The sequence below is a fragment of the Serratia sp. MF1(2023) genome, from assembly GCF_030954545.1.
In the GTDB taxonomy this organism is placed as follows: Bacteria; Pseudomonadota; Gammaproteobacteria; order Enterobacterales; family Enterobacteriaceae; genus Serratia; species Serratia sarumanii.
In genome coordinates this window covers 1-57,671 of sequence record NZ_JAVHUX010000013.1, presented here as the reverse complement: position 1 = coordinate 57,671, position 57,671 = coordinate 1, and the positions used below count along the sequence as shown (strand labels likewise).

Annotated in this window: 43 protein-coding genes and 3 pseudogenes (1 of these 46 running past the window's edge); 19 read left to right on the top strand and 27 right to left on the bottom strand. The window is 60.7% G+C overall.

Annotation, left to right across the window (positions count from 1 at the left end):
- Positions 1 to 5,603, top strand: partial view of a non-ribosomal peptide synthetase gene (locus tag REA38_RS07580; RefSeq protein WP_308885539.1) — the 3' portion only. Its footprint begins 2,908 nt before the window's first position; only the last 5,603 of its 8,511 coding nucleotides appear in the window; the start codon falls outside the window, past its left edge; the stop codon is at positions 5,601 to 5,603.
- Between the two features lie 60 nt (positions 5,604 to 5,663).
- A complete protein-coding gene (gene entS / locus REA38_RS07575) occupies positions 5,664 to 6,947 on the top strand; it encodes an enterobactin transporter EntS (RefSeq protein ID WP_033648343.1) in 1,284 nt (427 codons plus the stop codon).
- A gap of 4 nt (positions 6,948 to 6,951) precedes the next feature.
- Here entS and REA38_RS07570 read toward each other — a convergent pair whose 3' ends face one another.
- Positions 6,952 to 7,311 (bottom strand): helix-turn-helix domain-containing protein, encoded by a 360-nt coding sequence (locus REA38_RS07570; protein WP_308885538.1) that lies wholly within the window; start codon positions 7,309 to 7,311, stop codon positions 6,952 to 6,954.
- A gap of 104 nt (positions 7,312 to 7,415) precedes the next feature.
- Here REA38_RS07570 and REA38_RS07565 point away from each other — a divergent pair, with 104 nt between their 5' ends.
- Entirely contained in the window at positions 7,416 to 7,970 is a 555-nt protein-coding gene (locus REA38_RS07565) for an NAD(P)H-dependent oxidoreductase (protein ID WP_033634565.1), read from the top strand.
- A 117-nt stretch (positions 7,971 to 8,087) separates the two neighbouring features.
- Here the strand turns inward: REA38_RS07565 and REA38_RS07560 are convergent, their stop codons facing one another.
- From REA38_RS07560 to REA38_RS07550, 3 genes are all read right to left on the bottom strand, one after another.
- The gene (locus REA38_RS07560) at positions 8,088 to 8,249 is read right to left on the bottom strand and encodes a hypothetical protein (RefSeq protein ID WP_016927696.1); all 162 of its coding nucleotides are present in this window, start codon (positions 8,247 to 8,249) and stop codon (positions 8,088 to 8,090) included.
- 141 nt (positions 8,250 to 8,390) lie between these two features.
- Entirely contained in the window at positions 8,391 to 10,463 is a 2,073-nt protein-coding gene (locus tag REA38_RS07555) for a TonB-dependent copper receptor (RefSeq protein ID WP_039566089.1), read from the bottom strand.
- Between the two features lie 224 nt (positions 10,464 to 10,687).
- Positions 10,688 to 11,074 (bottom strand): DUF2946 domain-containing protein, encoded by a 387-nt coding sequence (locus tag REA38_RS07550; protein ID WP_230122172.1) that lies wholly within the window; start codon positions 11,072 to 11,074, stop codon positions 10,688 to 10,690.
- A gap of 240 nt (positions 11,075 to 11,314) precedes the next feature.
- Between REA38_RS07550 and REA38_RS07545 the strand changes: the two are divergent.
- Positions 11,315 to 11,710: pseudogene (locus tag REA38_RS07545) on the top strand (YbaK/EbsC family protein).
- A gap of 85 nt (positions 11,711 to 11,795) precedes the next feature.
- Here REA38_RS07545 and REA38_RS07540 read toward each other — a convergent pair.
- Complete coding sequence (locus REA38_RS07540) at positions 11,796 to 12,173, bottom strand: VOC family protein (protein WP_103772397.1); 378 nt, start codon at positions 12,171 to 12,173, stop codon at positions 11,796 to 11,798.
- Between the two features lie 265 nt (positions 12,174 to 12,438).
- On the opposite strand from REA38_RS07540, the pseudogene REA38_RS07535 reads away from it, so the two are divergent.
- Positions 12,439 to 12,908, top strand: a pseudogene (locus tag REA38_RS07535) (GrpB family protein).
- Between the two features lie 216 nt (positions 12,909 to 13,124).
- Here the strand turns inward: REA38_RS07535 and REA38_RS07530 are convergent.
- Together REA38_RS07530 and REA38_RS07525 are read right to left on the bottom strand one after the other, a co-directional pair.
- A complete protein-coding gene (locus REA38_RS07530) occupies positions 13,125 to 13,505 on the bottom strand; it encodes a nuclear transport factor 2 family protein (RefSeq protein WP_308885536.1) in 381 nt (126 codons plus the stop codon).
- Between the two features lie 149 nt (positions 13,506 to 13,654).
- Positions 13,655 to 14,665 carry a LacI family DNA-binding transcriptional regulator gene (locus tag REA38_RS07525; RefSeq protein WP_308885534.1) on the bottom strand — a complete coding sequence of 337 codons (1,011 nt, stop codon included), beginning with the start codon at positions 14,663 to 14,665 and terminating at the stop codon, positions 13,655 to 13,657.
- Between the two features lie 317 nt (positions 14,666 to 14,982).
- Here REA38_RS07525 and REA38_RS07520 point away from each other — a divergent pair, with 317 nt between their 5' ends.
- From REA38_RS07520 to REA38_RS07510, 3 genes are all read left to right on the top strand, one after another.
- Positions 14,983 to 15,906: a substrate-binding domain-containing protein gene (locus REA38_RS07520; protein ID WP_033648331.1), complete on the top strand. Its 924-nt coding sequence runs from the start codon at positions 14,983 to 14,985 to the stop codon at positions 15,904 to 15,906.
- A gap of 67 nt (positions 15,907 to 15,973) precedes the next feature.
- Entirely contained in the window at positions 15,974 to 17,149 is a 1,176-nt protein-coding gene (locus REA38_RS07515) for a Gfo/Idh/MocA family oxidoreductase (protein ID WP_308885531.1), read from the top strand.
- A 10-nt stretch (positions 17,150 to 17,159) separates the two neighbouring features.
- Positions 17,160 to 18,101, top strand: a complete 942-nt coding sequence (locus REA38_RS07510) for a sugar phosphate isomerase/epimerase (RefSeq protein WP_049196960.1) — start codon at positions 17,160 to 17,162, stop codon at positions 18,099 to 18,101.
- Positions 18,102 to 18,192: 91 nt separating this feature from the next.
- On the opposite strand, the gene cobA is transcribed toward REA38_RS07510, so the two are convergent.
- From cobA to REA38_RS07440, 14 genes and pseudogenes are all read right to left on the bottom strand, one after another.
- Positions 18,193 to 19,122, bottom strand: a complete 930-nt coding sequence (gene cobA, locus REA38_RS07505; protein ID WP_103773694.1) for a uroporphyrinogen-III C-methyltransferase — start codon at positions 19,120 to 19,122, stop codon at positions 18,193 to 18,195.
- A gap of 11 nt (positions 19,123 to 19,133) precedes the next feature.
- A pseudogene (locus REA38_RS07500) lies at positions 19,134 to 21,799 on the bottom strand (molybdopterin-dependent oxidoreductase).
- A complete protein-coding gene (nirB, locus tag REA38_RS07495) occupies positions 21,796 to 25,995 on the bottom strand; it encodes a nitrite reductase large subunit NirB (RefSeq protein WP_308885529.1) in 4,200 nt (1,399 codons plus the stop codon). The pseudogene REA38_RS07500 and the gene nirB overlap by 4 nt, the downstream one beginning before the upstream one ends.
- Positions 25,996 to 26,016: 21 nt before the next feature.
- A complete protein-coding gene (locus REA38_RS07490) occupies positions 26,017 to 26,814 on the bottom strand; it encodes an ABC transporter ATP-binding protein (RefSeq protein WP_094860078.1) in 798 nt (265 codons plus the stop codon).
- Between the two features lie 9 nt (positions 26,815 to 26,823).
- Positions 26,824 to 27,744, bottom strand: coding sequence for a nitrate ABC transporter permease (ntrB, locus tag REA38_RS07485; RefSeq protein WP_103772403.1), 921 nt, complete (start codon positions 27,742 to 27,744; stop codon positions 26,824 to 26,826).
- A gap of 12 nt (positions 27,745 to 27,756) precedes the next feature.
- Positions 27,757 to 29,019: a CmpA/NrtA family ABC transporter substrate-binding protein gene (locus REA38_RS07480; protein ID WP_060421065.1), complete on the bottom strand. Its 1,263-nt coding sequence runs from the start codon at positions 29,017 to 29,019 to the stop codon at positions 27,757 to 27,759.
- A gap of 268 nt (positions 29,020 to 29,287) precedes the next feature.
- The gene (locus REA38_RS07475) at positions 29,288 to 30,517 is read right to left on the bottom strand and encodes a nitrate- and nitrite sensing domain-containing protein (RefSeq protein WP_308414149.1); all 1,230 of its coding nucleotides are present in this window, start codon (positions 30,515 to 30,517) and stop codon (positions 29,288 to 29,290) included.
- 85 nt (positions 30,518 to 30,602) lie between these two features.
- Positions 30,603 to 32,138 (bottom strand): phospholipase D family protein, encoded by a 1,536-nt coding sequence (locus tag REA38_RS07470; protein ID WP_060425757.1) that lies wholly within the window; start codon positions 32,136 to 32,138, stop codon positions 30,603 to 30,605.
- Positions 32,139 to 32,224: 86 nt separating this feature from the next.
- Complete coding sequence (locus REA38_RS07465; RefSeq protein WP_060420732.1) at positions 32,225 to 33,016, bottom strand: helix-turn-helix domain-containing protein; 792 nt, start codon at positions 33,014 to 33,016, stop codon at positions 32,225 to 32,227.
- 351 nt (positions 33,017 to 33,367) lie between these two features.
- Complete coding sequence (locus REA38_RS07460; protein ID WP_015377878.1) at positions 33,368 to 33,685, bottom strand: cupin domain-containing protein; 318 nt, start codon at positions 33,683 to 33,685, stop codon at positions 33,368 to 33,370.
- Positions 33,686 to 34,027: 342 nt separating this feature from the next.
- Positions 34,028 to 34,435: a DUF2000 domain-containing protein gene (locus REA38_RS07455; RefSeq protein WP_033653160.1), complete on the bottom strand. Its 408-nt coding sequence runs from the start codon at positions 34,433 to 34,435 to the stop codon at positions 34,028 to 34,030.
- A 52-nt stretch (positions 34,436 to 34,487) separates the two neighbouring features.
- Positions 34,488 to 35,336: an AraC family transcriptional regulator gene (locus REA38_RS07450; protein ID WP_047567479.1), complete on the bottom strand. Its 849-nt coding sequence runs from the start codon at positions 35,334 to 35,336 to the stop codon at positions 34,488 to 34,490.
- A 71-nt stretch (positions 35,337 to 35,407) separates the two neighbouring features.
- Positions 35,408 to 37,288 (bottom strand): diguanylate cyclase domain-containing protein, encoded by a 1,881-nt coding sequence (locus tag REA38_RS07445; RefSeq protein WP_033634542.1) that lies wholly within the window; start codon positions 37,286 to 37,288, stop codon positions 35,408 to 35,410.
- Positions 37,289 to 37,390: 102 nt separating this feature from the next.
- Positions 37,391 to 37,834: a MerR family transcriptional regulator gene (locus REA38_RS07440; protein ID WP_060421049.1), complete on the bottom strand. Its 444-nt coding sequence runs from the start codon at positions 37,832 to 37,834 to the stop codon at positions 37,391 to 37,393.
- 71 nt (positions 37,835 to 37,905) lie between these two features.
- Here REA38_RS07440 and REA38_RS07435 point away from each other — a divergent pair, with 71 nt between their 5' ends.
- From REA38_RS07435 to pqqF, 11 genes are all read left to right on the top strand, one after another.
- Entirely contained in the window at positions 37,906 to 39,126 is a 1,221-nt protein-coding gene (locus REA38_RS07435; protein WP_060420712.1) for an NADH:flavin oxidoreductase/NADH oxidase family protein, read from the top strand.
- A 506-nt stretch (positions 39,127 to 39,632) separates the two neighbouring features.
- Positions 39,633 to 41,015, top strand: a complete 1,383-nt coding sequence (locus REA38_RS07430) for a diaminobutyrate--2-oxoglutarate transaminase (protein ID WP_072010260.1) — start codon at positions 39,633 to 39,635, stop codon at positions 41,013 to 41,015.
- Between the two features lie 18 nt (positions 41,016 to 41,033).
- Positions 41,034 to 42,503 (top strand): aspartate aminotransferase family protein, encoded by a 1,470-nt coding sequence (locus REA38_RS07425; RefSeq protein ID WP_033638493.1) that lies wholly within the window; start codon positions 41,034 to 41,036, stop codon positions 42,501 to 42,503.
- Positions 42,504 to 42,644: 141 nt separating this feature from the next.
- Complete coding sequence (locus REA38_RS07420; RefSeq protein WP_308885522.1) at positions 42,645 to 43,568, top strand: LysR family transcriptional regulator; 924 nt, start codon at positions 42,645 to 42,647, stop codon at positions 43,566 to 43,568.
- A gap of 136 nt (positions 43,569 to 43,704) precedes the next feature.
- Positions 43,705 to 44,754, top strand: coding sequence for a dipeptidase (locus REA38_RS07415; RefSeq protein ID WP_033653175.1), 1,050 nt, complete (start codon positions 43,705 to 43,707; stop codon positions 44,752 to 44,754).
- Between the two features lie 117 nt (positions 44,755 to 44,871).
- Entirely contained in the window at positions 44,872 to 44,949 is a 78-nt protein-coding gene (gene pqqA / locus REA38_RS07410; protein WP_071883878.1) for a pyrroloquinoline quinone precursor peptide PqqA, read from the top strand.
- Positions 44,950 to 45,006: 57 nt separating this feature from the next.
- On the top strand, positions 45,007 to 45,918 hold the full coding sequence (gene pqqB / locus REA38_RS07405; RefSeq protein WP_060430191.1) for a pyrroloquinoline quinone biosynthesis protein PqqB: 912 nt from the start codon (positions 45,007 to 45,009) through the stop codon (positions 45,916 to 45,918).
- A 9-nt stretch (positions 45,919 to 45,927) separates the two neighbouring features.
- Positions 45,928 to 46,683, top strand: a complete 756-nt coding sequence (gene pqqC, locus REA38_RS07400; protein ID WP_033634535.1) for a pyrroloquinoline-quinone synthase PqqC — start codon at positions 45,928 to 45,930, stop codon at positions 46,681 to 46,683.
- The gene (gene pqqD, locus REA38_RS07395; RefSeq protein WP_039566152.1) at positions 46,683 to 46,961 is read left to right on the top strand and encodes a pyrroloquinoline quinone biosynthesis peptide chaperone PqqD; all 279 of its coding nucleotides are present in this window, start codon (positions 46,683 to 46,685) and stop codon (positions 46,959 to 46,961) included. The genes pqqC and pqqD overlap by 1 nt, the downstream gene beginning before the upstream one ends.
- The gene (pqqE, locus tag REA38_RS07390) at positions 46,954 to 48,090 is read left to right on the top strand and encodes a pyrroloquinoline quinone biosynthesis protein PqqE (RefSeq protein WP_060438661.1); all 1,137 of its coding nucleotides are present in this window, start codon (positions 46,954 to 46,956) and stop codon (positions 48,088 to 48,090) included. The genes pqqD and pqqE overlap by 8 nt, the downstream gene beginning before the upstream one ends.
- A 2-nt stretch (positions 48,091 to 48,092) precedes the next feature.
- A complete protein-coding gene (gene pqqF, locus REA38_RS07385) occupies positions 48,093 to 50,408 on the top strand; it encodes a pyrroloquinoline quinone biosynthesis protein PqqF (protein ID WP_308885518.1) in 2,316 nt (771 codons plus the stop codon).
- 405 nt (positions 50,409 to 50,813) lie between these two features.
- Here the strand turns inward: pqqF and REA38_RS07380 are convergent, their stop codons facing one another.
- The 6 genes from REA38_RS07380 to REA38_RS07355 form a co-directional block, all read right to left on the bottom strand.
- Positions 50,814 to 52,199 (bottom strand): cytosine permease, encoded by a 1,386-nt coding sequence (locus REA38_RS07380; protein WP_308885516.1) that lies wholly within the window; start codon positions 52,197 to 52,199, stop codon positions 50,814 to 50,816.
- A 162-nt stretch (positions 52,200 to 52,361) separates the two neighbouring features.
- On the bottom strand, positions 52,362 to 53,828 hold the full coding sequence (locus tag REA38_RS07375) for an aldehyde dehydrogenase (protein WP_033655043.1): 1,467 nt from the start codon (positions 53,826 to 53,828) through the stop codon (positions 52,362 to 52,364).
- Positions 53,829 to 53,839: 11 nt separating this feature from the next.
- Complete coding sequence (locus REA38_RS07370) at positions 53,840 to 54,877, bottom strand: LLM class flavin-dependent oxidoreductase (RefSeq protein ID WP_033648300.1); 1,038 nt, start codon at positions 54,875 to 54,877, stop codon at positions 53,840 to 53,842.
- 19 nt (positions 54,878 to 54,896) lie between these two features.
- Positions 54,897 to 55,826, bottom strand: a complete 930-nt coding sequence (locus REA38_RS07365; RefSeq protein WP_033655042.1) for a flavin reductase family protein — start codon at positions 55,824 to 55,826, stop codon at positions 54,897 to 54,899.
- Entirely contained in the window at positions 55,813 to 56,640 is an 828-nt protein-coding gene (locus tag REA38_RS07360) for an alpha/beta fold hydrolase (RefSeq protein WP_033655041.1), read from the bottom strand. The genes REA38_RS07365 and REA38_RS07360 overlap by 14 nt, the downstream gene beginning before the upstream one ends.
- Positions 56,612 to 57,214 carry an amino acid synthesis family protein gene (locus tag REA38_RS07355; RefSeq protein WP_033648297.1) on the bottom strand — a complete coding sequence of 201 codons (603 nt, stop codon included), beginning with the start codon at positions 57,212 to 57,214 and terminating at the stop codon, positions 56,612 to 56,614. The genes REA38_RS07360 and REA38_RS07355 overlap by 29 nt, the downstream gene beginning before the upstream one ends.
- Positions 57,215 to 57,671 lie beyond the last annotated feature (457 nt).

Genomic DNA, 57,671 nt, shown 5'->3' with positions numbered 1-57,671 from the left:
CGCTGAACGTCAACGGCAAGATTGACCGCCAGGCGCTGCCCAAACCGCAGGAAACGCTGGCGCAAAGCATTCGCGAACCGGCCACCGAGCAGGAGAGGCTGATTTGCCGCGCGATGGCCCAACTGTTGGGAATGGAGCGCGTCGGCGCAGACGACGATTTCTTCGCGCTCGGCGGCGACAGCATCTCGGCGATGGGGCTGGGCACCGCCCTGCGGCGCAAAGGCTATCTGCTGCGGCCGCGCGAGATCTTCGCGCTGCACACCCCCGCGCGCATGGCGCAGGCGATGCAGCCGCTGGCCGTTGGCTCTCAGACCGCACGCAGCGTGCGGCAAGGCCCGATCGACGGGCTGCCGATCCTGCACTGGTTCGCCGAGACGGGCGATATGCATCGCCGCTTCGCGCACGGCGTTTTCCTGCGCGTGCCCGCCGAACTGCAACCGGAACAGCTGCGTTATGCGTTGGCACAGCTGCGCGCGGCGCACCCGGCGCTGAGCGCCAGGATCCGCGACGGCCAGTTGGTGGTCGAGGAAGCCACTACCGCTGAGTTCATGCAGGTTCAGGCCGTATCCGGCGAACTGGAGCTAGCGGCGGAACAGGCGTTTGATGCCGCACTCGAGCAGCTCGATCCGGCGGCCGGCGCCATGATGCAGGCGATCCTGTTGCAGCGTGACGGGCAGAGCCTGGGGCTGGTGCTGGCGATCCACCACCTGGTGGTTGACGGCGTTTCCTGGCGCATTCTGCTCGACGAGCTGCGGCAAGTGGCCGACAGCGCCATGCAGGGGCAGCCGATCACGCTGCCGCCGGAGGAAACCTCGCTCTATGAATGGTCCGCGCGTTTACGGGCCGACGTCGAACGCCGCGAAGCCGAGCTGCCGTTCTGGCGGCAGATGCTGGCGGACGGCGTGCCGCGTTTGGGGCGGCGCGCGCTGGAACCGCAGACCGATCGCATCGCCTCGATGAGCGAACGGCGCACGCTGCTCGACAGCCGGCTGACCGCCGCGCTGCTCGGCACATTGCCGCAGGGGTATCGCGCCCAGGTTGAAGAGATCATGCTGTGCGCGCTGGCTCAGGCCTGCCGCCGCCGTTTCCAGGCCGCTTCGCTGCGTTTCTCTCTGGAGTCGCACGGCCGCGCCGAACTGGACGACGGCCTCGATCTGGCCCGCACCGTCGGCTGGCTGACGGCGGAGTACCCGCTGCGCATCGAACTGCATGACGCCGAGCATAATGAGGCGGTGCGCGCGGTGAAACGGGCGACGCGCGCGGTGGCCGATCGCGGCGTCGGCTATGGCCAGCTGCGTTATCTGCATCCGCAGCGTGACGATCTGGCGGCGCTGGCGCAGCGCAACGCCCCGGAGATTTTATTCAACTACCTTGGGCGTTTCAGCCAGGATGAGGCGCACTGGACGCCGCAGCGCAGCCAGACCCGCTTCCGCGACGCCTTCGCCGTGGCGCAGGATGCGCAGCAGGCGCTGTCTTACGGGCTGGAGGTGAATATCTTTGTCGAGGAGCGGCGCGACGGCGCCTGCCTGGCGATTAACTGGAGCTGGCTGGAGGCAATGTTCAGCGAGAGCGACATTGCGCAGCTGCACGGCGGCATCGAGCACGCCGTGCGTTCACTGTGCGAGTTTGCCGAACGGCATCCCGAACGCGCGGCGGCGACGTTGGTGGCGGCCGAAATCGCCCAGCCGGGCGTCGATGATGAAGCGGTGCGCGCCTGGGAGCGGGAGTGCGGGCCGTTAGCCGCGGCGCTGCCGCTGTTGCCGCTGCAACACGGCCTGCTGTTCCATGCGCAGACAGCGCAGCAGGGCGGCAGCTACAACTCGCTGACGCGCCTGAGCCTCTGCGGCGAACTGGACGCGCATCAACTTCAGCAGGCGCTGAATGCGGTGATCCGCCGCCATCCGCAGCTGGCCGCCCGATTCAACCGCGAGGGCGAGCCGCTGCAGCTGATCCCGCAGGAAAGCCATTGGCCGCTGGACAGCCACGCGCTGCCGTCGCTGGCCGAAGAACAAGAGGCGCAGGCACTGCACCGGCTGGAGCAGCAGGAACTGCAGCGCGATCTGTTCAACCAGCCGGGCGCGATGCTGCATGCATTGCTGGTCAAACACGGGGATAGCGAACGCTACACGCTGTTCCTTAACGCGCATCACCTGATCGTCGACGGCTGGTCGACGCCGGTGGTGCTCAACGATCTGATGCTGGCTCTGCGTGAAGGCGAGCAGGCGTTGCCGCCGCTGCGTTCGAACTATGCCGATATCGTGCGCCGCCTGACCGCGCGGGATGCCGAAGCTTCGCGCCGCCTCTGGCGCCAGACGCTGCAGGACGTGCGGCCGACGTTGCTGTTCGGTGAAGCGCAGGACGATCGCGTGCACGAGCTGGAGATGACGCTGCCGCCGGCCGAGGAAAGGCGCTTGCTGACCCTGTGTCGCGAACGCGGGTTGACGCTCAATACCGTGATGCAGGGCATTTGGGCATTGCAGTTGGCCAGCTGTTGCGGCCAGCAGGACGTGGTGTTCGGCTCGCCGGTTTCCGGCCGCTTTGGCCAGATAGAAGGGGTCGAGGAACACGTTGGCCTGTTCAGCAACACGCTGCCGGTGCGGGTGCGTCTGCAGCACGATCGTTCGCTGACGGAACAGCTGACCGAGCTGCAGCACCGGCAGATTGAACTGCTGGAGCACGACGATTTGGGGTTGGGGGAAATTCAGCACCTGGCCGGGGCGGGCACGCTGTTCGATACGCTGTTGGTGGTGGAGAACTACCCGGACAACGACGCTCTGCTGGGCGGCGCAGGGTCGCTGCGCTGCGACGCCATCCGCAACAAAGGCTATACCCACTATCCGCTGACGCTGCTGGTGCTGCCGGGCGAGCGTCTGCGCCTGCTGATGGAGTACCGCGCCTCGGTGCCGCAGCCTGAGCGCTTCGCCGCGCGGCTGATGGCGCTGTTGCAGCAGTGGATCGCCCAGCCGGATTTGCCGCTGCCGCGCTGGCAGTTGCAAACGCCGCAGGAGCAGGCGCTGATCGCGGCGGTCAACCGCACCGGGCAGGCGGTGGCGGACACCACCTTGCATCAGGCGATCGCCGATCAAGCGCGGCGCACGCCGGATCGCATCGCGCTGCAGGATGCCGGGCACAGCCTCAGCTACCGTGACATGCAGCGCCAGGCCGCGCTGCTGGCCGAGCGGCTGACGGCGGCCGGCATTCAGCCGGGGGATATCGTGGCGGTGGCGTTGCCGCGCTCCGTGCGCCTCAGCCTGGCGCTGACGGCGATTGTGCAGACCGGCGCCGCCTGGCTGCCGCTGGACACCGGCTACCCGGACGAGCGGCTGGCCTACATGGTGGAGGATGCCAAGCCGCGGGTGATTATCACCGAGAGCGCGTTGGATGCCCGCTTTGCCGCGCTGGCGCCGACGCTGCTGTTCGATGCGCTGGACGACAGCGGGCGTGAACCGCCTGCGCGCCTGCCGGCGGGGAACGGCGATTATCCCGCCTACGTGCTGTATACCTCCGGCTCTACCGGGCGGCCGAAAGGCGTGGTGGTGAACCACCGGGCGATCGTCAACCGCCTGTTCTGGATGCAGCACGAGTATGCGCTCGATGCGCAGGACGTGGTATTGCAGAAAACGCCGTGCAGCTTCGACGTTTCCGTCTGGGAATTCTTCTGGCCGCTGATGGTCGGCGCGCGCCTGGTGATGGCGCCGCCGGAGGCGCACCGCGATCCGCAGGCGCTGACGACGTTGATCGACGACTATGGCGTGACCACGCTGCATTTCGTTCCGTCCATGTTGGCTATCTGGGTGGAGGCGCTGAACGAGCGGGCGCCACAGCGCGCCGCCGCCAGCCTGAAACGCGTGTTCTGCAGCGGTGAGGCGCTGTCGTGTGAACTGGCTTCCCGCTATCAGGCGTTGGTTACCGCGCCGCTGCACAACCTGTATGGCCCGACGGAGGCGGCGGTCGATGTCACCTACCAACCGGCGTCCGGCGCGGCATTGGCGGCGGTGAGCGGCGCCGGCGTGCCGATCGGCAAACCGGTCTGGAACACCCAGTTGAGCATTCTCGACGCGATGCTGCGGCCGGTGCCCGTCGGCTGCGCCGGCGATCTTTACCTGCGCGGCATTCAGCTGGCCGATGGCTATCTGCATCGGCCGGGGCTGACGGCGCAGCGGTTTGTCGCCGATCCCGCCGGCAACGGCGCACGCATGTATCGCACCGGCGATATCGCCCGCTGGCTGGAAGACGGCAGCGTCGAGTATTTAGGGCGCAGCGACGATCAGCTGAAGATCCGCGGCCAGCGCATCGAGCTGGGGGAAATCGAGCAGGCGCTGCTGGCGCAGCCGGGGGTAGCGCAAGCGGCGGTGCACGCCATCGAGCTGGGCGAGGGCGCGACGGGGCTTGGCGGCGCCGATATGCGCCAACTGGTCGCCTGGCTGATCGCCCAACCGGGCGTGACGTTGGATACCGCCGTGCTGCATCAGGCGCTGGAGCAGCGTTTGCCGGCGCACATGATGCCGGTCAGCTATGTCATGACCGACAGCTTCCCACTCAGCGCCAGCGGCAAGCTGGATCGCAAGGCGTTGCCACGGCCGCAGTTGAGCCACCAAAGTGGCCGCATGCCACAGAGCGACAGCGAACGTCTGCTGGCGGCGCTGTTCGGGGAACTGTTGGGGCGCGAGACGGTGTATGCCGACGACGACTTCTTCGCGCTGGGCGGCCATTCGCTGCTGGCGATGCGTCTGGCGGCGGAGCTGCGTCGCCGCGTGCCTCGGCCATTGAGCGTCGGGCAGATCATGTTCGCCCGCAGCCTGGAGAAGATGGCGCACCTGCTCGATGACGCGCAGGCGGCCAACTCGGCCGAGAGCCGCGGCGTCGGCGAATGCCTGCAGCTGCGGGCCGGCCAAGGCCCGGCGCTGTTCTGCCTGCATCCGGCTTCCGGTTTCGCCTGGCAGTACTCGGGGCTGAGCCGTTATCTGCCGGGCAGCTACCCCATCATCGGCCTGCAGTCGCCAAGACCGGACGGCGCCATCGCCACCTGCGAGGATATCGAGCAGATGGTCGATCGTCATCTCGCCAATCTGCGCCGCCTGCAGCCGCAGGGGCCTTACTACCTGCTGGGCTATTCGCTCGGCGGCACGCTGGCGCACTCGATGGCCGCGCGCCTGCAGCAGCAGGGCGAAGAGGTGGCGTTCCTCGGCATGCTGGATACCTATCCGCCGGAAGGCCAGGATTGGACCGGCCCCAGCGAGGAGGACGCGCAGAAAGAGGTGGCGCAGGAGCAGGCCGAGTTTATGGCGGAAGATCATGGCGATCCGGAGCTGATGGCGGAGAAGGCGGCAATGTTCGACAGCATCGTCGCCAACTACCGCGACGCGGTGCGCATTCTGTCCCAGGCGCGCAGCCGGCGTTTCCACGGCACGGCGACGCTGTTTGTCGCCGACCAGACGCTGCCGCCGGAGATGGATATCGACGCCGTGTGGGCACCGTATCTGGATGGGCTGATCTGCCATCACCAGCGCTGCGAACACGCGGACATTCTGTCGCCGGCTTCGCTGGAGACGCTCGGGCCGCTGTTGCATTCGTTGCTGACGCGGCAATACGGGTTGGTATAACGCAACCGGGCCGGGGGGCGTGCGTCCCGGCCCGTACTAAAACATGATATGCAGGACACTATGGCCAGACCTTCTTTTTTTCTTGATTTCAGTTTGCTGAGAAGCAATGCGCATTTCCGCGCGATTTTCTGCGCCCGCATGCTGTCGGTGTTTTCCCTCGGCATGTTGGCGGTGGGGGTGCCGATTCAGATCCAGGCGATGACCGGCTCCACGTTGCAGGTGGGCGTGGCGGTGGCGCTGGACGGGGTGGGCATGTTTATCGGCCTGATGCTGGGCGGCGTGCTCGCCGATCGCTACGATCGCCGTAAGCTGATCCTGTTTGCGCGCGGCACCTGCGGGCTGGGCTTTGTCGCCCTGAGTCTGAACGCCTTCGCCCCGGCGCCTTCGCTGTGGGCGCTCTACCTGCTGGCGGCCTGGGACGGCTTCTTCGGGGCGCTGGGCATGACGGCGCTGATGGCGGTGATCCCGCTGCTGGTCGGGCGCGAAAACCTGGCGGCGGCGGGGGCCTTGAGCATGGTGACGGTGCGCATCGGCGCGATCCTGGCGCCGGCGCTGGGCGGGATCATCATCGTGTTCGGCGGCGTGGGGCTGGCGTTCGCCGTGGCCGCCGCCGGGACGCTGGGCACCCTTGTCCCACTGGTACGCCTGCCGACGCTGTTACCGCAGCAGCAGGAGCCGGAACACCCGCTGCGCGCGCTCGCCAGCGGCTTCCAGTTTGTCTGGCGCAATAAGGTGGTGGGGTCGGTGGTGCTGCTGGGGATGCTGATGAGCATCGTCGGCGCCGTCCGGGTGCTGTTCCCGGCGCTGGCGCAGGACGCTTACCACGTCGGCGCGTCCTCAATTGGCCTGATGTATTCCGCAGTGCCGCTCGGCGCGATGCTGGGCGCGCTGACCAGCGGCTGGGTGGGGCGTTTCTCTCGGCCCGGCGTGCTGATCCTGGTCGCCGCCATCGTCGCGTTTACCGCTATCGCTTCGCTGGGGCTGTTCAGCCACCTGGCGCCGGCGCTGCTGGCGCTGGTGTGCTACGGCTACGCCAACGCCATCGCTTCACTCCTGCAGTTCATGCTGATCCAGAGCAATACGCCGGATCATCTGCTGGGGCGGGTGAACAGCCTCGGCACCGCGCAGGACGTAACCGGCGATTCGATCGGCGCGCTGGGGCTCGGCGTACTGGGCAGGGTGTTTACCCCGTTGATGAGCGTGCTGTCGTTTGGCGCATTCGCCGCTGTGCTCGGCGTGCTGGTGGCCTTCAGCGTGCGCACGCTGCGCCAGTGCCGGCCGGCGGACGCGTTGGTCGAGCACGATGAACCCGCGCCGGCAACCTCGGCGGCAGCGGACAACTAACCCCTCACGGCACCGGCTGTTCCGGCCGGTGCCGCTCCCCCCAGTCGCACATCATGTCGATCACCGGGATCAGCGAACGTCCGCGTTCGGACAGGCTGTACTCCACCTTGGGCGGGATCTGCGGATACTCCTTTCTCACCACCAACCGATCTTTTTCCAGCTCTTTCAGCGTCGAACTCAGCGTTTTGTAGGAAATGGTGCCGATGCAGCGCTGCAGCTCGTTGAACCGCAATACCGGCTTATACAACGCCAGCCAGTAGAGAATAATCATTTTATATTTGCCGTTAATCACCGACAGCGTATAGCCATAGCCGGTGTCTTGAAGGCTGATGCCCGTTGGGCTGCAGTGGGATTCGGCGGTCATTGAGTGCTTTCTCCAGGGTAAGTATGTGTCGTGAGTATGCGTATTTTACATTGTTCCAGCATAACCTATGATGCGCCGGTAGACACTTGACTGGAGAAATCGATATGAAAACCCTGGTGGTGGTGACCCATCCCGATATGGCGAACTCGGTGGTCAATAAACGCTGGCTGGAGGAACTGCGGCGCTATCCGGAGCGATATACCGTGCACGAACTGCATCAGGCCTACCCGGACTGGCAGATCGACGTCGCCCAAGAGCAGCGGCTGATCGAAGCCCATGACAACATCGTGCTGCAATTCCCGATTTTCTGGTTCAGCAGCCCGCCGCTGCTGAAAAAATGGCTGGACGATGTGCTGACCTACGGCTGGGCCTACGGTTCTCGCAGCGGCTACAAGATGCAAAACAAGAAGCTGGCGTTGGCGGTCACGGCTGGGGTGCGCGCAGAGGATTATGCGCGCGACGGGCGCTATCGCTACTCGCTGGAGGAAATCTTCCGGCCGTTTGAAGTCACCGCCGGTTACGTGCGGGCCGACTATGCCTCGTTCTTCGCCTTTTACGGCAGGGAGGCCGCTTCGGACGGCACGGTGGAACCGCTGCAATCCCACGAATTGGATCGCAGCGCACAGGGCTACCAGGCATTTCTCGCCGCCCTGAATTAACGGCACGCCCCGGATGCGCCAGGGCGTGCGCGTCCGGCTACTTGCCGGCGGTGATTGTCAGCATCTATCGTGCGTGCTGTGTGAACGAGCGTGCAGGATGAAAACAGAGTGGGGGAATTACATGAACAGGAAGCGGTCGGCCAGCGGAACCCCACGTTCGAGACGCGGTGGCAGCGCGTCGTCGCGATCGTCAGGCTGAGCAGCCTGCGGCGCGGCGTCTTCGGCTTTTTCGATCATCAGCTCGCCGAGCAGGGCCAGAAAACGAGTGATCTTTTGCATATTCCCTCCGGGGCAATGATTAACCTGAAGATGATAGTAATCGCCGCCTAACCGAATGGGAAAAACTTAAAACTCATATCCTAAGAACCGGATCGCATATCGCCTGACCGGGCGACGGTGGCCCATCGCCCGGTGAACCGCTTAGAAGGTGACGTTAACCTTGGCCCACAGGGTGCGGCCCGGTTCATTCACCGCGCTGTTGGCCGAGTACCCGAAGGCGCTGTTGCCCGCCAGGTTAAGGTGCTCGCTGTAGGTCTTGTTCAGGATGTTATCCAGACCGGCGCTCAGCTTGACGTTTTTATTCACCTTGTAGGCGGCGTTGGCGGAAAGCACGCCGAAGCCGGCGCTTTCGGCAAAGTCTTTGCCCACCACGTTGCCTTCGTTGATCGCCACGCGGTGTTGGCTGCTGACCAGACGCCACAGGCCGGTGCCGCTCCAGTCACCGTACTCATAGGTGAGCCCCAGGCGCGCCTCCAGCGGCGGGATCTGCGGCAGCGGGCGGCCGTCGCTGGTGTTTTTGCCCCAGGAGTAGGCCAGGCTGGCGTCGGTTTTCCAGTGCTCGCTCAGCTGATAACCCATGCCCATTTCGCCGCCCATGATGTTGGCGTTGACGTTATCGGCCTGGCTGAGGCGCGCGTTGTGCGGATCGTATTTGAACAGGATGAAATCATCGACGCGGCCTACATAAGCGGAGACCCAGCCGTTGAAGCGTTTGCCGTTGTACTGCGCGCCGATGTCGAGCTGCGTGGTTTTCTCGCTCTTGACGCTGGAGAACGGATCCTTGCTGCCGTTCGGGCCAAGCTTCGGCGAGAACAACTCCCAGTAATCCGGGAAGCGCTCGGTATAACCGACGCCGGCATACAGCATCAGCGGCAGGTCGGCCAGCGTATGCTCCAGGCGCATAAAGCCGCTCGGCAAGGTGTCCGAACGTTCCCCAGCGCTGCCGCTGCGGAAATTCTCCACCAGGGTGCGGTCGAGGCGCGCGCCGCCGATCAGTTTATCCTGTTCGCTGGTGGACCAGGTCAGTTCACTGAAGGCGCCGTAGCTGTTGAACTGGGCGTCTTTTTCCCAACTGCCGCGGTTCATGCTGCGGTGGGTGTTGGTTTGGGTGTCCAGGCCGCTTTCAAGCTTCACGTCCTGCCACTGCCAGGTGCCCATCACGCGGCCGCCGACGGTGCGGCGATCGAGCTGCATCGTCATGCCGGAGGACATCATGTGCCCGCCGTGGCCGCCCATCCCCATGCTCATGCCGCCATGCCCCCCGTGCCCAGCCATGCCACCGCTGCCCGGCGAGCGCAGGGTGACGTTGTCCATCACGTGGTTGGCGTAGTTGTAGTAGACCTGCGCTTCCAGCTTATCCAGCACGTCGCCGATGTTGGATTTCTCCACCCGCATGCCCAAGCTTTCGCGTTTGAACTGCGAACCGTCCATGCTGCGGCCGGCATAGCGCGCTTCGCCGTTGCCGCGGCCCATAGTTACTTCCAGCAGCGTGTCGGCGTCCGGCGTCCAGCCGAGCGCCAGATCGCCGTTCCACTTGTCCCAACGCGATGGCACGCGCGTATTCGTGCCGTCCTGATAGTCGTTGGAACGGGATTTGTTGGCCATCACCCGCAGGTAGCCTTGTTCGGCGCCGAGGCTGGCGTCGATGTTCTCGTCCCAGCGGCCGTTGGAGCCGGTCAGCACGCTGGCGTTGCCCTTGATGCCCGGCTTGTCGAAGCGCGGGCGTTCACGCTCGAAGCGCACCGTGCCCGCCGACGATCCCGGCCCCCACAGCACCGTCTGCGGCCCCTTGGTAATGGTCAACAGATCGAAGCTTTCCGGCGAGATGTAAGAGGTCGGTGCATCCATCCGCGCTGGGCAGGCGCCCAGCATTTCCGAACCGTCGGTGAGGATCTTCAACCGAGAGCCGAACATGCCGCGGAACACCGGGTCGCCGTTGGTGCCGCCGTTGCGGATCTGCGAAAAGCCGGGGATGGTTTTCAGGTAGTCCGAACCGTCGCTGGCCGGCACCGGCTGGCGTGGGGTTTTCGGCGAGGTGACGATGGTCAGCGGGGAGTAGAGCGGCGCGGTGACGGTAATCACGTCGCCATCATTAACCTGTGCGCCGGCAGGGTGTTGATGCGCCTGCGCCGCGTGGCCGGCCAGCAGAAACAGCGGCATGGCGGTGGTAATGGCGCGGGTGACGGCGTTCTTTTTATAAGTCGGTTTAAACATCATCTTTCCTTAAGCTAACTTTTTCCGTGCTTGGCCGAGGGATTATTCAGGCGTGGGGCGGCCTGGCGAAAATCACCATCGGAAAATACGGGGGTTAATTCCATCAACCTGGAAATAACCGGATTAATAATGTCGTCTCGATGATTAACCGTTGGGCGAATTAATTCCGCCGGGTTGAAACGATCAACGGCAATACAGAGAACGGCAATGGGCTTATTGTTAAATCAGAGGAAAGAGATGGGGGGCGCGCGCGGCTGTAATTCGGTGTGAACAACGTGGGCAAACAGAGGGACGAGATAGTGGATCGGCGGCGGGCGCGAAGCCAGCGACTGGGACCAGAACAGCGGGCCGTGGCTCACGTCCAGCAGCGGCGCGTGCAGCAACAGCACGCAGTAGCCGCAGGCGCTGTCGTCCATCATCATCGCCATGTTGTGGTGGCCGCCGCCGTGCTGCATCAGCGGCTGTGAGGCTTTCTCAGGCTCAGGCGGCGGCGAGTGCATCCCGTGATGCATCGGCATATCCATGCCGCAATCCGCCATGACGGTCGCTCCAGCACTTCCGGCGCGCACATGCTCCAGGGATCGCGAGACCACCGGCGCAATGAACAACATCAGAATGGCAAACACCCCTAACCAGGCGGCGGCCCGATTTCGCGATGTAGAGGGCTGAATTAACGACACAATCAACCTAAAAAAAGGGTTAACACAGGGTAGGGAATTGTACTGGTTTATGTCGAAATGTTAAAACCTTTTATTTCTGGCCAACGATCTGTTGATGAAAATGAGATCAAAACAGTGATTCAAATTTAAGCGAAATTATATGCAAAGCGGCCAAGGGATACGCAGCCAGTTATAAATTCCAAAGATGCTACGGTGGCGCTGGCGGCGGAAGCCTTTGGCGTGGAGAGCGGGCAGATCGCCAAGACGCTGTCGTTTCGCGTGAACGACGGCGTAGTGCTGTTGGTGATGGCGTGAACCGCCAGAATCGATAACAAGAAGTACAAACAATTCTTCGGGGTAAAGGCGCGCATGCTGCCGGCGGAGGAGGTGGAGGCGCTGACCGGCTATCCACCGGGCGGCGTTTGCCCCTTTGCCGCACCGGCAACGGTAAGAATTTACTGCGATCGCAGCCTGTGCAGCTACGGTGAAGTGCTTCCGGCAGGTGGCAGCGATAACTCAGGCGTGAGAATTGCGCCACAACGCCTGGCCAGCATCACCGGAGCAGAGTGGATTGATGTGACAGGGTAACTTTAAGTGACCACGTCACAATTGCGTTATGTTAAATAGCGTGCGTCAACTCGTGATTAACATGCTGTTTTAGCTGGAAAAATTACTAGCTCATCGGGTTATGGCACACCGCTTCGATATTGTGGCCATCCGGGCCGATCACAAATGCCGCATAGTAGTGGGCATGGTAATTGGGCCGTAAACCGGGCGCGCCATTGTCTATACCGCCGGCATTTAGCGCGGCGTGGTAGAACGCATCGACCTGTTCACGGCTGCTTGCGGCAAATGCCAGGTGCAGATGCGCCGGTTTTTCATCGGTTTGAAACAGGCACAATGACACGTTACCCCGATCGTGACAAAGTTCGACGCCATAGCCGGGTTCGCCTTCGGCAACGATCTTTACGCCCAGCGGCGCGAGTGCATTGAGGAAAAACGCTTTACTAAGGGCAAAGTCGCTGACGCCAAATTTCACATGGTCAAACATGGGGAGGCTCCTGGAATGTGTCCCCATTCAGTATAGCCAACGCCGTGGTGGGCGCCGAAAACGATGAAAACGGACACCAATGCGCATTTAGCGTACAAATAGTGCCCGTTGAAATGACGCGTTTTGGAGAAATCTGCAGTATCGTATAGCAGCCACGTTTTGCCAGATTTTACGTAGCGCGATCAAAAAAGCAGGGGATTTTTACTCCTTATCGGCGGAGATGCGCCATTGAAATCATGTCCGGTCATCATTATTGGAGCGGAAAATGACAGAGCGCATCATCACGGTCGAGCCTTATGATCCGCGTTATAAAGATGCAGCGCTGAAACTACGCGAGATATTGGCTGGCGTATTAACGGCAATTCATCATATCGGCAGTACAGCAGTGCCAAACCAACGATTGATATCTTGCTGAAGATTGAAAGCCTGGCGGCGTTGGATGGTATGAATGACAAGATGCATGACATGAGATCTACGCCGCGTGGCGAGAACGGCATTACCGGCAGGCGTTACTACAAGGGAAACATCAATCATATGTATCATGCGCAGGCATTTACTGCAGGAAGAGAACAGGCGAGCAGACAGTTGGCGTTCAGACATTCTCTGCGCAAGCATCATGGTGTTGCTGAGCAACACAAACACCAGGCAGCAGAAGACCGCCGGCATAACCCGGCGGCTTATGGCCGGTTGAAAAACGAATTAGTTCAACGGCATGAGCAGCCGGCGCTGGCATGATTGGCCGCAGGAGAAAGCCCATAAATCAGGCCTGGACGGCAGAATCCACATATCATTACCTTGGTGCGCATAATGTATATTATGTTAAATCTAATTACTGGATACGCACCGGGCCATCCCTGAGCATCTTCTCTCCTCACCTGCAGCTTTATCCCTCTGACATCTGTCTTCTGCCTGGCTTGTTGTCATTCCATTAGATCGGCTTTTAAATCTGGCTCAATCATCAGTCGGCGTGCCTTGATGAAACCGCATCTGCCAACCCGCCTTGGCTGTCAGAAGCCAAATCGACGAACGCTCTGTGCAACGCACGGCGTGGCTCTGCGCGTCACGCTGAAAACTTTTATACGTCAGCAATACGGCGCTATCACTGATTTGCGCCAGCTTAAAACCTTCGGCGAAAATCTGCGGATAATCCGTTTCCATCTCCAGCGCCGCAACGGTCTGGCGTTTGTCATAACGTAGGCCTGAGCGGCCAATCTCTTCAAAGTCTTCATGCAGCAATGCCGCGACACGCTTCGGATCGCAGCGCGTTGTTGGCTGGTGCAGTTCAACCTCAAGCGCCTGGATGTGGCTAAGCCACTCTGCAAAATGGGTCAAAATGCCCTCCTTTTTGATCGCGCTACGTGAAATCTGGCAAACTTCGGCAGTCTATCTACACCAGAATGACACTCGTGAAACCTGACTATTCCCAGGATTCCTTCTCTCATCAAGCCTCAATAGTGACATCGTCACATAACAAGGAAGCCTTACGCCTGTTTCCCAGCCAAATGCGACCGCCGAACCCGCAATTCCCCGTGCCGCCAAGCGCCGTCTGCCGTGGCGCGATTGTCGATCAGGCGATTCAAGGCCTCTTCGACCAGCCGGTCGATTCGTTGGCTGTAGCTGGTCAGCGCCCAGTTGGCTGAGCCGGCCTCGTCGATATCGTCGAAACCTACCACGGCCATCGCAGACGACGGCGCCGTTTGCCTGAGCGCTTCGAGCGCCCCCAGCGCCAACACGTCGTTCTCGCAGAACAGCGCCTCAACCCGCTCGCTTTCCGGCGTTGCCTGCAGGTATTCGCTCATCAGCTGGAAACCGCGTTGGCGATCGTAATGGCCGGCGGTGAGCACCCGATCCAACTGAAAGCCGGCGGCCATCAGTTTGTCGCGGTAACCTTCCATGCGCAGCAAATGGCTGCTTTGCGTGTCCGGCCCCTTCATGTAACCAAAGCGCCGATGGCCTTGCTCTATCAGCAGCGCGGCGATCTCTTCGCCGGCGCGGTAGCCGTCGATATTGACCACATCAATGTGTTCGCTTTCCGTATTGCGGCATACCTGTACCAGCGGTATCTGATGCAGATCTTGCGCGATCGCTGCCCACTCCTTGGTTAACACCGTCGCCAGGAACAAAATGCCGTCGACCTGCAGCTGATCGGCCATCGCCATCACCGCCCGGTAGTTTTCCCCGGCGGTGATGTTCAGCAGCAGCGCCATATAACCGCGGGTTTGCAGCTGTTTGGTCACCATATCGAGCATCATCATTGAATGCGGGTTCTTCATCTCGTCGATGGCCACGCCAATGATGTGCGTGCGTTTTTGCGACAGGCTGCGCGCCAGCAGATTTGGCCGATAGCCCAGCTCAGCCGCCGCCGCCAGCACGCTTTCACGCGCGCTGTCCGAGATCGAGGCGCCGGGCGTAAAGGCACGCGATACCGTCCATTTAGAGACGCCGGCCTTTTCGGCGACGTCGCTGGCGGTGGCTTTGTGGTGTTTCATCATGGTTGCGTCGATCCCTGCTTTGGTGAAGTCAAACTATACCCCGCTCGCTCAGATCCCCTAAGCGCCCGCCGGCATTTCTGCTGCAATTATGTCCTGTTTTTGCACCCGATTGCAAATCGTTATGCAACCGGGTGCAAAACGTAAACAGTTTGTGATCGCCAGCGCTGTTTTCACCTTTCCCCTGTTGACCAAATTTTATTCATGGCCGACATTCACGGTGGCATTCAGAGACGCATCGCCGTTTTGTCTCCTGCTTTGCACCCGGTTGCAAATACACTGTTTTTACACAACGCCTCTCTTCTCAACAGGATACCGTAATGAAAAAAACCAGACTGTTGTTGATGTTAGCCTGCTCGCTGTTTGTGGTGACCGCCCAGGCCAAGACCTACCAGGTCGGCGTGGCGCTGGCCAACTTCGATCTCAACTTCGTCTCTATCCTGCGCAGCCAAATGGCGCGGGAACTGGCTGCGCAGCAACTGCAAGGCCAGTTCGTCGATGCCAAAGGCGATGTCGCCCTGCAGGTGCAACAGGTGGACGATCTGATTAATCAGGGCGTGGACGCCATTATCCTCAACCCGGTTGATACGCAAGGCGTCCAGCCGATGATAGCGGCCGCCAAACGCGCCGCGATCCCCCTGATCTTCGTCAACCGCAAACCCGAAGTGCCGCTGAGCGGCGCGACGGCCTACGTCGGCTCCGATTCGGCGCTCAGCGGCCGCCTGCAGATGGAGGCTCTGGCGAAAAAAATGAATTACCGCGGCAACGTGGCGATCCTGATGGGCGCCCTCTCCAACGAAGAAACCCGCGAACGCACCCGCGCGGTTGAAGCGGTGATCGCCAAACACAAAGACCTCAAAGTGGTAGAGAAACAGACCGCAAAATGGCAGCGCAATGAAGCGGTCGATGTGGTTTCCGGCTGGTTGCTGAACGGCGTAGCGATCGATGCGATCGCCGCCAACAACGATGAGATGGCTATCGGCGCGATCATGGCGCTGAAGCAGGCCAAAAAGAGCGGCGTGCTGGTTGCCGGTATCGACGGCACGCCCGACGGCCTGCAATTTATCAAAACCGGCGACCTGGCGGTGACCATTTTCCAGGATGCCAAAGCCCAGGCGATCGGCGCGGTGCAAGTGACTCGCGCCCTGTTGGATCACGCCAAAACCGAGCCTTACAACTGGGTGCCTTACGCCACCGTGACGCGAGAAAACTACCCGCAATTTGCGCAGATGAACCAGAAATAAACCGTTGCCACTCTCTTTTTCAACCTATTTTGCACCCGAGTGCAAAGCCACAATATCAGGAGTCAGCATGTTAAATGGTGAAAGAAGCATCCCTCGCCCGCTGCGTTGGGCGATGATCGGCGGCGGCCGCCTCAGCCAGGTGGGCTACAAGCACCGTTCCGGCGCACTGCGCGACAACACCGCCTATCGGTTGGTTGCCGGCGCCTTTGATATCGACGCGGCGCGCGGACGCGAGTTTGGCGTTAATCTCGGCGTGCCCGCCGAACGCTGCTATGACAGCTATCAACAGCTGCTGGAGCAAGAAGCCAACCGCGGAGATGGCGTTGAGGTGGTGACCATCGCCACCCCTAACGGCACCCACTATGAAATTACGCGCGCCGCGCTGAATGCCGGCCTGCATGTCATCTGCGAAAAGCCGCTGTTCTTCACCACGGCGGAGGCGAGAGAAATCAAGGCATTGGCGGCGGAGAAAGGCCTGATCGTCGGCGTAACCTACGGCTTCTCCGGCCATCCGCTGCTGATGCAGATGCGCGCCATGATCGCGAACGGCGACATTGGCGAAATACGCATGGTCGAATTGCAGTACACCCACGGCTTCAATGCCAACGAAAGCGCAGACAAGTTCGAGGCGCAAAAGTGGCGCGTCGATCCGAAAATCGCCGGCCCCTCTTTTGTGCTGGGCGACATCTCCACCCACACCTTCTACATCTCGCAGTTGGTGATGCCCGATATGAAGATTGCCTCCCTGCTGTGCGATCGCCAGAGCTTTATTCCTTCCCGCGCCCCGCTGGAAGACAACGCCATGGTGCTGATGCACTACGAAAACGGCGCCGTCGGCCGCATGTGGGCCTCCGCCGTCAACGCCGGCGCGATGGACAGCCAAAGCATCCGCGTGGTGGGCTCGCTCGCCAGCCTGCAGTGGAGCGACGCTGCCCCCGGCGAATTGCGCTATGAGATCCAGGGGCGGCCCAACCAGATCCTGCACCACGGCATGCCCTATCTGGACGACAGCGCCCTGGCCGAAGAGCGGCTCGGCGCGCTGCACACCGAAGGCATGGCCGAATCCTGGGCCAATATTTACCTCAAGTTCGCCATCGCCATCAGCGCCAGCCAGCGCGGCGATCGGCAGACGCTGGCCACGCTAATCTACCCGGATATCGACGCCGGGCTGGAAGGCGTGCGCTGGATTGAAAACTGCGTTCGTTCCGCCGACAACGGCGCCACCTGGGTTAATTACCAATAAGGAAAGCACCATGAAACTTTCATTCTGTACCGATAGCCTGGGCCATTTACCCTTCGAGCAGATGCTGGACCGGCTGCTGGAGTTGGGGGTGCGCGGCGTGGAAATGACCACCGGCGGCTGGTCTCCGGCGCCCCATCTGGATGCCGACGATCTGCTGGCCAACCCCGCCAAACGCCGGCAGCTGCTGCAGGCGCTGGCCAGCCGCGGCATGGAGATCGCCGCGCTCAACGTCTCCGGCAATCCGCTCGATCCCGGCGAACTGGGGCAACGCCATCAGCGCCAAACCGACAATACGCTGGAGCTGGCCGGGCTGCTGGGAGTGAAAAAGATCGTCATGATGAGCGGCCTGCCGCCGGCCAGCCCGCATGACACCATCCCCAACTGGATCACTTATACCGTCAGCTGGCCGCCCACGGTGAAAAACTGCCTGGACTATCAATGGAATGACGTGGCGATCCCCTATTGGCAGGCGTTGGTCGCCCGAGCCAAAGCGTGCGGCGTCGAGCGCTTTGCGCTGGAAAACTTCAGCGCCATGCTGGTGTGGAACCCGGAAACGCTGTTCCGGCTGCGCGAGGCCGTTGGCCCGATGGTGGGCCTGAACCTCGATCCCAGTCACTTGCTCTGGATGGGGGCAGATCCCATCGCGGTGGCCCGCGCCCTTGGCCCCGCCATTCACCATGTGCATGGCAAAGACGTGCGCCTTGAGCGCGGCGTCGTCGAGGTTAACGGGCTGCTGGAGACCAAACCGATCGATGACGTGGCCGGCCGCGCCTGGAACTATGTCGCCGTCGGCTGCGGGCGGGATCTGCAGTGGTGGAAGGAGTTCTTCTCGGTGGTGCGCATGATGGGCTACAACGACTGGGTGTCGCTGGAAATGGAAGACCTGACCATGTCGGTTGATGCCGGCATCGTTTCTTCCGTTCAGGCGCTGCAGCAATCGATTAGCCAATAACACCCTGCGCGGCGGCCATGACCGCTGCGCCTCTTTCTCACCACAAACACGGGGATTAACCATCCCCGTGTCCTTGGTTCGATTAGATGTTTTAGCTATTGTGACCGTCTCTTGCGTGCCAGATATGGTCATAGGATGATTCCAGAATAACGCTTATGCTGTCCATTTTCGCCGGCCACTTCAGACTGGCTGGCAAAGCCGGTTCAGAACGGCCCATCTGCGGAAGAATCTTCTCAGGCAGTTCGGCAATCGGCCGGTACATTCCCACCACCTCACCAATAATTACCAGGGCTGGTGATTCGACCTGCTCCTCTGCAACGATCTTTCCTAATGCATCCAGAGTGCCCACCAGCACGCGCTGCTGTGGCTGAGTGCCGCGTTCAATCACCGCCACGGGCGTTGAGCCGGGTAAGCCATGGGCAATCAAGCGCTGGCTGATAACAGGGCTGTTGGCAATCCCCATATAGAAGACCAACGTCTGGCGCGCGGCGGCCAGTACTGACCAGTCAACGTCCGGTTCCCCTTCCGGGCCATGTCCGGTGACAAACCTGACGGACTGTGCCAGGTTTCGGTGCGTCAGCGGGATCCCGCTGGCTGCGGCACAGCCCATTGCCGCCGTGATACCGGGCACAACATTGCACACAATCCCCTTCTGCTGGCAGCAGGCCATTTCTTCCCCACCCCGGCCAAAGATGAACGGGTCGCCGCCCTTCAGGCGCACTACACGGTGCCCCGCCAGCGCCAGATCAACCAGCAACATATTGATTTCATGCTGTTCAAGGCGATGATTGCGCGGGGATTTGCCGACATCGATCCGCAGTGCAGTGTCCGGCGTCAGCGCCAGCACCGCATCGGACACCAGCCGGTCAAAGACCACGACATCGGCCTGCAGGATAACGCGCAGCGCTTTCAGGGTCAGCAGTTCAGTATCACCCGGCCCTGCGCCCACCAGCCAGACGTCACCCCGGCGCACCGGGCTGCGTTGGTCTGCCAGGGCCATAATCTGCGCTATCGGCAACATGTTGCTAGTTTTCATGGGCGTTCTTCCATCGTCAGGGCGGCCAGCTGGCCGGCAATAAACGTTTTCAGCTCCGGCACGCAGGAGCCGCAGTTAGTGCCACATTTCAGCTTTGAGCCGAGCTGTTGCACGCTGTGGCATCCCTGCCGCACGGCGTCGACAATCTGCGCTTCGCCAACAGAAAAACAGCTGCAAATCATTTTGCCGGTGGCGGCCTTATGGCTGCCGGCCTGGCCCGCCAGTAACGCCAGCCGCTGCGGTGCCGTGTCCGGCGGGGTGATAAAGGCAGACAGTATCGCTTGCCTGTCCGGCAGCAGTGGGCTTCGGCGCGCGTAAAATGCCAGCTGCAGTTCGCCCTGCGCCCACACCAGCAGGTTGAAGCCCTCATCCCCCATCCGGGCGCTCTGGCAGGTTTCCCCTCCAGCGGATAATGTTCATTCAGCCACGCCATCCACTCCTCCTGGAGCGAAGAATCCGCTAACGTAAAATGCGTGACGCCCGGTTGGGTGATGCGGCTCCAGTAGGCGGTGGCAGGCGCGGCGATCCCCTCTCCCCGAATAAACAGCTCTGCATACCAAGCCGCTTTCCATTTCGTCAGATTGACCGGCATATGCTTACTTTCCGGTTGCCCGGAAAGAGGATCGGTAACGGGAGCTATCAGCGCATCGACCCGGGCCTGCCGGCTAAAATGGCTGTTCCAATGGATCGGCACGAAAATACTGCCGCGAGGCTGAAGATGATCGGGTTGCGCGCGTAACAGCAGCCAGCCATGGGATGAGGTTACACGCAGCAACTCACCCGCCTGAATGCCCGGCGCATCATCTGGATGAAACTGACAGTACGGCTCGCTGATATGCTGCATCAGGCGAGCAGACTTGCCGGTTCGCGTCATGGTGTGCCACTGGTCGCGCACCCTTCCGGTGTTCATGATCAGCGGATAAGCCGCAGTGGGCTGGCTGGCGGGCAGCGCCGGGGTGACGGCGATCAACCGCGCTTTACCGTCAGGGTGAAAAAAGGTTTTATCTGTAAATAGTCGCGGCGTACCCTGCGGCCGTGCGGCATTAACCGGCCACTGGATCGGCTGCAGGGTATCCCATTCTTCATTGGACAACTGCGCCAGCCCGCTGATGTCAAACGCCCGAGTGCCTGCATTTTCAAAGCCGGACAAGGCCGCATGTTCGCGGAAAATATCTGCCGGATGCTGCCAGGCAAAGGCCTCCGCAAACCCCAGCCGCTGCGCAACCTGGCTGAGGATCCACCAGTCAGGTTTGGCCTCCCCAGGTGCAGCCAGAAACGCGCGTTGCCGGGAGATACAGCGTTCCGAATTGGTCACCGTGCCATTTTTCTCCCCCCAGCCCAGGGCGGGCAGCAGGATATGCGCGGCGCGGGTGGTGTCCGTGTCACGCAGAATGTCGGACACAATAACCAGAGGACAACGCGCCAGACCGGCCCGCACGCGATCGGCATCCGGAAGTGACACCAGCGGATTGGTGCCCATGATCCAGACGGCTTTTATCTCTCCCTTCTCGATAGCGCGGAAGAGATCGATGGCATTGAGTCCAGGGCTCTGCGCGACGTTATCGCTGTGCCAGAAACGCCCGACCCGTGTAATCTCTTCGGCGGTAAATCCCATATGGCAGGCCAGCTGGTTTGCCAGCCCGCCGACCTCACGTCCGCCCATCGCATTCGGCTGGCCCGTTATCGAAAATGGCCCGCTGCCAGCGTGTCCAATCTGGCCGGTTGCCAGATGCAGGTTAATTATCGCGTTGCATTTGTCGACGCCCGAACTGGACTGGTTGATCCCCATCGAATACAGCGTGACCAGCCGCTGGCTCCGGGCTATCCGTTGATAAAACGCCTGTAATTGCGAGGAGGCGATCCCGCAATAGTCCGCCGTCTTCTCCAGGCTCCACGCTTTTGCTGTCTGTAAGGTTTCTTTTGCCCCGTTCGTGTGGTGCTGCAGAAAAGCGGTATCCAGTTTTCCGCGCGCTGCCATCTCGTTCAGTGCGCCGCAGAACAGCGCCGCATCGCTGCTCGGACGCAGTGCCAGATGCAGATCGGCAATATCACAGGTGGCGGTCTTACGCGGATCAACGACGATAATCTGCATCTCCGGCCTCTCCGCTTTGGCTTTCGCCAGCCGCTGATACACCACCGGATGCGCCCAGGCGGTGTTCGAACCTACCAGAATAACGCAGTCTGCCTGCTCCAGATCATCATAATTGCAGGGGACGGCATCGGCGCCGAACGCCCGCTTGTAGCCCACCACGGCGGAGGCCATGCACAACCTGGAGTTGGTGTCCATGTTGCCCGCCCCGATAAACCCTTTCATCAGCTTGTTGGCGACGTAGTAATCCTCCGTCAGCAGCTGGCCCGAGCCATAAAACGCGACCGACTGAGGTCCATGCTCGTCAATCGTCGCCTGTAGCCCTTGTGCGACAGCGTCTAACGCCTGCGACCAGCTCACGGGTTGATGATGGATTTCAGGCTGGAGCAGACGCCCCTGTAAGCCCAGCGTTTCACCCAGCGCGCTGCCCTTCACGCACAGCCTTCCGCGATTCGCCGGATGTGCCGGGTCGCCGCTGGCGGCGAAGCCATCAGCCTGTGGCTGCATACTAACGCCGCACCCCACGCCGCAATAGGCGCAGGTGGTTTTCACGACCGGAGACGCTGTTTTCATAGGTTGACCGTTTCAATGATTTTGGCGGACGCAACGCCCTGCATTTGTGGCTGAACCCAGACGCGGCCATCTTCCACTTTCACCGCCCAGCTTCGCAGCGCATGCGGCGAATTGTCCAGGCTGCGGCCGTCCCGTAAGCTGAAGCGCTGTTTATAGAGCGGGGAAATCACCACCGGTTCGCCTTTGACATCCCCCACGAGCCCGCGCGCCAGCACATTGGCGTCGCTGTCTGGTTCATGATTGCTCAGCGCAAAAACCTGCTGTGGATGACCGGGCAGATAGAACAGCGCAATCTGCTGGCTTGCCAGGCGCGCCGCCATTCCCGCATTCGCCGGGATGGCGCTCAGGCTGCACACTTCCACCCAGCCCGGTGCAGGCTCCTGCGTATTTTCTGCGGCAGGCACGGCGAGCATGCTGCGCTCCTCATGCGTTGCAGGCCGCAGTTGTTGACGTTCGCTCACCATCACGACCCCTTCGTCAGGGACCTCGCTGTTTACAAACGGTCTGAACAGCGCCAGGCGATCCGGCGAGGCCAGAGTGGTCAGCCATTCACACTGGTACGTCGCCACCACCGCAGACATTTCACGATCCAGTTCATCCGCAATTTGCAGGCTGTCGTCCAGAATCACCTGGCGCAGGTAGTCGATGCCCCCTTCGAGGTTATCCATCCAGGTGCTGGTGCGCTGCAGCCGGTCAGCGGTGCGGATGTAGAACATCAGTAAGCGGTCAACGGTACGAATGAGCTGCTCTGTGCTCATGTCCTGCGCCAGCAAATCAGCATGGCGGGGCTTCATTCCCCCGTTGCCGCAGACATACAGGTTCCAGCCCTTATCCGTGGCAATTACCCCCACATCTTTACTTTGGGCTTCGGCACACTCGCGGGTACAACCCGAGACGGCCATTTTGATTTTGTGAGGCGAACGCAGCCCTTTGTAGCGGTGCTCTAATTGCAGCGCGAGCGAGGTGGAGTCCTGTACGCCGTAGCGACACCAGCTCGACCCGACGCAGGATTTCACCGTGCGCAGAGATTTGCCGTAGGCATGACCGGTTTCAAAACCGGCATCAACCAGCTGCTGCCAGATCTCCGGCAGTTGCTCCAGACGCGCGCCGAACAGGTCGATTCGCTGCCCTCCGGTAATTTTGGTATAGAGCTTGTAACGCCTGGCGACTTCGCCGATGGCGATAAGCCCTTCGGGGGTTATCTCTCCCGCCGGAACGCGCGGCACGACGGAATAGGTCCCGTCCTTCTGGATATTGGCGAAATAACGATCGTTGGTGTCCTGCAGTGGCAAATGCTGCGGTTTCAACAGGTAGTCGTTCCAGCATGATGCCAGTATCGATCCGACCAGCGGTTTGCAGATTTCACACCCGCTGCCGTGGCCGTGCTTTTCAATCAGTTCCCCGAACGTGCGGATATTGCCTACCCGAACCAGGTGATAAATCTCCTGGCGCGAATACGCGAAATGCTCACAGATGTCTTTTTTCACCTCGACGCCCATGTCGGACAGCGCATATTCCATCACCTGCTTGGTGAGTGCGGCGCAGCCCCCACAGCCCGTCGCCGCTTTGGTGCAGGCTTTTATCGCCGCCATATCGTGGCAGCCGTTCTTCACGGCGTTACGGACATCGCCTTTACTGACGTTGTGGCAGGAACAAATTTGCGCACTATCGGGCAGGGCTGCGATGCCCAGCACAGGTTTGTCTGCGCCCGACCCGGCAGGCAAAATGAGGGATTCAGGTTTGGCTGGCAGCGGCATATCGTTGAGCATCATTTGCAGCAACGTGCTGTATTCCGCGCTGTCGCCCACCAGCACCGCCCCCAGCAGCCGTTTGCGATCCTGCGATACCACGATTTTCTTATACACTTCCGCCGGACCGTCTACCCAGCTGTAGTTCTGGCTACCTGGGGTACGCCCATGCGCGTCACCAATCGATGCCACCTCAACACCAAGAAGCTTAAGTTTGGTGCTCATGTCCGCGCCCTTAAAGACGGCGTCGCCGCCCGTCAGGGTATCCGCCAGCGCGCGGGCCATCTGATAACCCGGCGCCACCAGGCCGAAGACCTGCCCGTTCCACAGCGCACATTCGCCGATCGCATAAATAGCCGGGTCGGACGTCTGGCAGCGATCGTCAATCACAATGCCGCCGCGCGGCCCCACTTCAAGCCCGCACGCTCTCGCAAGCTGATCGCGTGGGCGGATCCCTGCGGAAAATAGCACCAGATCGGTTTCCAGATAGCTGCCATCGGCAAACACCATCCGGTAATGGCTCTCCTCGCCCGCAGTAATGGCCTGGGTTTCTTTCCCGGTATGCACCTTCACGTCCAGCGCTTCAATTTTACGGCGCAGCATCGCGGCACCGCCGTCGTCGAGCTGAACCCCCATCAGCCGCGGTGCAAACTCCACCACGTGCGTATCCAGCCCGAGCTGTTTCAGCGCGTTGGCCGCCTCCAGCCCCAGTAATCCCCCGCCGACAACCACGCCCGTTTTGCCGTTTGCCGCGCAGGCCTGAATGGCCGCAAGATCGTCAAGCGTGCGGTAAACCAGGCAGCCCGGCGCATCATTGCCAGGGATCGGCGGCACAAACGGATAGGATCCTGTTGCCAGCACCAGTACATCGTAAGCCGTCTGCCGCCCCTGGTGATCGACCACAAAACGGTGTTTTGTATCAACGAGCCCGATGCTGTGCCCCAGACGCAGTTCAATCCCGGTCGATTCGAAAAATCCCTTTTCAACCATTGAGAGGGATTCCGCCGTGCGGCCAGAGAAGTATTCGGACAAATGCACACGGTCGTAGGCGGGCGAGGCCTCTTCGGCAAACACAATCACCTGGTATTGCAGATGCAGCTCACGCGCAACCAACTGCTCTAAAAAATGATGGCCTACCATGCCGTGTCCGGCCATAACCAATACGGGTTTCGACATTGAATGACTCCTCGCCACCTCGACGGGTAACGGTTCTGATTTAACAGGCTGTAAGCCAGAGGCATCCGGCTCATTACCGGGACTGAAGACGCTGAAGGGCAACGGTTGACCAGCGGGCGTGCCGATCCGCTGGAGGTATTGCGGGCCATCGCTGATATCGCCCCACAGCAACACCCCTTTCAGTTGGTTGTCGCAGAGCACCAGCCGGCGATAATGCCCGTCAAACGGGTCAAAGGTGGTATGGGTCTGAGCGCCATCGCGGCTGTGTAATTCACCGGCGCAGAACAAATTCAGGCCTGTGACCTTGAGGCGCAGCGGGACATTCTGCACCTCGAATGAAGTGGCTTTGTCGCCCCCCGCCAGCCGCGAGGCCAGCGTTTCAGCCTGCTGCCAGCACGGGGCCACCAGGCCAAAAGTGAGTTCGCCCCACTGGCAACATTCTCCAATTGCCGAGATGTGCGGGTCAGCGGTTTGCAGCTGCGGGTTCACCAGAATACCGCGATCGCACGGCAAGCCTGACCGTTGTGCCAGCGCGATGTTCGGCCGCACGCCCACAGAGAGCACGACCCGCTCCGCCGCTATTCCGCGCCCATCATTAAGATTCACCCTGCTGACGTTGCCAGCGGCATCAGCGCTGAATGACACCGTTTCAGCCTGCAAAATGACGTTGATGCCGCGTAATGAGAGCCCTTCGTGCAACAGTTTTCCGGCGTGTTCATCCAGCTGCTGATCCATCAGATGTGTGCCGCGATGTAGCAGGCTAACCCGCATTCCACGCCGCGCCAGGGCCGCCGCCGCCTCCACGCCCAGCACGCCGCCGCCGATCACCGCAACCGGTTGGCCTGCGTAGGCTCCCTGCAGAATATTTTCGACATCCTGCTGAGTGCGGAACCCGTGGATACCCGGCAATTCGACCCCAGGCAGGGAGGGCAGAAATGGCCGTGAGCCAGTGGCCAGAACCAAATGATCGTATGAATAGATCTGCCCGGCGACCGTGACGGTGCAAGCGTGACGGTCGATTGCCGTCGCCGCCGTGCCTGCGATCAATGTGATGTTGTGATGCTCATACCACTGCGCGTCATGCGTGACTATCTGGCCAAAATCTTTCTCACCGGAAAGCACCGGCGTCAGCTGGATACGGTTGTACGCACTGTGCTTTTCATCGCCGATGATCATGATACGGTAACGATCTGGTGCGAGCTCACAGAGATATTCCACCAGTCGCACGCCTGCCATACCATTGCCGATAACGATTAGAGTCGGTTTAGCCATTGCACAACTCCCCTCATGGAATCAGGCCACTGCCCGGTGTTTTGCATAGAGAAAATGCAGCACCTGCTGGCGATACTGGTGGAACAGAGGATCGTTCGACAAAGCCAGTCGACTGCGGGGGCGTGACAGCTCAACCTGTAACACTTCACCGACTTTCGCCGCCGGACCATTAGTCATCATCATCACGCGGTCAGACAGCAGCACCGCTTCATCAACGTCGTGGGTGATCAGCAAAATGGTGGTTTTCAGACGCGCCTGAATGTCCATAACGGCGTCCTGAAGATGCGCCCGCGTCAGCGCATCCAGCGCCCCGAAAGGTTCATCCATCAGCAAAACTTTCGGTTTCATCGCCAAGGCACGGGCGATACCGACACGCTGCTTCATGCCGCCTGAAATGGCGCCCGGACGCTTATCGGCCGCATGCTCCATGTGCACCAGTTCGAGGTTGTGCAAAATCCAGTCGTGCATTTCGTTTTTGTTCATCTGGTCTTTAAAGACCTGCCGCACCGCCAGTTCGACATTCTCAAAAGCGGTTAACCATGGCAGCAGCGAATGGTTCTGGAAGACGACCCCGCGCTCTGGCCCCGGCCCGGTAATCTCTTTGTTGTCGCACAACAGCACGCCTTCCGTCGGGCGACTCAGCCCGGCAATCAAATTCAGCAGGGTCGATTTTCCGCAGCCTGAGTGGCCAATCAGGCTGACCGTTTCGCCTTCTGCGATATCAAAGCTGACGTTATCGAGCGCCAGAAAGGTGGTTTTCGCTGAAGGAAAACGTTGAGTGACGCTCTGGACGCTGATAATCGATTTTTCTTTTTTCATCGCGGGCTCCTAGTGATTGTCGTAACTTAAGCGACGGGCAACGGCCATCAGCCCCTGCTCCAGTAACATCCCCACGGCACCAATCAGCAGAATGGCGACGATAATGTTTTCCACGTTGAGGTTGTTCCATTCGTTCCAGATCCAAAAACCGATGCCCACGCCGCCGGTCAGCATTTCAGCCGCAACAATCACCAGCCAGGCGATACCGATGGACAACCGCACCCCGGTCAGAATGTACGGCAGCACGGCAGGAAACAGGATCTTGCGCATTACGGTGAATTCGCTGAGTTTCAGCACCCGCGCAACGTTGAGATAGTCCTGCGGAATGCGCATCACCCCTTCTGCGGTATTGAGGATCATCGGCCAGATAGAACAGATGAAAATGGTCCAGGACGAGGCGGGCTCCGCGCGCTGGAACAACAGCAATCCAATCGGCAACCACGCCAGCGGGCTGACCGGGCGCAGCAGCGAGATAATGGCGTTGAACATGCTGGCGATGAAGCTGAAGCGGCCAATCAGGAACCCGGCCGGGATGCCGACCAGCGCGGCAAGCCCGAAACCAATCGCAACTCGCTGTAGCGAGGCCAGGACATTCCAGCCAATGCCCATGTCGTTTGGCCCGTTGATATAGAACGGATCGGCAAAAATCACCTTCGCCGCCTCCCAGGTCTGAGCGGGCGTCGGGAAGCCTTTACTGCTACTGGCGGCGATTTGCCACAGGAGCAGCAGCACGACGGCCCCGAGAATGGCGGGGATCATTTTCTGCATGAAGCGGCGAACGCTCGCGCGAAGCCGGACAATAAAGGTATCCGTTCTGGCTACCGGGGCGGCTCTCTCGATCGTGATCACTTCTGCGCTGACGGGCGATTCAACGCTGACCGCGGCAGGCTCCGTCAACGTGACGACATTGGTTTTCAAATTTACGGACATCTGTGGCCTCACTTAGCGTTTCATTGCAAAACTGTTGGCGTAGTCAGCAGGGTTGCTGCCGTCCCAGACTCTGCCGTCAATCAACGTGCTGCTTCGCATGTCGCTGGATGGCAAATTGATCCCGCCAACCGCGGCGGCAGCTTGTTTGTAGACGTCAATGCGGTTAATTTTTTGGGCGATACCGAGGTAGTCAGGATCGCTTTCCAGCAATCCCCAGCGCTTCTGCTGAGTCAGGAACCACATGCCATCGGAGAGATACGGATAATTGACCGCGCCATCGTTGAAGAAGCGCATGCGGTGGGCATCTTTCCACGTTTTCCCCAGCCCATTTTCGTAGTCGCCGAGCATCCGCCCCTGAATCGTCTTGAGTGGCGTGTTGATGTACGCCCGCGCCGCAACGACCTGAGCGGTTTCACTACGATTGGCATCAGAGGTGTCTATCCAGCGGGAGGCATCCAGCACCGCGGCGGTCAGCGCGCGAGCCGCATTCGGGTTTTCAGTCACCCAGGCAGAGGTTGTGCCGAGCACTTTTTCCGGATGATCCGGCCAGATTTCCTGTGAGGTGACAGCAGTGAAACCAATGCCGTCCTGAATCGCGCGCTGGTTCCAGGGTTCCCCCACGCAAAAACCGCTCATATTGCCGATTTTCATGTTCATGACCATTTGCGGCGGAGGCACCACGACATTGCGCACGTCGTTAAAGGGATGGATACCGGCGTTTGCCAGCCAGTAGTAAAGCCACATCGCGTGCGTGCCGGTCGGGAACGTCTGCGCAAAGGTATAGGTCCCCTTCGCACTGGCCTGGACCACTTTTTGTAGCGATGCAGCATCCGTCACGCCCGCCTGCTTTAACTGCTCAGAGAGCGTAATGGCCTGCCCGTTCTGGTTGAGAGACATCAGCATCGCCATCTCATGCTGCGGGCCGGACACGCCAAGCTGCAGGCCATAGAGCATCCCATACAGAACATGCGCCGCATCCAGCTCGCCAGACACCAGTTTGTCGCGTACTGACGCCCAGCTCGACTCCTTGCTCGGGATGATTTTAATGCCGTACTTCTCATCAAATTTCTTTACCGCCGCCATCACCACTGAGGAGCAGTCGGTCAGGGGAATGAACCCGACGCGAATCTCTTTCTTCTCTGGCGTGTCGGAACCGGCAGCCCAGACCCGGTTCATGAATCCTGACATCAACATGCTGCCGCCGAGCACCGCACTCCCCGCAAGAAAGCAGCGGCGGGAGAGTTGTCCCGGAGTCTTTTTGTCGTCTTGTGTCATCAGGGCTTCCCGTTAGGTTGAAAAATGAAAAAAAAAAGCGTCCAGTTAGCGCTCAGTTTCCTGAACGCTAACGGACGCCTTTATCCGTAATGCTGACTAAACCGCCATTGGTTTAGTGCTGTTGCTATTAAAAAGAATGCAGCTTGTGTGCCAACCTGCGGTATCAAAAAAAAATCAGAGGGTTAGCCTTATTCTGTCGCTTTGACGCCCTTTCTGGTGCACCGGAACTGCACATCCTGCACAGCGTAATTGCACACAGAAGGTGCAGTTATTGGCCCGGTTTGTGCTCGTTTTTGCCTAACAGCGCAGATACGGCAAGCATCGCGTCAGCAATTTCCGAAAGTTTCTTATTCTGATTCATTGCCATCTCAAGCAGTGCCTTATGCGCCTGGGGTTCCGTTAAGCCCTGATGCTGCATCAGCAGGCCCTTTGCCCGCTCAACCAGCTTACGCTCGGTCAGCGTGACGCGAAGTTGAGAAAGTTCGGCATCGAGCGCCTGCAGCTGGCGGGACTGCTGTTCAACAAGCTCAAGAACCGAACGACTAAGCTGCGGCGAGAGTAGCGCGGAGTAATGGCTTTCAGACTGGGGGATTTGGTCAATATTCTGCTGCTGAAGCGCAAGGGCGGCCTGTGCTTCACGGATACGCTGGCGGCAGGAGGCCATCAGAGCAGCTTGCAGCTCATCCTCCACCACTTTCATTCCATCGATTCGCGCCGTCGCAACGTCAAACCAGCGTAATGCGGTATCCGTCGTCTCACCGCCAGGCCTGACGCGCGTGCAGGCAATTCGCCTGAAACGTTCAAATTCACTGCTGTCCTGGTTCATCTGCTGCCGCCACATTGCCAGACAGCGGGGAGCCGCGAATTCCATGAAGGTCTGAAAGCAGCGCTCCTGGCTCTCGATTAAGCCTGTGAATTGCTGTTGCGCGATGACATCAAAATGCCCTGCCGCAAAACCGGCGGCGGCCGTGGCCCGCTCCTGTGCGGCCAGCTCTTTTCCCTGCATAAAACTGAACATCGCCAGCAATGCCCGTGAAATTGACGGATCGCCGGAGATATCCGCCGTTTCGAAGACCAGTGACAAATGCGAGCGAATCACCTCGTTGTAGGCATTCATGGCATCAGGCTGACTGATAGACAGTCCAAGAACCTGCTGACGCAGTTGCGGTAACGTACTGAGGCTATGCAACACCGAGGCAATGCGGCTGAGTAATCGCGGTGCATTCGCCAGGTTGGGGCCGGTAAGATCCTGAGACGCAAGCCACTGACTGACGGCCTCCTCTGCCTTCCGGACCTCCAGTGCCCGCTCACTCAGTTGCTTTCCCCAGGTGTTCCCATGAGAACATAAGAAGATGTTCGAGGTGCCTCGTTCCCGTTGCAGTGCGTGGATCATCAGGCTGACCGCACCAACCAGTTCACCCAGCTGCAACAGCTGCTGCAAACCCGCGATTTCGCTTTTTTTCGACGCCTGTACAAAGCTCAGAGCAGAAAGGGCCATGGAGTAACCTGCTGATAAGAGGAGACTCCTGGATAAAGCAAGAAACGTGCCTGAGACAGGGGCGCTTTTCCCTACCGCCGCGCCGTTACAGCATCCATTCGATCGGCAGCCAGCCGGCCACGATGAGAACGATGCGTTTTACCCAGCCGGCGCCGGGCTCTTGCTGATGGATCTCGGTGTGGCCGTCTTCGAAGGCTTCGTTCCAGACCATTTTGCCCGCGGGCGTCAGCGCCGGGCGGTAGGCGGCGTATTCGAGCGGGCCATCAAACAGCTGGCGGGTGTCGGCCGCCAGCGTCGGGCTGTCGATCAAGAAGCCCATTTCGCAGTTCAGGTGCGCTGATCGTGGATCGAAATTGAACGAGCCGATAAATACCCGTTTATCGTCGATGGCGAAGGTTTTCGCGTGCAGCGCCGCGCCGGACAGCCCCAGCGGTTTGAGTTCCTGCCGCCCCGTCGGCTGGCCGGCGCGCAGCTTCAGCTCAAACAGCTCCACGCCCGCCTGCAGCAGTTCACGCCGGTATTTGGCGTAGCCGGCATGCACCACCAGCACGTCGGTGGTGTTCATCGCGTTGGTCAGCACGCGAATGGATTTTCCCTGTTTGGCGAGCGATTCAAAAAAGCTCGCCCCTTCCCGGCCCGGCACGAAATAGGCGGAGACCAGATCCAGTTGCCGGCCGACGCCGCCGATAATCTTGCTCAGCTGCGTCACCATCAAACGATCGCGCGAAGCCTTGCCCAGCCCTTTCGCCGGATCGTCGGCCACCAGCTCTACCTGGGTGAATTCCGGCTGGACGACGCCATCGCGAAAGCGCACCGCGCTGGTTTCCAGCTGCACCGCCAGTTTGCGGGCCCGTTCGCTGCTTTCGGTCGCGGTGGCCTGCGCCAGGAAGGCGGAAAGGTCGCCTTTGCCCCGGATAATCTGCTCAACGCCAAACACCGACGCGCTGTTCCAGTAGCGATCGAAGACCTCGGCGGTCTCCGCCACCACGTTGCCGACGCTCAGCACGTCGAGATCGAGGAAATAGTTTTCGTCGCCGACCTGGAAATACTCGTCGCCGATATTGCGGCCGCCGATGATCGCCACGGCGCCGTCGACGATATAAGACTTGTTATGCATGCGCCGGTTCATGCGCATAAAGTCAAAGGCGTAGCCGGCCAGCTTCGGCGTGCGCACGGTTGACGGGTTAAACAGGCGGATCTCGACGTTTTCCTGGGCGTTCAGCGCCGCCAGGGTCTCGTCCATGGCGACGCCGTTATCGTCCAGCAACAGCCGCACGCGCACGCCGCGTTGAGCCGCGTCATACAGGGTTTTCAGCAGGATCTGCCCGGAGGTGTCGTTATGCCAGATGTAGTACTGGGCGTCGATCGACCTTTCCGCCATCCGCGCCAGCGCCAGGCGGCTGGCGAACGCATCGTGCCCGCTGGCCAGCGGCACCACGCCGCTCAGGCCCGGATGCGCCACCATCAGTTCGGCGGCGCGCGCCGGCAGCTGGGCGGCAGGATCCGCCGGCAATGCCGCCTGCGGCAGACGCTGGGAGATATTCGGCAAACGAAAGATGACTCTGGCCGCAATAATGGCGATCGTCACGGCGAGAATCAGATACACGACAATTTTTATCACGGGAAGCGGCCTCGGAGGTTGACTGCTTTGCTTTATACGTCATTAGGTTGCTTCAATCTATAGGAGAAGCGCGCTATGCCATAAGGCTATAGCGTAAAGCGCGAAGGCGAAACACCAAACAGTTTTTTGAACGCCACCGAATAGGCGCTGTGGCTCTCGTAACCGCTTTCGAAGGCGGCGTGGATGATCGAGTTGCCGGCCAACAGCAGCGGAATGGACGACAGCAGCCGCAGGCGCTGTTTCCACTGGCCGAAGGTGATGCCGGTTTGTTGGCTGAAATGGCGTTGAAAGGTCTTTGCGCTGATCGACAGTGAATCGGCCCAGGCTTCAATGCCGCGATCGTCGGCCGGCGTGATGACCAACTGCCGGCAAATCTCGGCCATTCTCGCTTCTGCCGGCCAAGGCAGGTGCAGCGCCAGCTGCGGCTGCAGGCTCAGCTCTTCTAAAAACAGCGCTCTGAGCAGCGCATTGCGTTGGGTCTCCGCCCCTTCGGGCGCCAGCGTCGCCAGCTGAGCGATCAGTTCTCGCAACAGCGGTGAGACCTGCAAGACGCCGTCGCGCAGCGGCAAACGCGCGGCGGTGATTTCATCGACCAAAATCCCGTAAACGCAGATGTTGCTCTGCATGACGATCTGATGCTCTACCCCCGGCCGCAACCAAACTGCGGTGGTGGGCGGCACGATCCAGCGCCCGCTGCTCGCCTCGACCGCCATAACGCCCTGCTGTGAATAGAGCAAGTGGCAGCGCCTATGCGAGTGGTAAGGAATGACGAAGCCCGCCGGATAGTGTTTCACCAGCCCCGTCACCTCGAACGAGGAGTTTTCGTGGCTGCTGAGGTCGATGCGTTTCGTTTCGGCGTTGTCGACTTCGAATCCCATGGTCGTTTGTCCCTTTTGATAACGCGAATGTCTTTTATTTGATAGAGAGGCCGCATGATCCTCCATATAGTGACGCTGTCGCAAGCCACACCAGGGGCCTTATGCGAAGAAACTCACTATTTACACCAAAATTTCATCGTTCTGCGTAAAACGCAGGCGTTGCGCATGCGCTGCGCAATGGCGGCTCGTTGCGGGGGCGACGTGGCCGAAAGTGATGGATAGGGAAAGCGCGGTGGCATAATCAGGAGGTATACGCATCAATCAGCAGGCAGCTCAGCCCGGGGGGGCGGCTTAATGCTGAAGGGATAGGGAGAGCGCCTAGGCTCTCCTCCATCCAGAGTTGTTATTTCATCAACGGGCCAACTCGGCGCCGTCCAGCTCGGAAATCGCCAGACAAATCACTTCCGTAATGGCCTGTACCGTATAGGCGGTATTGGCAGGAATGATTAACATCTCATGGGGTTGCAACGTCTGATCGTCAACCTTCAGTTCACCGCTCAGCACCATCAGTTTCACCCAGCCCGGATGAAAACGCGCCGGTTGCCGGCTGCCCGCATCCAGCTTCAACAACGCCGTATGGCCAGGCGTTTCCCGTTTCAAAATATGAAAGTGTACCCCATCGTAAGGCATGTTTTCGTAATGCAGTGACGCCAGTGTTCTCTTATGCATGGTAAGTGTCCTCGTGACCTGTGAGTAGCTGCTCCGCCTTCGGTCGCCGTAAAAACGATTGGCGGCTGTCCCTACCGAAAGCACAGGCTCGCAGCCTCTTGGCGAACGGATTAACTGTCGTACTTGCAGCGGCCCGACCGACCGCCGTTTCATGCCTAACCTGCCTCAGGCATGCTACTAAATATATAAGAGCCTCGCCGACGGCGCAAAAAACCGCGGTTCTTATCATTTAATGATGCCCGAACCTCATTTCAAGTGTTGCCGCCAAAGCCCCCATGCCGCCATTCAGACGGCATGGGACGGGCCCCCTGCTTTCGCCGCCGGGCTGCGCACTTTCCAGCCCTAGCCGTGGAGCGCCAGGCCTTTTATCGCCTTATCCACCGCTTTCTTCGGCCCGCGCAGCGCCAGGCCGACCAAATCCAGATTGTCCGCGTCTTCAGCGCGAAAAACCTGGCGGTTGGCTTCATCGTGCCCGGTCGCGAACATGGCGTGCACATAGGGGATCAGCGTTAATTCCCGCTCCAATCCTTTGCGATGCACATTTTGCAGGCCCGGCAGATCCGCGGCGAAAATCAGCATCGGCTGCCCGGAAATGGCGCCGTAGCGTCTGCCCTGCGCATCCACGTAACGCTCGCCGATGATTTCCGGGGCCGCGGCGGCGATGCCCGTCGCCAGAAAGGCCACCACGTTCAGCCGCTGCCAGGTTGGCAGATCGTCACGCACGATAAACGCTATCTTGGTATCAAACATATTTCGCTCTACTCCGTTGTGCTGTTAAACACGCATCATCGGAGATGGCAAGTCAACGGTATAGAACGTTTGTGCACTGGCGTTGATAGGCCGCCGGCGATAATCGGTAGGCGCGCTGGAACCAGCGGCCCAAATGGCTCTGATCGGCAAAACCCACCTGCATGGCGACCTGCGCCGGTTCTTCCCCCTGCGCCAACAGCAAGCGTGCAGCCCGCAGCCTCAACCGAACCAAATAAGCGTGCGGCGACTGGCCGAAAGCCCGGGTGAACTGGCGAGTCAGGCGGAAACGATCCAGGCCGCACTGAAGAGCAAGTTCATCCAGGCTGGGATTATCCGCCATATGTGCATGCAAGTAGTCCCGCAAGCGATTCATCTCAATTAAAGCGTCATCGCTTTGGGAAGTTGGCCGAACGCGAATATGCCGTGCCAAAAGCGTCAGCAGTTGATCCAGGCTTTGATCGCGCGCCAGCCGGCCTTCCCCCTGATGCAACGCAAAAAACGCCTGGTGGATCGCGGTCGCCAGCATCGGATCGTCGGTCAACGTGCTGTGGAAGGCGCCTTCCAGCACCGAAGCGTCCCCCAATCCGCGGCGGCTCATCGCGTCGGAGACCCAGCGCTGCGGCAGATAAAGCATCGCATAGGTAAACCCCTCGGCCTGCGGCGCATGGCCATCGTGCACCGCGCCCGGCTCGATCAGCATGGCGCGCCCCGGCCGGCTGGTATGCAGCGAGCGGTGGCAATGGAAACGCTGCAAGCCCTGCTGCGTGACGCCCACCAGCATTTCATCATGATCGTGAGGATCGTAGGCATGCCCCTGAAAGTGAGCGTTGACGCTCTCAATACCGGTTTCGTCATCGCGTCGCAATTCGAGCCAGTCTTTATGTTGATGATTTGACGCCATGCAATCAGTCCGGAGTTCTGCTCACAGGAAAAGAAAAAACAGCTTACCCTGACACTGCCGCGGTTGCACGCTCACAGCTCGCAGATGGCGTAAGTGCCCTTTCCGGCCGATTTCGCCTGATACATCGCGCCGTCGGCGCGGGTCAGCAGCATCTCCTCCGTCACATCGCCGCGTGGGGAAATGGCCGCGCCGATGCTGGCGGAAAGCCGTACCTTCTGCGGCCCGATCTGCGTAATTGTGGCCAGTTGCGCCAACACGTTTTCGCAAAACTCGCTGACCTCGCGCCGCGGATCCGTCAACGGCCACAGGATCACCGTGAACTCGTCACCGGCCAGACGCGAGACGCTGTGGCGCTCGCCGGCGCAAGCGCTGAGCAACGTGGCGAAGGTTTTCAGGATCGCGTCGCCGAAGTCATGGCCATAGCTGTCGTTAAGGGTTTTGAAGCCGTCGAGATCGATAAACAGCAGCGCCATCTGCCGCTGATGGCAACAGGCCTGCAGCGTGCCCGACAACCGGCGCAGAAACGCGCGGCGGTTGGTCAATCCGGTCAGCATGTCGTGGGTCGCGTCATATTCCAGCCGCTGCTGCAGCCGCTTCAGTTCGGTGATGTCCATAGCGAGAATGTAAAAGCCCTGCGCTTCGCACGGCACCAGCGTGGTGTGGATCATCAGCAGCCCCTGCCGGGTCTGCAGCTCATTCTCAAAACTCACCATTTCGCCCGCGAGGGCCCGTTCGATCATCGGTTTTGCTATCCGATAAACGCTTTCCCCCATGAAATCGCGCACCGTCATCCCCCTGAGGCTGGACTCCTCCAGACCGAACCAGGTTTTGTAGGCGCTGTTGGCGAACAGGTAGCGTTCATTGCCGTCGATCTGGCTGATTAAGGCCGGCATGTTGTCGGTAATGGCGCGCAGACGCTCCTTCTCCGCACTGAGCTGATATTCGGCGAGCACGCGGGTTTCAATCTCTTCGTTGAGTTTTTTGACCACCACGTTCAGTTCCCGCGTGCGGGTTTCGACGCGTTCCTCCAGCTCATGCTGCAACGCGAACAGATCGGCCTCGGCCGCCTTGCGCTCGCTGATATCGACGATAACCGAGATGAAATGGTCCGGTTTGCCGTTCGGCAAGCGATTGAGCGCCACCGTCAGCTGCACCCAAACGATCGAGCCGTCGGCGCGGAAATAGCGTTTTTCCATCGAGTAGGTGCTGATTTCATTTTTCAACAGCTGCTGCAGCTTTTCCAGGTCGGTATTGAGATCGAGCGGATAGGTAATGTCCTGGAAGGTGCGATCCATCAGTTCGCGCTCGGAATAGTGCAGCATTTCGCAGATGCGCGGGTTCACCCGCAGCCAATACCCCTGCAGCGAAACCAGCGCCATCCCTACCGCCGCCTGGGCGAAGGTCTGTTCGAACAGGGCCTCCGTGCGCTGCAGGTCGGACTTCAGGTTTTCGGTATAGACGTGGCGCTCAATACTTTGCAGATACTCCTCCACCACGGCGGCGAAATCATGCAGATCGGCCAGTTGTTCCGGGGAAAACGGCTGCGGGTGGCTGTCGATAATGCACAGGGTGCCGAGCGGCAGCCCGTCGAGCGACAGCAGTGGCTGCCCGACGTAGAAACCGATCCTCGGCCCGCCGATCACCAGCGGATTATCGAAAAAGCGCGGGTCGTTGGCGGTATCGGGCACCACCAGCGCTTCGCGTTGCAAGATCGCATGGCCGCAAAACGAGATATTGCGCGGCGTTTCCCGGGCATCCAGACCGTAGCGCGATAAAAACCATTGGCGATCCCGGTCGATCAGCGACACCAGCGCAATGGTCACGCCGAAGTATTTCGCCGCCAGCCGCGTGATGCGATCCAGTTTTTCCACCGAGTTTGAATCCAGCACGTTCAGCGAATTCAATACCGACAGGCGTTCGGCTTCGTTTTCGGGGAAGCAGGGTTCGAGCATGTTGTCTCCCATTGTGTCACCCACGGTTCCGGCGCAGCCAGCCGGCGTGAGTCCGTTCGCCCTATCCGTCGGTAGCGACAAATATCCTTGTCCATCATAGACTCACTCAGTATCAATCCGATTGCGCATTCTCGCCAGCTTTGCCGGCCGGGCCGGCGATGCGTCGGCCTGTTTTTCGCCCTTGGTTTGGCACAGCCCTGCCACACCGGACGCCAATAAGGTCAGCCGGGTCGTCAACAAGGTTTCTCGTTGTTCATTCAGCGTGGCCATCATCAGCTCGATCTCCGCCAGCCGTTCATCGACGCCACGTATCAACCCATCCTCATAAGCGCTGCCCTGCAGCGCCAGCACCCGTTGGATCGCCTGCAGCGAAAAACCCAGATTCTGGCCGATTTGGATCAGGTGCAAACGCTCCAGCGCGCTGTCGCCGTACACCCGATAGCCGTTGACGCCGCGCACCGGTTTCGGCAACAACCCCAACTGCTCGTAGTAGCGTATCGCCGAGGCGGCCATGCCGGCGCGCTGCGCCAATTCTCCGATCTTCATGCCCTATTGACCTTAAAGTTAACTTTAAACCTAGTATAGCGCCATTCCCCCTACGACAGGAGCGCAAACCGATGTTTACCCCACTGACACTGCCCAACGGCAGCCGTTTATCCAACCGTCTGGCCAAGGCGGCGATGGAAGAAAATCTGGCCGCCCCGGGCCAATTGCCCGGCCCGGCGCTGTGGCGCTTATACCGCTACTGGGCCGAAGGCGGCGCCGGCTTGATCATCACCGGCAACGTGATGATCGACGGCCGCGCCATGACCGGCCCCGGCGGCGTGGTGCTGGAACAGGACACGCCGCTCGCCCCGTTCGAAACCTGGGCCAAGGCCGCGCGCCAGGGCGGCGCGCAGGTGTGGATGCAGCTTAACCACCCGGGCCGGCAGGTGATGGCGAACATGGGCGGTAACGCGTGGGCGCCCTCCGCCATCCCGCTGGCGATGGGCAAGCACAGCAAGCTGTTCGCCCAGCCGCAGGCGATGGATGAAGCGCAGATCGCCGAGGTGATCGCGCGCTTCGCCGCCAGCGCGCACGCCGCCGAACAGGCCGGTTTTACCGGCGTGGAGATCCACGCGGCGCACGGCTATCTGATTTCCCAGTTTCTCTCGCCGCTGACCAACCAGCGCAACGATCGCTGGGGCGGCGAGTTGGCGAACCGCGCCCGGTTGCTGCTGGAGGTAGTGCGTGCGGTGCGCGAGCGCGTCTCGCCGGAATTTTGCGTGGCGGTCAAACTGAACTCCGCCGATTTCCAGCGCGGCGGTTTTTCATCGGACGATGCCCGCCAAGTGGTGCTGATGTTGAACGAGTTGCCGGTTGATCTGATCGAACTGTCCGGCGGCAGCTACGAAAGCCCGGCGATGCAAGGCGACACGGCGGACGGCCGCACTCTGGCGCGCGAAGCCTATTTTCTGACCTTCGCCCGCGATCTTGCCGCCGTCGCGCGCATGCCGGTGATGACCACCGGCGGCATCGCCCGCCCGTCGGTGGCGCAGCGGGTGCTGGACAGCGGCGTCGCGGTCGTCGGCATCGCTACCGCCATGGCGGAAGTGCCCGATCTGCCGCGGCGCTGGCAAACCGGCGCGGCCCCCCATGCGCTGCCTGCCCCGGTCACCTGGCGCAGCAAGGTGATGGCGTCGCTCGCCCGCATGGCGTTGGTCAAGCGCCGGATGCGCGCGTTGAGTGACGATCGGCCGCGCAATGTGCGCTACTCGCCGCTGTTCACGCTGGTCGTCGATCAGTGGCGTACCCGCCGTATCCTGCAGCGTTACCACGCCTGGTTACAGCAACGTTAATGACCGCGGCGCCGGCAAACACGCCGGCGGCCGCACAAAAATCCCGCTTTTTTGATCGCGCTACGTAAAATCTGCAAGAAATCACCGCTCTGGATACTGCGCTTTTAACGCTCGGCTGCTTATATTCATCACAAATTTTGTGTATATAACCGCTTTAGGACTTAAGGTGGTGAATAGATGAAAATAAGCCGCTATTTTCTATTTATGTTATTAATCGGAAATTCACCTTAATAATAAATGCATTAAAGAAGCAGCCAAAGGAAAGCAGAAAAGCATTTTTACGCAATGTTAAAGAAATGTTGTTTTTTGCCGGCAAAACCAACGGTCAACAAATCAACAACATATTGATGAGCCTAAGAAAAAACTAAACAATTCAAAACAAAATCGGCTATTGAGTCCCAGGCGAAAAAGCCATATATTGGTCGCGCTTTTCACAAGGCAGTTACTTTTCTAATTCATTAATTCAATCGTTGCGTCTTGAGACCTTCGGTTGTAGGAGAGATATGATGACGGATAAAGTCCGTATTGATACTTTAGTTGCAAACTCATTAAACGGAAACAATGAAACCTATTTGGCGCGCCAAGCCGAATTTGAGTCGAATGTTAGGAGTTATCCGCGCAAATTGCCGTTGGCAATTGCGAAAGCCCAGGGCGTTTGGATCACTGATGTTGAGAATAATCAATATCTTGATTGCCTGGCCGGGGCGGGAACGTTGGCTCTTGGACATAATCACCCCGACGTCCTGCAAAGCATCCAAAATGTCATTACCAGCGGCTTGCCGTTACATACTCTCGATCTCACGACCCCGTTAAAAGATCGTTTCTCCGATTACCTGCTCTCTCTGTTGCCGGGCGAAGGCAAAGAATATTGCCTGCAGTTCTGCGGCCCGTCCGGCGCCGATGCGGTGGAAGCCGCGCTGAAGCTGGCGAAAAAGCACACCGGCCGTTCCGGCGTGATCAGCTTCTCCGGCGGTTATCACGGTATGACCCACGGCGCGCTGTCGGTCACCGGCAACCTGTCGCCGAAGGCGGCGATCAACGGCATGATGCCGGAAGTGCAGTTCATGCCTTACCCGCATGAATACCGCTGCCCGCTGGGCATCGGCGGCGAAGCCGGCGTCAAGGCGCTGACCTACTACTTCGACAACCTGATCAACGACGTGGAAAGCGGCGTGCGCAAACCGGCGGCGGTGATCCTGGAAGCCGTTCAGGGCGAAGGCGGCGTTAACCCGGCGCCGGCCGAGTGGCTGCAGCGCATCCGCAAAGTGACGCAGGAGCATGGCATTCTGCTGATCATCGACGAAGTTCAGGCCGGTTTCGCCCGTACGGGCAAGCTGTTCGCCTTCGAACACGCGGGCATCGAGCCGGACATCATCGTTATGTCGAAAGCGGTCGGCGGCGGCTTGCCGCTCGCGGTGCTGGGCATCAAGAAAGAGTTCGACGCCTGGGAACCGGGTCACCACACCGGCACCTTCCGCGGCAACCAGCTGGCGATGGCCACCGGCCTGACCACCCTGCAATACCTGAAAGAGCACCAGGTCGCCGACAAAGTGGCCGCGCAGGGCGAATGGCTGAAAGGCAAACTGGCCGAGCTGCAGAAACGGTATCCGGTGATCGGTCACGTCCGCGGTCTGGGCCTGATGATCGGCATCGAGATCGTCAAGCCGAACGAAGCGCAGGATCACATGGGCTGCTACCCGGCCGATGGCGAGCTGTCCGCGTTGCTGCAGAAAAAGTGCTTCGAATCCGGTCTGATCCTGGAGCGCGGCGGGCGCAACGGCTGCGTGCTGCGTCTGCTGCCTTCCCTGCTGATCACCAACGATGAGCTGGGTATTTTCCTGGATAAATTTGAGCAGGCGCTGTTGGCCGCCGGCGTCAAGCCAGTCTGATTGGAGCGAATGACCGCGATGTCCAAGTTAAACCCGATTCTGGCTTCCTCGGCGCACAGCGCCGAGGCTTACCGCCAGGCGATCGCGCAGAGCAGTGAAGCCGTCGTACAGTGGCTGCAACAGCCCGAGATGTATCAGGGAAAAAGCGTGGCCGAACTGCGCGAGCGCATCAAGCTCGACTTCACCCCGCAAGGCCTGGGCAACCAGGCGGCGATCGATCGCGCCATCGAGTACTTTTTGAAAGACAGCCTGTCGGTGCACCACCCGCAGTGCGTGGCGCACCTGCACTGCCCGAGCCTGGTGATAAGCCAGGCCGCCGAAGTGCTGATCAACGCCACCAACCAGAGCATGGATTCCTGGGATCAGAGCCCGTCGGCCACGCTGATCGAAATGAAGCTGATCGAATGGCTGCGCGCCCAGGTTGGTTACCAGCCCGGCGACGCCGGGGTGTTCACCAGCGGCGGCACCCAGAGCAACCTGATGGGGCTGATGCTGGCGCGCGATGCATTCTTCGCGCGTCAGGGCCACTCCGTGCAGCAGGATGGCCTGGTGGGCGATCTGCGCAAGCTGAAGGTGTTCTGTTCTGAAAATGCCCACTTCTCGGTGCAGAAGAACATGGCGCTGATGGGCCTCGGCTATCAGTCCGTCACCCTGGTGAAAACCGATCGCTTCGCCCGCATGGACGTGAACGATCTGGCGGAAAAACTGGCGCAGGCCAAGGCCAACGGCGAGCAGGTGATGGCGATTGTCGCTACCGCCGGCACCACCGACGCCGGTGCCATTGACCCGCTGCGCGACATCGCGCGGCTGGCGGCGCAGCAGCAGATTTGGGTGCACGTGGATGCGGCCTGGGGCGGCGCGCTGCTGCTTTCCGAGCAGTACCGCGACTACCTCGACGGCCTGGAACTGGTGGACTCCATTACCCTGGACTTCCACAAGCAGTTCTTCCAGACCATCAGCTGCGGCGCCTTCTTGCTGAAAGACGAGCGTCACTATGAGCTGATGCGCTATCAGGCGGCCTACCTGAACTCCGAGTTCGACGAAGCGCAAGGCGTGCCGAACCTGGTGTCCAAGTCGCTGCAGACCACCCGCCGCTTCGATGCGTTGAAGCTGTGGATGGGGCTGGAGGCGTTGGGGCAGAAGCAATACGCCGAGATCATCGATCATGGCGTGACGCTGGCGCAACAGGTAGCGCGTTACATCGCCGATCAGGAATCGCTGGAACTGGTGATGCAGCCGCAGCTGGCCAGCGTGCTGTTCCGCTACCGTCCGGCACAGCTGGCGGCGAACGGCGACGCGGCCGTCGCCCTGTTCAACCAGCGCATCGGCGACGCCCTGCTGGAATCGGGCCGCGCCAACGTCGGCGTGACCGAGTTCGATGGCGTAACCTGCCTGAAGATGACGCTGCTGAACCCGATCGTGACGCTGGAAGACATCAAGCTGTTGCTGGCGCTGGTCGAGAAAACCGCGCAGCAGCTGCCGGCATAACGCCGCGCAGTGTGCCACCCAAGCCGATAACCTCCGTTATCGGCTTTTTTATTGCTCATCAGATCGCAGGAGACGCAGCGTTTACGCAGATATACTGCATCAAACGCCTTCTCTCATTCCAGCGCCACAGGATATGCACACATGACCGACCCTGATTTCAACCTGTTGATCGCGCTCGATGCGCTGCTGACGGCGGGCAGCGTCGTCGGCGCCGCACGGCGTCTCGGTTTAAGCGCTTCGGCGATGAGCCGCACCCTCAACCGGCTGCGCGCGGCCACCGGCGATCCCCTGCTGGTTCGCGCCGGCCGTCATATGGTGCTGACGCCCTATGCCGAAACGCTGCGCGAGCGGACGCGAAATACGGCATTCGAAGCCCGTGCGCTGCTGCGCCCGGCGCACAGAGCATTAGATCCCGCCGAGCTGGATCGTACCTTCACGCTGCGTGCCAACGACGGCTTCGTCGAAGCCTTCGGCCCGGCGCTGATCGCCGCCGCTGCCGAACAGGCGCCACGGGTGCGGCTGCGCTTTGCGCCCAAGCCGGAGAAAAGCGACCGCCCGCTGCGTGAAGGGCTGGTCGATCTGGAGATAGGCGTGCTGGGTGACATGGGCCCGGAAATCCGCCTGCAGGCGCTGTTCCGCGATCGCTTCGTCGGCGTGATGAGAACCTCGCACCCGCTTGCGCAGCAGCCGGAGATCGGCGCCGCCGACTACGCCGCCTGCGGCCACGTGGTGGCCTCGCGCAGCGGGCGCATTCTCGGGCCGGTAGACGCCGCGCTGGCGGAGCTGGGGCTGACGCGCCAGATTGCCGCCGTGGTGCCGAGTTTTCCGGCCGCGCTGGCGGTGGCGCAGGCCTCGAACCTGCTGGCGCTGTTGCCCGCCTCCTTCCTGCACGCTCAACCGGCCGACGGCCCGCTGCGCGTCTTTGAGCTGCCGGTGAAAACGCCGCCCATTACCGTGTCGCAAATGTGGCACCCGCGCCTGGACGCCGAGGCGGATCACCGCTGGCTGCGGCAATTGGTGCTGTCGGTCTGTCGCCAGCGCGTGCAGGAACCGTTTCGCGAATAGTGACAATGTCACTAGATTTTGCATTACTGACGTCGAGTGATCCAGCCAACGGCAAAGCCCCCATACCCTGAGGGTTGTTCCCCCTCGCGCGATGGGAGAACATAGCGTTCACGATGCCTGACTCAGTGAAACGCTCATGACGCTTCCCCCTCTCTGGCCGGTATTCGACGGCCATAACGACCTGCTGCTCAACCTGTGGCTGCAGCACGACGACGATCCGGCCGCCGCCTTCTATTCCCGCGTCACGCCGGGCCACCTCGATTTCTCCCGCATGCGGCGCGGCGGATTTTTCGGCGGACTGTTCGCGGTATTTATTCCCCCGGTCAGCTATATCGCCCAGATGCGCAACCAAACGCAGGACGAGGCGCAGGCCGCCTTCGATCCGCTGGCGATCGCCGAACGGCAGATCGCCATCCTGCAGCAGTTGGAGCAGGCTTCTCAGGGGCGGCTGCGCATCTGCCGCACCGCCACCGAGATAGAACAGTGCCGCCTCAACCGGCAAATTGCCGCGGTGCTGCATATCGAAGGTGCCGGCATGATCGACGCGGAGCTGACGCAGCTGGAGGCCTTCTACCGGCTGGGCGTGCGCAGCATCGGGCCATTCTGGAATCTGCCGAACGCCTTCGGCACCGGCGTCAGCGGGCCGTTCCCGGGCTCACCCGATACCGGCCCTGGCCTGACGCCGGCCGGCGAGGCGCTGATCCGCGCCTGCAACCGCCGCCGCATCATGATCGACGTCTCGCACATGAACGAGAAAACCTTCTGGCAAACCGCCGCGCTGAGCAACGCGCCGCTGGTCGCCACCCACTCCAACGCCCACGCCCTCTGCCCCCAGCCGCGCAACCTGACCGACGCACAGCTGGGCGCCATCGCCCAGAGCGGCGGGATGGTCGGCGTCAATTTCGGCACCGCCTTCCTGCGTGCGGACGGTAAACGTGACAGTGCAACAACCGGCTTAACAGAAATTGTTAAACACGTTGAGTATTTGATCGCTAAACTTGGTGAAGATCGCGTGGGATTTGGCTCTGATTTTGACGGGGTCAACGTACCGCAACCGCTGGAGGACGCCGCTGGCCTGCCGCGCCTGACGCAAGCGCTGGCACAGGCCGGGTTCGATAACCGGTTGCTGGAGAAGCTGACCTGGCGCAACTGGCTGAACGCGCTCACCGCCGCCTGGGGTGAATAACCCGGTTACGCTTTAAAGGTTGCGATCTCCGTCACATTTCGCCAACATTGGGCCGGCCGAATGCGAACGTTTCTCATTGGGTTCGACTTATTACGATGCATGCAAAGGAGCACCGCTATGACTACCTGGACTAAACCTGATTTTGTTGATCTGCGTCTGGGGCTGGAAGTGACGCTGTACATTTCCAACCGTTAATCGCCCGTCTGCCCGCCTTTCGCGCGGGCATTTCTTTCCTTCTTTTCTGGTTTAGACATGCAGATAAAAGTTCTCGGCTCGGCGGCGGGCGGCGGCTTTCCCCAGTGGAATTGCAACTGCGACAACTGTCGGGGCGTTCGCGACCACAGCATCAGCGCCACGCGCCGCACGCAGTCTTCCATCGCCGTCAGCGACGACGGTAAAAACTGGGTGCTGTGCAACGTTTCCCCGGACATTTGCCATCAGCTGCTGGCCTCGCCCGAACTGAATAATCCCGAGGTGCTGCGCGGCACCGGCATCGGCGCGATCGTGTTGACCGACAGCCAGATCGATCACAGCGCGGGCTTGCTCAATTTGCGCGAGGGCTGCCCGCATCACGTCTGGTGCACCCCTGAAGTGCATGACGATCTCAGCACCGGTTTCCCGGTGTTTCCCATGCTCTCACACTGGAACGGCGGCCTGATTCACCACCCGGTGACGCCCGGCGAGCCGTTCCGCACGATGGTCTGCCCGAACGTGCGCTTTACCGCCATTCCGCTGCTCAGCAACGCGCCGCCCTATTCGCCGTTCCGCGATCGCCCGCTGCCGGGCCACAACGTGGCGCTGTTTATCGAAGATACCGCGCGCGGGGTCGGGCTGCTGTACGCGCCGGGCCTGGGTGAGCCGAACGAGGCGCTGCTGCCGTGGCTGCGCCGCGCGGACTGCCTGCTGATCGACGGCACGCTGTGGCGCGACAACGAGCTGGCCAACGCCGGCGTGGGCCGCAATACCGGCAAGGACATGGGGCATCTGGCGCTGGCGGAAGAACACGGGCTGGCGGCCCTGCTCGCCACCTTGCCCGCCAGGCGCAAAATCCTGATCCACATTAACAATACCAACCCTATCCTCAATGAAGACTCGGTAGAGCGGCAAAGCCTGACCGCCGCCGGCATTGAAGTGAGCTGGGACGGCATGAATATCGAACTGTAGGGAACCGCCATGACGCAACCACTGCCCCTGACTCCGCCGGCATTTGAAGCGGCGCTGCGCGCCAAAGGCGCTTATTACCATATTCACCACCCGTACCACATCGCGATGCACAACGGCGAAGCGACCCGCGAACAGATTCAGGGCTGGGTGGCCAACCGGTTCTACTACCAGACCAGCATTCCGATCAAAGACGCGGCGATCATGGCCAACTGCCCACAGCCGGAAACCCGCCGCAAATGGGTGCAGCGCATCCTGGATCACGATGGCTACGGCGGCAGCGAAGGCGGCATCGAAGCCTGGCTGCGCCTGGGCGAAGCCGTCGGGCTGCAGCGCGACGCCCTGCTCTCTGAAGAATTGGTGCTGCCGGGCGTGCGCTTCGCGGTGGACGCCTACGTCAATTTCGCGCGCCGCGCCTGCTGGCAGGAAGCGGCCTGCAGCTCGCTGACCGAACTGTTCGCACCGCAAATCCACCAATCGCGCCTCGACAGCTGGCCACAGCACTACCCGTGGATCGACGCCGCCGGCTACGACTATTTCCGCAGCCGCCTCGGCCAGGCCAACCGCGATGTGGAACACGGCCTGGCGCTGGCGCTGGACTATTGCGACACCGTAGAAAAACAGCAGCGCATGCTGGAGATCCTGCAGTTCAAGCTGGACATTCTGTGGAGCATGCTGGACGCCATGAGCATGGCCTATACCCTGAACCGCCCGCCTTACCACAGCGTGACCGCCGCGCGGGTATGGCACAACCAGAGGCTGGTGTAATGACGCTGAACCCTGAACATACCCCCGTCTTCCGTCGCGGCTACCGCCTGCAATGGGAGCAAGTGCAAAACAGCCACGTGATCCTCTACCCGGAAGGCATGGCCAAGCTGAACGACAGCGCCGCCGCCATCTTGCAGCTGGTCGACGGCCACACCACGCTGAACGGCATCATCGCCCAGTTGAACGCCCGCTTCCCCGGCGCCGAAGGGCTGGCGGAAGACGTGCTGGAGTTTTTCCAGCGCGCCTACGAACAAAAATGGGTGACCTTCCGTGACTGAAGCGCGCGCGCCGGCGGTGAACCCGCCGCTCTGGCTGCTGGCGGAGCTGACCTACCGCTGCCCGTTGCAGTGTCCGTATTGCTCCAACCCGCTCGATTTCGCCGCGCAGGAAAAAGAGCTGACCACCGCGCAGTGGATCGAGGTGTTTCGCCAGGCGCGGGCGATGGGCAGCGTGCAGCTCGGTTTTTCCGGCGGCGAGCCGCTGGTGCGTAAAGATCTGCCCGAGCTGATCGCCGCCGCGCGCGAGCTCGGCTTTTACACCAACCTGATCACCTCCGGCATCGGCCTGACCGAGAAGAAGCTGCAGACCTTCGCCGATGCCGGGCTGGACCATATCCAGATCAGTTTTCAGGCCAGCGATGAAACGCTGAACGCCGCGCTGGCGGGCTCCGCCAAGGCGTTTCAGCAGAAGCTGGCCATGGCTAAGGCGGTCAAGGCGCTCGGCTATCCGATGGTGCTCAACTTCGTGCTGCATCGCCATAATATCGGCCAGATCGACCGCATTATCGAACTGGCGATCCAGCTGGACGCCGACGACGTCGAGCTGGCGACCTGCCAGTTCTACGGCTGGGCGCACCTCAACCGCGAGGGCCTGCTGCCGACCCGCGAGCAGATCGCCGACGCGGAAGCGGTGGTGAAACGCTACCGCGAACGCATGGCCACCGACGGCAAGCTGGCCAACCTGCTGTTCGTCACGCCGGACTACTACGAGGAGCGCCCCAAAGGCTGCATGGGCGGCTGGGGCGCCATCTTCATGAGCGTGACGCCGGAAGGCATGGCGTTACCCTGTCACAGCGCCCGTCAGTTACCGATCGCCTTCCCGTCGGTGCTGGAGCACGATCTGCAGCATATCTGGTACCACTCGTTCGGGTTTAACCGCTATCGCGGCTATGACTGGATGCCGGAGCCGTGCCGTTCCTGCTCGGAGAAAGAGCAAGACTACGGCGGCTGCCGCTGCCAGGCGTTCATGCTGACCGGCAACGCCGACAACGCCGACCCGGTGTGCGGCAAATCGCCCCACCACGGCACCATTCTGGCGGCGCGGGAAGCGGCGAATCGCTCGCAGATCGGTATCGATCAGCTGCGTTTTCGCAATCAGGCCAACTCCCGTCTGATTTTCAAGGGTTGACGATGGCACTCGCCGCCGCCTCGTGGCAGCTCGACAACGGTTTGGCCGTCAAGGCGATAAGCGATCCTGCCGCCGCGGGCGCCGCCGCGCTGGTGCGCATTGAAGCGGGCAGTTTTCAGGCGCCCGTCGCCTGGCCGGGCCTGGCGCATCTGCTGGAGCATATGTTGTTTCGCGGCAGCGCGAACTACGGCGTGCAAGATGGTCTGATGGCCTGGGTCGCCTCGGTGGGAGGCCGGCTGAACGCCACCACCCAGGCCACGCAAACCGCCTTCTTCTTCGAAGTAAGCGCAGACCATTTGGCGCCGGGGCTGGCGCGGCTGAGCGATATGCTCGCCGCCCCGCAGCTGGCGTCCGAGGCGATCGCTCAGGAGATTGAGGTCATCGACGCTGAATATCGCCTGCTGCGCGCCGATGTGGAAACCCGCTGCGAAGCCGCGCAGCGACAGATGTTCAGCGGCCTTGACACAATGCATCGCTTTCATATCGGCAGCCGCGCCGCCTTCGGCAGCGATATTTCCGCGTTGCAGCTGGCGCTGCGGCAGTTTCATCAGCGCTATTTTCGCGCGCCAAACCTGACGCTGTGGCTGCAAGGCCCGCAATCGCTGGCGCAGCTGCATGCGCTGGCCCAGCGCTACGGCAGCCGGCTGCCTGCGGGCAACGGCTCACCGCACGAGAGCTCACCGCCGCTGACCGCTGCGGAAGATTACACCCTGACGCTGCCCGGCACGCCGCAGCTGAGACTGGTGTTTGCCCTGCCGCGCTCCCATTCGCGCGGCTGGCTGCGGCGGCTGGAGCGCCTGCTGCTGGACGAAGCCCCCGGCGGGCTGCTGGCCCGGCTGCGCGCTCAGGCGTGGTGCGACGCCGTTCGGCTCGATTATTCGCGCTGCAGCGAGAACAACGCGCTGCTGAGTTTTACCTTTACCGTCAATCACGGTTCAGCCGCTGAGGCTGCCTGCATCGAAAGCGCCCTGCTGGCGTGGCTGCAGGCGCTGCAGGTGCTGACACCGGCCCAGCTTGCGCATTACGAGCGGCTGGCAAATCGCGATTTCCACCGTTTGGCGCCGCTCGACCAGCTGCGTGCCAGAGCGTTTGGGCTGCCGCCGGCGGAGCCGAACGACGATTGGCCACGGCATATTGCGGCGTTGATTAGCGCGCCGCGCCGTCGCCTGGCCGTGCGGCCCGAAGGCGGCGGTGAAACCCGTGAAATTCAAGGGCTGCCGCTGGCGCTTGGCCCCTTCGCCGGCGCCGCGCTGACGGCTACGACTGAACCCTTCCGCTTTTTCTCCTCCTCGGCGGCGCTACCGCCCCCGACATTGCCTGCCGGCCTGGCGCCGGTGCGGCATCTGCGCCCCGACGAAGCGCAGCCGGTGCTGCTGCTGCAGCCGACGCCGTCCAGCCCCTTCAGTGATGCACAGGCCTACGGCTTACAGGCGGCGCTGCGCGCCGGGGCGGCCGAACTGGCGCATCGGGAAGGACATTTAAGCTTCGAACGCCACCAGGGTGCGTGGCTGCTGCAGCTGGCGGGCAGCCACGCGCTGCTTTGCCACGGGCTGAGCGAGGTGAACCGGGCGCTGGCGGCGTTGCCGTCGGCCATTCTCAACGAGGCGGCGAGAAACCTGCGCCATACGCAGTTGCAAGAGCAAAACGACATCGCCATTCGTCGCCTGCTGGCCCAATTGCCCGCGGCGCTCAGCGCGCCGACAGCAACAACGGTGCAGTGGCATGCCACCTTAGTCGGCGGCGATGGCGAGTTAAAACGGCAGCTGTCGCACCTGCTGTACGACTTCCCCTATCCCGTGGCCGCCGAGCCGCCGCTGCCGATATATCAGCATCATCGCCCCGTCACGCTGACGGAAAGCGGCGCCGAACACGCCTTGCTGCAGTTTTACCCGCTGCCGAACGGCGAAGCCGAAGGCCGTTGGGCGCTGCGCGTGCTGGCCCAGCTTTACGCGCCGCGCTATTTTCAGCGGTTGCGCGTGGATCGCAACGTGGGCTACGTGGTGCAATGCGCCTTCCACCGCTGCGCCGATGCCGAAGGCCTGCTGTTCGCGCTGCAATCCCCAACGTTCAACGTTGAACAGCTGCGGCAGTTAACCGACGAATTCTTACTGCAAATGCGTCATGAGCTGGCGCACGTTGGCGCTGGCGAGCTGGCGCAAATACAACAGGCGCTGCGGCAAAGCGTGCAGCGCCTCAGCGCCGAGCCATTGCAACGCGCCCGCGAAATCGCCCTGGAAAATCACGCAATCATTGCCGCCGAGCCCATGACATTGACGCAACTGGCCTATTGGCAGCAGCGGCTATTCGCCGCAGGCTGATGTTGCGTCGGAGCCAACCCGACGCAATATAAACGTAGCGAAACAACTAATAACCAGAGGGAGATATATCTCAATAATCGTGTTCCCTCCTGTAAGAACTACTTCGGGAAATTACTTGAATAACAGCATGTTGATTAATCGCCTAACCGACGCCCTCCTTTTCCTTTTATGCCAGGCATATATTCTTCGCTTTTTCATTCTTTTAAACTCATAAGCTAGCGATATATAAAACACCATGAGCAGCAACATTAATATAACAATCATAAGTTAGCCCAAATCCATTTAGCCATTTCATACGATTATTATCTAATTTAATAAATTAAAAAATTAGAAACATCCTGTTCTAAAAATTACTTTATCATATCACTCAAACCGGTCTTTTATGCTGGCCGGGATGCAGGAGAATTATAATTGCACCGCCCAGTTAGCCCGTCGCGAACAACACAATGGGTAGGCGATACCGGTCAACACCATGCTGATCACCCAGGAAATGTCTGCGCCCGGGATCAGATTGGCGTAAGGGCCGGAGAAGAATGCGTTCTCGACGAAAGGCACCTGCACCGCAATACCGCCGAAATAAACGCCGAGCGCGCGGGTGTTTAGCAGGCCGTAGCGCCCGCCGTCGGCGCTGAAAATGGCCGAAATGTCATAGCGTTGGCGGTTAAGCAGGTAAAAATCAATCAGGTTGATCATGCACCAGGGGATCAGCACCGAAATCAAGGCAAAAATCAGGTTCAGGAACAGATGAACGAAGTTGGCCGAGGCAACCAGCGCCACCCACACAGCCCCCAGCAAAATCAGCGCCGAGAACAGCGTGCGTATACGCGCATTCGGCATCCACTGCGGTAAGAAGGTTTGTACCGCAGTGATGAGTGAAAGCACCGCGCCGTACAAATTCATCGAGTTATGGCAGATGATGTTGATCAGAAACAGCACCATCAGCACCGGCCCCAGCCCTCCCGTCGCCTGGCGCACCGCCTCCATGGCATCGTCGCCGCCGGCGACCAGATTGACCGCCACCACGCCGAACACGAAGGCCAAAATGGTGCCGCTGCAGGCGCCCAGGTAGGTATACAGGAAGGGTTTGGCAATGCCGACTTCCGCCGGCAGGTAACGCGAATAGTCTGACGTGTAGGGCGAGAAGCTGATTTGCCAGACGGCGCCGATGCAGAACGTGGCGAACCAACCGGCAATGCTGAACGATCCCCGCTGCCAAAAATCCGCCGGCAGCGGTTGAGAAAACATCAATACCAATCCGAGAATCAGCGCGCTGCCCATCACCCAGGCGCCGATTTTGTTGATCTTGTGGATGAAACGGTAGCCCACCACCCCGATCAGCGTTGCCAACACCGCGCCAATCACCGTCGCCACGCCCATGTTCAATGACGGGATGACGTTATGGATGACCTTGCCGGAAAGCGTGATGTTGGAAATAAAGAACCCCAGATAGATCACCGTGGCGAACACGATCACCAACAGCGAGCCGTAGCGGCCAAACTGCGCCCGGCTCTGCACCATTTGCGGTATTCCGACCTGTGGCCCCTGGGCAGAGGTCAGCGCCAGAAAAATACCGCCGAACAGGTGGCCGGCGATAATCGCGCTCAGCGCCGAGAGAATATCGAGATGAAACGTTTGTGTGGAGATGGCCCCGGTCACCACCGCCAGCGGCGCAATATTGGTGCAAAACCACAGGGTAAACAGGCTGCGGGCATGGCCATGACGCTCCCCGGCGGGAACAAAATCGATCGACTTGTCTTCAATAAACGCGGTCTGCTCTGGCTGAGAGTTCATATATCCCCCGGTTAACGTGGATTATTATTTTTTACAGCGTGTTAGCGTGCGAATAGGTCGAAAAAAGCGTGCGTCTGCCCCGGCGACATTGCGGTCGCCTGTATCAATGCGATGAAAACGGGGCTGCCGGCGCGATCTGAAATCGCGCCTGATTGCGCTGACTCAGCGCATGACAAAGGGATCGTCTATCGGATCGTCGCTGGTGCGCAGCCACACCGTTTTGCTGGTGGTGTATTCCAGCGCGGCGTCAATCCCGCCCTCGCGGCCAAACCCCGACTGGCCGTAGCCGCCAAACGGCGCCAGCGGCGATACCGCTCGATAGGTATTCAGCCACACCACCCCCACCCGCAGGCGACGGGTCACCCGATGCGCGCGCGTCAGGTTCTGCGTGAAAATGCCGGCCGCCAGGCCATAGGCAGAATCATTGGCAAGCTGAATGGCCTCCGCTTCGTCCCTGAAGGTCAACACCGACAGCACCGGGCCGAACAGCTCTTGCTTCACGCACTCGGCGTCGGGTTGCGCGCTGCAATCGACAATCGTCGGCGGGTAGTAAAAGCCCGGTGAGTCGATCGCCGCGTGGCCAATCACCAGTTTTGCCCCCTGCTCCAGCGAACGGCTGACGATGGCGGCGATCCGCTCTTGCTGCTGCCTGGTGCAAAGCGGCCCGAACTGGGTGTCCGGGCGATCCGGCGGCCCGATGCGGATGCTGCGCACCTTCTCCGTCAGCCGGGCCAAAAACGCGTCCTTGATGCTTTCCGCCACCAGCAGGCGCGAGCCGGCTACGCAGCTCTGGCCCGACGCGGCGAAAATGGCGGCCACCTGCGCATTCGCCGCGCTGGTCAGATCCGCATCATCGAAAACGATAAACGGCGATTTTCCGCCCAGCTCCAGCGAGGTGCTGGCGAGGTTTTCCGCACTGCCGCGAACGATGTGCTTCGCGGTTTCCGCGCCGCCGGTAAAGGCGATGTGGTCTACCTGCGGATGCGCCGTCAGCACCGCACCGCATTCGGCGGCAAAGCCGGTGATCACATTGCATACGCCGCGTGGAAAACCGGCCTCGTCTATCAGTCTGGCGAACGCCAGCAGCGGCGCCGGCGCGGTTTCCGCCGCTTTGACCACCAGCGTGCAGCCGGCGGCGATCGCCGGGCCGATTTTCACCGCCGCAAGAAACAGCTGGCTGTTCCAGGGCACGATCGCCGCCACTACCCCAATCGGTTCGCGACGCACCCAGGTTTCCATGTCGGCTTTGTCGATCGCCAGCACGCTGCCTTCCATCTTGTCGGCCAGGCCGGCGTAGTACCGGTAGTATTCCGCCACATAAGCGATCTGCGCCTGGGTTTCCCGGATGATCTTGCCGGTATCCAGCGTTTCCAGCCGCGCCAGCTCGGGGGCGTGCTGCTCCAGCAAGTCGGCCAGCCGCAACAACAGCTTGCCGCGCGCGCCGGCGGTCATATCGCGCCACTCGGCCCCCTGGAAAGCCCGGTGCGCCGCCGCAACGGCACGATCCACATCCTGCGCACGGGCTTCCGCCACCTGCGCCCAGGGTTCGCCGCTCGCCGGGTTGATCGAGTCGAAGGTGGCCGAACCGGCGTCAAACCGGCCGTCGATGTAGAGTTTGAACGATTCCATCAGCGCCTCCGTCAGTGAAATTCCGGCATCACGCAGCGAATGAACCGCTCCAGAGAGGCCTTTTTACGCGCAAAGCTCATGCCGCTGTCGATCCACAACGCAAACTCGTCATACCCCAGCGCCTCATATTTTTTCAGCCGCGTAATGACCTCATTGGCGGTGCCGATAGCCAGGTTGGTGCGCATCATCTCGGCGGAGTAATAGGTATTGGCGGCGATCTCTTCGTCGCTCAGCGGCTGAATCAGCCCTTGCCGCACCGGCCGCTGGTTCTTGAACCAGGCGCCGAAGTAGTGGTAGAAACGGTTGAGCTCTTCCGCCGCCAGGCGGGCGTCCGCCTCATCTTCCGCTACGTAGCCATGCTGCAATAGCATGATCTTCAGCGGCTGCTCGGCGGCGAAGCGTGCACGCGCCTCGTTGAAACAGGTCACCAGCCGCACGATCTCCTCTTCCCCTTGATGCAGTGGCGTAACCTGAACGTTGCAGCCGTTTTGCACCGCAAATTCGTGGCTGTTGGGATCGCGCGCCGCCACCCAAATCGGCGGATGCGGCTGCTGTTTCGGCAGCGGCGACGAGGTGGTCGCCGGGAACGACCAGTATTCCCCCTGATGGGCATAGTCGCCCTGCCACAGTTTTTTCACCGCCGGGATCAGCTCGCGCATGCGCTGCCCGGCATCCCAGGCGGTCAAACCGGGCATCAGCCGTTCGTATTCATAGGAATAGGCGCCGCGCGCGATGCCCAGCTCCAGCCTGCCGCCGGTGATGATGTCGGTCATCGCCGCCTCGCCCGCCAGACGGATCGGGTGATTGAACGGCGCAATGATGGTGCCGGTGCCGAGCCGCACCCGCGAGGTGCGCCGGGCAATGTCCGCCAGATTGATGAACGGATTCGGCGCAATGGTGAAATTCATGCCGTGGTGCTCGCCGGTCCAGATGGCGTGCATGCCGCCGCGATCGGCGATTTCACACAGTTCGATCATCTCCTGGTAGAGCTTTTCCTGCGGTTCGTCGGGTAACGTTCGTTCCATATGCACGAATAAAGACAGTTTCATCACACTCTCCCGTTCAGCCTTAACCGGCGAATTGCTTGATGGCACCGCTGTGCTCATCGCCATAATAGATACCGTAATTGCCCACGGCGTTTTCTTTGACGAACCGGCCCAGCATCGATCGCAGCGCCGGATCCTTGATCGGCAGCCGCGCCAGCGTCGGCATGTCGAACCATTCCGCCGCGCTCAGCTGCGGCGTCAGGCTGCCGGCGTCGGTCGGCAGCGCGCACAGGAAAACGATGTGTTGCTGGTGCTTTTGGCGGTCGTCATAGACGGAATAGACGAAGCCCGGATGGGCATTAATGCCCAGCTGTTGCAGCAGCTCCCCCAACGTTTCGCTGACGCTGCGTTTCTCCACCGCGCTGGACGGCAGTTGATAGCCGCCGTCATTTTGCCGCACCATCACGGCGTGCCCTTCAAACTCGATCAACGCGCTTACCACCACCTGCGGCCCACCAATCAGCGACTGCGCGTTTTGATAAGGCGTGAAATAAGCGCCGCGGTAATACCCCAGACCGGCGGTGGCGTTGGACTCGAACCCTTCGACCTTGCCGATCAGAATGGCATGGTCGCCGGCGTCCACCACCTGATGCAGCGAGCAGTCGAACCAGGCCGAACTGTTATCGATCAGCGGCACCCGTGACGCGCTCCAGCGCCAATCGATCTGCGCAAAGCGGTCTTCGTTCTTTTGCGCAAAAATGGTTGAAGCCTCTTTTTGCTGTTCCGCCAGAATATTGATGGCGAAATGGCTGCACTGGGTAAAATGCGCCAGATTCGCCGAACGTTTATCGATGCTCACCAACAGCAGCGCCGGATCCAGCGACACCGACGAAAACGAATTGGCGGTGAAGCCAATCGGCTTCCCCTGCTTGTCTACCGAGGTCACAATGGTGACGCCGGTCATAAAGGCACCGAAAGCGTCGCGCAACTGCCTGCGTTTATCCGCGTCCATTTGCCGCTCCTAAAGTCAAAGGTTGCTCTGAGGTCAGAAAATCGAGCATCAGCGCGTTGACGCGTTGCGCATCAGTCAGACTGACCATGTGTTTGGCGTTCTCAATGATTACCGCGCGCCCGTTCGGTGCGGCCTGCGCCATTTGCCGCGCCATCTCCGGGCTGGAGTTGGCGTCGTGCTCGCCGGTCAGCACCAACACCGGGCAGCGGATAAGGTGCCAACGCTGGGCATACACCCGATCGCCGGTAGCAAACGCCTGATAGGCGCGGGCGTAGCCCGATATGTCCACCTGTTGCAACCAGCCGCCCACCTGCCGGCGCAGACGCTGTTCGGCGGGATCGGCGCCAAACCACCGGCTCAGCGGCGAGTCGAGCTGCGTCTGGCCGCTGGCCAACGCGCTGGCGCGTTGCGCGACCGCGGCGCTGGCCTTTGCTGAGCGCTGAAACACGCCGCTCATCACCACCGCGCGATTGACCCGCTCCGGATAATCGATCGCCAGACCGGCGGTGATCAACGCCCCCATCGAGTGCCCCGCCACCGCAGCGCTCGGCGCGCCCAGGGTATTTAAGAAGGCCGCCATCCAGCGCACGTAATCCTCCAGCGTCGCGGCGTGGGCGAAGCCTTCGCTTTCTCCGTGGCCCGGCATATCGACGGCGATGACCCGAAAGTGCGCGCTGAGCGCATCGAGCTGGGGATACCAGGCCTCCGCGTTCATGCCTACGCCGTGGATCAATACCAGCGGCTCGCCACGCCCGGCCTCCAAATACCCCACCCGCAAAGCGGGTTCAGACAGCTGCCGGATTGTTCTGATCATGGCCCAGCTCTTTCAGATCCAGATAACGGTTGCCGATGCGGTGGTGCGGCCGCCCCCCCAGCGCCGCGCCCAGTGCGATGACGATTTCATCGTCGAAGGGCGCGTCGTTGATGTTGAACTGAAATGTCAGGTAGTGCTCGCGGCTGCCTTCGTCGTTTTTCCCCATCATCGGGATCAGGATCGGCGCGTTGGCCGGCCCGCGGGTATTGTTGAACGCCAGATAGCTCTTGCCGTTGACCGCCGAACGGTAGTGGTTGCCGAAATGCAGCGTGTGGATCAGCGCCGAGGCATGTTCCAACTCGCCGCCCAGCCCCACCACCGCGCTTTTGCCGAAGGCTTCCACCCGCTCGCCGGAGCCGGCTTCTTTGAGGATCAAACCGGTCAGCAGCTCGCCCAGCACCGGCGCCATTTCTCGAATCTTTGGCGCCAGATCCTCGACAAAGCCTTGCCCGGCCCAGGGGTTTTTGATCACCGCCGCCGCCGCGATCATCACCAGCGGTTTGCCCGCCGATTTGCCGCCGTCGGCGTAGAGGGTTTCTGTGGAAACCAGGGTCTTGCGGATGTCTTGATGCATAAGGGACCTCGAAAAGTAAATCAAATGTTAATCAGATGTCGCGAGTCGAGGGTATAGCATCGGGCAGATTGGCATGTCAAAATTTGGTATACCATAATACGGTATTCTTATTTTCACTTGGGGCGGTAGAGCAAATTTGAAAATAACAGCTGTTAATCAATGCATTAGTAAATTTGCGTGGGCTTTGGCAGGGAGTGAAACACCGGCCACGACCGCGTCCGCTCAGCACCCTGTGCCCGTGCCGCAGCCGTTGAGCCAGCGGCTATCAGCACCGAAAAGCGGCTTTTTTAGGCTATCTTTCGATTTTGTGAGCTGCGTGCGTATTCTGACCCAACGTGAACATCCATTCTGGCGGAACGTGAACGCTATTTCTGGTTTTGCGTGAACGCGTATTCCGGCGGAAAATACCACGATTTTGCACCATGACCAGAATCACTGTTCATTTTGCCAGAATCGG

Coding starts and splice junctions, on each gene's coding strand:
- entS (WP_033648343.1), top strand. CDS start 5,664: ATGGCCAGACCTTCTTTTTTTCTTGATTTCAGTTTGCTGAGAAGCAAT.
- REA38_RS07570 (WP_308885538.1), bottom strand. CDS start 7,311: ATGACCGCCGAATCCCACTGCAGCCCAACGGGCATCAGCCTTCAAGAC.
- REA38_RS07565 (WP_033634565.1), top strand. CDS start 7,416: ATGAAAACCCTGGTGGTGGTGACCCATCCCGATATGGCGAACTCGGTG.
- REA38_RS07560 (WP_016927696.1), bottom strand. CDS start 8,249: ATGCAAAAGATCACTCGTTTTCTGGCCCTGCTCGGCGAGCTGATGATC.
- REA38_RS07555 (WP_039566089.1), bottom strand. CDS start 10,463: ATGTTTAAACCGACTTATAAAAAGAACGCCGTCACCCGCGCCATTACC.
- REA38_RS07550 (WP_230122172.1), bottom strand. CDS start 11,074: ATGTTGTTCATTGCGCCGGTGGTCTCGCGATCCCTGGAGCATGTGCGC.
- REA38_RS07540 (WP_103772397.1), bottom strand. CDS start 12,173: ATGTTTGACCATGTGAAATTTGGCGTCAGCGACTTTGCCCTTAGTAAA.
- REA38_RS07525 (WP_308885534.1), bottom strand. CDS start 14,665: ATGATGAAACACCACAAAGCCACCGCCAGCGACGTCGCCGAAAAGGCC.
- REA38_RS07520 (WP_033648331.1), top strand. CDS start 14,983: ATGAAAAAAACCAGACTGTTGTTGATGTTAGCCTGCTCGCTGTTTGTG.
- REA38_RS07515 (WP_308885531.1), top strand. CDS start 15,974: ATGTTAAATGGTGAAAGAAGCATCCCTCGCCCGCTGCGTTGGGCGATG.
- REA38_RS07510 (WP_049196960.1), top strand. CDS start 17,160: ATGAAACTTTCATTCTGTACCGATAGCCTGGGCCATTTACCCTTCGAG.
- cobA (WP_103773694.1), bottom strand. CDS start 19,122: ATGTTGCCGATAGCGCAGATTATGGCCCTGGCAGACCAACGCAGCCCG.
- nirB (WP_308885529.1), bottom strand. CDS start 25,995: ATGGCTAAACCGACTCTAATCGTTATCGGCAATGGTATGGCAGGCGTG.
- REA38_RS07490 (WP_094860078.1), bottom strand. CDS start 26,814: ATGAAAAAAGAAAAATCGATTATCAGCGTCCAGAGCGTCACTCAACGT.
- ntrB (WP_103772403.1), bottom strand. CDS start 27,744: ATGTCCGTAAATTTGAAAACCAATGTCGTCACGTTGACGGAGCCTGCC.
- REA38_RS07480 (WP_060421065.1), bottom strand. CDS start 29,019: ATGACACAAGACGACAAAAAGACTCCGGGACAACTCTCCCGCCGCTGC.
- REA38_RS07475 (WP_308414149.1), bottom strand. CDS start 30,517: ATGGCCCTTTCTGCTCTGAGCTTTGTACAGGCGTCGAAAAAAAGCGAA.
- REA38_RS07465 (WP_060420732.1), bottom strand. CDS start 33,016: ATGGGATTCGAAGTCGACAACGCCGAAACGAAACGCATCGACCTCAGC.
- REA38_RS07460 (WP_015377878.1), bottom strand. CDS start 33,685: ATGCATAAGAGAACACTGGCGTCACTGCATTACGAAAACATGCCTTAC.
- REA38_RS07455 (WP_033653160.1), bottom strand. CDS start 34,435: ATGTTTGATACCAAGATAGCGTTTATCGTGCGTGACGATCTGCCAACC.
- REA38_RS07450 (WP_047567479.1), bottom strand. CDS start 35,336: ATGGCGTCAAATCATCAACATAAAGACTGGCTCGAATTGCGACGCGAT.
- REA38_RS07445 (WP_033634542.1), bottom strand. CDS start 37,288: ATGCTCGAACCCTGCTTCCCCGAAAACGAAGCCGAACGCCTGTCGGTA.
- REA38_RS07440 (WP_060421049.1), bottom strand. CDS start 37,834: ATGAAGATCGGAGAATTGGCGCAGCGCGCCGGCATGGCCGCCTCGGCG.
- REA38_RS07435 (WP_060420712.1), top strand. CDS start 37,906: ATGTTTACCCCACTGACACTGCCCAACGGCAGCCGTTTATCCAACCGT.
- REA38_RS07430 (WP_072010260.1), top strand. CDS start 39,633: ATGACGGATAAAGTCCGTATTGATACTTTAGTTGCAAACTCATTAAAC.
- REA38_RS07425 (WP_033638493.1), top strand. CDS start 41,034: ATGTCCAAGTTAAACCCGATTCTGGCTTCCTCGGCGCACAGCGCCGAG.
- REA38_RS07420 (WP_308885522.1), top strand. CDS start 42,645: ATGACCGACCCTGATTTCAACCTGTTGATCGCGCTCGATGCGCTGCTG.
- REA38_RS07415 (WP_033653175.1), top strand. CDS start 43,705: ATGACGCTTCCCCCTCTCTGGCCGGTATTCGACGGCCATAACGACCTG.
- pqqA (WP_071883878.1), top strand. CDS start 44,872: ATGACTACCTGGACTAAACCTGATTTTGTTGATCTGCGTCTGGGGCTG.
- pqqB (WP_060430191.1), top strand. CDS start 45,007: ATGCAGATAAAAGTTCTCGGCTCGGCGGCGGGCGGCGGCTTTCCCCAG.
- pqqC (WP_033634535.1), top strand. CDS start 45,928: ATGACGCAACCACTGCCCCTGACTCCGCCGGCATTTGAAGCGGCGCTG.
- pqqD (WP_039566152.1), top strand. CDS start 46,683: ATGACGCTGAACCCTGAACATACCCCCGTCTTCCGTCGCGGCTACCGC.
- pqqF (WP_308885518.1), top strand. CDS start 48,093: ATGGCACTCGCCGCCGCCTCGTGGCAGCTCGACAACGGTTTGGCCGTC.
- REA38_RS07380 (WP_308885516.1), bottom strand. CDS start 52,199: ATGAACTCTCAGCCAGAGCAGACCGCGTTTATTGAAGACAAGTCGATC.
- REA38_RS07375 (WP_033655043.1), bottom strand. CDS start 53,828: ATGGAATCGTTCAAACTCTACATCGACGGCCGGTTTGACGCCGGTTCG.
- REA38_RS07370 (WP_033648300.1), bottom strand. CDS start 54,877: ATGAAACTGTCTTTATTCGTGCATATGGAACGAACGTTACCCGACGAA.
- REA38_RS07365 (WP_033655042.1), bottom strand. CDS start 55,826: ATGGACGCGGATAAACGCAGGCAGTTGCGCGACGCTTTCGGTGCCTTT.
- REA38_RS07360 (WP_033655041.1), bottom strand. CDS start 56,640: ATGATCAGAACAATCCGGCAGCTGTCTGAACCCGCTTTGCGGGTGGGG.
- REA38_RS07355 (WP_033648297.1), bottom strand. CDS start 57,214: ATGCATCAAGACATCCGCAAGACCCTGGTTTCCACAGAAACCCTCTAC.